The sequence below is a fragment of the Ramlibacter sp. Leaf400 genome, from assembly GCF_001424545.1.
Classification (GTDB): Bacteria; Pseudomonadota; Gammaproteobacteria; order Burkholderiales; family Burkholderiaceae_C; genus Ramlibacter.
In genome coordinates this window covers 331,236-386,621 of the sequence record NZ_LMQL01000012.1, presented here as the reverse complement: position 1 = coordinate 386,621, position 55,386 = coordinate 331,236, and the positions used below count along the sequence as shown (strand labels likewise).

General features: G+C 69.3%; 52 protein-coding genes (2 of these 52 running past the window's edge). 22 read left to right on the top strand and 30 right to left on the bottom strand.

The annotated features are described in order from the left end of the window. From ASG30_RS17655 to ASG30_RS17630, 6 genes are all read right to left on the bottom strand, one after another. Positions 1-1,043: the 5' portion of a branched-chain amino acid ABC transporter permease gene (locus ASG30_RS17655; protein WP_055899713.1), read on the bottom strand. The gene continues 79 nt to the left of window position 1, outside the view; only the first 1,043 of its 1,122 coding nucleotides appear in the window; it begins with the start codon at positions 1,041-1,043; its stop codon lies off the left edge, out of view. A 13-nt stretch (positions 1,044-1,056) separates the two neighbouring features. Further along, entirely contained in the window at positions 1,057-1,986 is a 930-nt protein-coding gene (locus ASG30_RS17650; RefSeq protein ID WP_055899711.1) for a branched-chain amino acid ABC transporter permease, read from the bottom strand. A 251-nt stretch (positions 1,987-2,237) separates the two neighbouring features. Continuing rightward, positions 2,238-3,518 carry a replication-associated recombination protein A gene (locus tag ASG30_RS17645; RefSeq protein WP_055900190.1) on the bottom strand — a complete coding sequence of 427 codons (1,281 nt, stop codon included), beginning with the start codon at positions 3,516-3,518 and terminating at the stop codon, positions 2,238-2,240. 111 nt (positions 3,519-3,629) lie between these two features. Beyond that, the gene (gene lolA, locus ASG30_RS17640) at positions 3,630-4,262 is read right to left on the bottom strand and encodes an outer membrane lipoprotein chaperone LolA (protein ID WP_055899709.1); all 633 of its coding nucleotides are present in this window, start codon (positions 4,260-4,262) and stop codon (positions 3,630-3,632) included. Between the two features lie 43 nt (positions 4,263-4,305). Continuing rightward, positions 4,306-6,624, bottom strand: coding sequence for a DNA translocase FtsK (locus ASG30_RS17635; protein ID WP_055899707.1), 2,319 nt, complete (start codon positions 6,622-6,624; stop codon positions 4,306-4,308). 78 nt (positions 6,625-6,702) lie between these two features. After that, entirely contained in the window at positions 6,703-7,377 is a 675-nt protein-coding gene (locus ASG30_RS17630) for a Crp/Fnr family transcriptional regulator (protein ID WP_055899704.1), read from the bottom strand. A gap of 156 nt (positions 7,378-7,533) precedes the next feature. Between ASG30_RS17630 and trxB the strand changes: the two genes are divergently transcribed. From trxB to rpmG, 3 genes are all read left to right on the top strand, one after another. Next, complete coding sequence (gene trxB / locus ASG30_RS17625; RefSeq protein ID WP_055899701.1) at positions 7,534-8,484, top strand: thioredoxin-disulfide reductase; 951 nt, start codon at positions 7,534-7,536, stop codon at positions 8,482-8,484. A gap of 209 nt (positions 8,485-8,693) precedes the next feature. Further along, complete coding sequence (gene rpmB / locus ASG30_RS17620) at positions 8,694-8,927, top strand: 50S ribosomal protein L28 (protein WP_055899698.1); 234 nt, start codon at positions 8,694-8,696, stop codon at positions 8,925-8,927. Between the two features lie 15 nt (positions 8,928-8,942). Then, positions 8,943-9,113, top strand: coding sequence for a 50S ribosomal protein L33 (gene rpmG, locus ASG30_RS17615; protein WP_055899695.1), 171 nt, complete (start codon positions 8,943-8,945; stop codon positions 9,111-9,113). 137 nt (positions 9,114-9,250) lie between these two features. Here the strand turns inward: rpmG and ASG30_RS17610 are convergent, their stop codons facing one another. The 3 genes from ASG30_RS17610 to purN form a co-directional block, all read right to left on the bottom strand. After that, complete coding sequence (locus ASG30_RS17610; RefSeq protein ID WP_055899692.1) at positions 9,251-10,465, bottom strand: DesA family fatty acid desaturase; 1,215 nt, start codon at positions 10,463-10,465, stop codon at positions 9,251-9,253. Positions 10,466-10,592: 127 nt separating this feature from the next. Next, entirely contained in the window at positions 10,593-11,861 is a 1,269-nt protein-coding gene (locus tag ASG30_RS17605; protein ID WP_055899689.1) for an RsmB/NOP family class I SAM-dependent RNA methyltransferase, read from the bottom strand. Between the two features lie 4 nt (positions 11,862-11,865). Then, a complete protein-coding gene (gene purN, locus ASG30_RS17600; RefSeq protein ID WP_055899686.1) occupies positions 11,866-12,453 on the bottom strand; it encodes a phosphoribosylglycinamide formyltransferase in 588 nt (195 codons plus the stop codon). 135 nt (positions 12,454-12,588) lie between these two features. Between purN and ASG30_RS17595 the strand changes: the two genes are divergently transcribed. The 3 genes from ASG30_RS17595 (at position 12,589) to ASG30_RS17585 (ending at position 16,357) form a co-directional block, all read left to right on the top strand. Continuing rightward, on the top strand, positions 12,589-13,770 hold the full coding sequence (locus ASG30_RS17595) for an acyl-CoA dehydrogenase family protein (protein ID WP_055899683.1): 1,182 nt from the start codon (positions 12,589-12,591) through the stop codon (positions 13,768-13,770). Between the two features lie 10 nt (positions 13,771-13,780). After that, on the top strand, positions 13,781-14,896 hold the full coding sequence (locus tag ASG30_RS17590) for an acyl-CoA dehydrogenase family protein (RefSeq protein WP_055899680.1): 1,116 nt from the start codon (positions 13,781-13,783) through the stop codon (positions 14,894-14,896). 78 nt (positions 14,897-14,974) lie between these two features. Then, positions 14,975-16,357: an alpha/beta fold hydrolase gene (locus ASG30_RS17585; protein ID WP_055899677.1), complete on the top strand. Its 1,383-nt coding sequence runs from the start codon at positions 14,975-14,977 to the stop codon at positions 16,355-16,357. Positions 16,358-16,391: 34 nt separating this feature from the next. On the opposite strand, the gene ASG30_RS17580 is transcribed toward ASG30_RS17585, so the two are convergent. Continuing rightward, complete coding sequence (locus ASG30_RS17580; RefSeq protein ID WP_055899674.1) at positions 16,392-16,949, bottom strand: HNH endonuclease; 558 nt, start codon at positions 16,947-16,949, stop codon at positions 16,392-16,394. 135 nt (positions 16,950-17,084) lie between these two features. Here ASG30_RS17580 and ASG30_RS17575 point away from each other — a divergent pair, with 135 nt between their 5' ends. The 4 genes from ASG30_RS17575 to ASG30_RS17560 all read left to right on the top strand — a co-directional run bounded on the left by ASG30_RS17575 (position 17,085) and on the right by ASG30_RS17560 (position 23,265). Continuing rightward, positions 17,085-18,083, top strand: a complete 999-nt coding sequence (locus ASG30_RS17575) for a bifunctional riboflavin kinase/FAD synthetase (protein WP_055899671.1) — start codon at positions 17,085-17,087, stop codon at positions 18,081-18,083. 115 nt (positions 18,084-18,198) lie between these two features. Continuing rightward, positions 18,199-21,051, top strand: coding sequence for an isoleucine--tRNA ligase (gene ileS / locus ASG30_RS17570; protein ID WP_055899668.1), 2,853 nt, complete (start codon positions 18,199-18,201; stop codon positions 21,049-21,051). Next, positions 21,051-21,554, top strand: coding sequence for a signal peptidase II (gene lspA / locus ASG30_RS17565; protein ID WP_055899665.1), 504 nt, complete (start codon positions 21,051-21,053; stop codon positions 21,552-21,554). The genes ileS and lspA overlap by 1 nt, the downstream gene beginning before the upstream one ends. 46 nt (positions 21,555-21,600) lie before the next feature. Beyond that, on the top strand, positions 21,601-23,265 hold the full coding sequence (locus tag ASG30_RS17560; RefSeq protein WP_055899662.1) for a Na/Pi cotransporter family protein: 1,665 nt from the start codon (positions 21,601-21,603) through the stop codon (positions 23,263-23,265). Between the two features lie 914 nt (positions 23,266-24,179). Here ASG30_RS17560 and ASG30_RS17555 read toward each other — a convergent pair. Further along, positions 24,180-25,043, bottom strand: coding sequence for an EamA family transporter (locus ASG30_RS17555; RefSeq protein WP_055899659.1), 864 nt, complete (start codon positions 25,041-25,043; stop codon positions 24,180-24,182). Positions 25,044-25,194: 151 nt separating this feature from the next. On the opposite strand from ASG30_RS17555, the gene ASG30_RS17550 reads away from it, so the two are divergent. From ASG30_RS17550 to ASG30_RS17530, 5 genes are read left to right on the top strand one after another with little or no spacing between them, the layout of a single operon-like run. Beyond that, a complete protein-coding gene (locus ASG30_RS17550; RefSeq protein ID WP_055899656.1) occupies positions 25,195-26,556 on the top strand; it encodes a glutamine synthetase family protein in 1,362 nt (453 codons plus the stop codon). Beyond that, positions 26,556-27,062, top strand: a complete 507-nt coding sequence (locus ASG30_RS17545) for a GNAT family N-acetyltransferase (RefSeq protein WP_235579829.1) — start codon at positions 26,556-26,558, stop codon at positions 27,060-27,062. The genes ASG30_RS17550 and ASG30_RS17545 overlap by 1 nt, the downstream gene beginning before the upstream one ends. Beyond that, positions 27,059-28,192 carry an iron-containing alcohol dehydrogenase gene (locus ASG30_RS17540; RefSeq protein WP_055899653.1) on the top strand — a complete coding sequence of 378 codons (1,134 nt, stop codon included), beginning with the start codon at positions 27,059-27,061 and terminating at the stop codon, positions 28,190-28,192. Before ASG30_RS17545 ends, ASG30_RS17540 begins: the two co-directional genes overlap by 4 nt. 4 nt (positions 28,193-28,196) lie before the next feature. Continuing rightward, positions 28,197-28,970, top strand: a complete 774-nt coding sequence (locus ASG30_RS17535; RefSeq protein ID WP_055899650.1) for a gamma-glutamyl-gamma-aminobutyrate hydrolase family protein — start codon at positions 28,197-28,199, stop codon at positions 28,968-28,970. Continuing rightward, positions 28,967-30,340 (top strand): aldehyde dehydrogenase family protein, encoded by a 1,374-nt coding sequence (locus tag ASG30_RS17530; RefSeq protein WP_055899647.1) that lies wholly within the window; start codon positions 28,967-28,969, stop codon positions 30,338-30,340. Before ASG30_RS17535 ends, ASG30_RS17530 begins: the two co-directional genes overlap by 4 nt. Before the next feature lie 9 nt (positions 30,341-30,349). On the opposite strand, the gene ASG30_RS17525 is transcribed toward ASG30_RS17530, so the two are convergent. Both ASG30_RS17525 and ASG30_RS17520 read right to left on the bottom strand, forming a co-directional pair. Beyond that, positions 30,350-30,736, bottom strand: coding sequence for a response regulator (locus ASG30_RS17525; protein WP_055899644.1), 387 nt, complete (start codon positions 30,734-30,736; stop codon positions 30,350-30,352). Positions 30,737-30,926: 190 nt separating this feature from the next. Next, on the bottom strand, positions 30,927-31,910 hold the full coding sequence (locus ASG30_RS17520) for a quinone oxidoreductase family protein (protein WP_055899641.1): 984 nt from the start codon (positions 31,908-31,910) through the stop codon (positions 30,927-30,929). Positions 31,911-32,008: 98 nt separating this feature from the next. Between ASG30_RS17520 and ASG30_RS17515 the strand changes: the two genes are divergently transcribed. Next, a complete protein-coding gene (locus ASG30_RS17515) occupies positions 32,009-32,917 on the top strand; it encodes a DMT family transporter (RefSeq protein ID WP_055899638.1) in 909 nt (302 codons plus the stop codon). An 18-nt stretch (positions 32,918-32,935) separates the two neighbouring features. Here the strand turns inward: ASG30_RS17515 and ASG30_RS17510 are convergent, their stop codons facing one another. Genes ASG30_RS17510 through ASG30_RS17475 form a run of 8 tightly spaced genes read right to left on the bottom strand, consistent with a single transcriptional unit; the run spans position 32,936 to position 39,707 of the window. Beyond that, the gene (locus ASG30_RS17510) at positions 32,936-33,424 is read right to left on the bottom strand and encodes a 2,4'-dihydroxyacetophenone dioxygenase family protein (RefSeq protein ID WP_055899635.1); all 489 of its coding nucleotides are present in this window, start codon (positions 33,422-33,424) and stop codon (positions 32,936-32,938) included. Positions 33,425-33,437: 13 nt separating this feature from the next. Next, positions 33,438-34,205, bottom strand: a complete 768-nt coding sequence (locus ASG30_RS17505) for an SDR family NAD(P)-dependent oxidoreductase (protein ID WP_055899632.1) — start codon at positions 34,203-34,205, stop codon at positions 33,438-33,440. Beyond that, entirely contained in the window at positions 34,202-35,146 is a 945-nt protein-coding gene (locus ASG30_RS17500) for a sugar kinase (RefSeq protein ID WP_055899629.1), read from the bottom strand. The genes ASG30_RS17505 and ASG30_RS17500 overlap by 4 nt, the downstream gene beginning before the upstream one ends. A gap of 4 nt (positions 35,147-35,150) precedes the next feature. Next, positions 35,151-35,798, bottom strand: coding sequence for an RraA family protein (locus ASG30_RS17495; RefSeq protein WP_055899626.1), 648 nt, complete (start codon positions 35,796-35,798; stop codon positions 35,151-35,153). Between the two features lie 40 nt (positions 35,799-35,838). Next, complete coding sequence (locus tag ASG30_RS17490) at positions 35,839-36,813, bottom strand: C-terminal binding protein (protein ID WP_055899623.1); 975 nt, start codon at positions 36,811-36,813, stop codon at positions 35,839-35,841. Further along, complete coding sequence (locus tag ASG30_RS17485; protein ID WP_055899620.1) at positions 36,813-37,832, bottom strand: TRAP transporter substrate-binding protein; 1,020 nt, start codon at positions 37,830-37,832, stop codon at positions 36,813-36,815. Before ASG30_RS17485 ends, ASG30_RS17490 begins: the two co-directional genes overlap by 1 nt. A 41-nt stretch (positions 37,833-37,873) precedes the next feature. Then, entirely contained in the window at positions 37,874-39,157 is a 1,284-nt protein-coding gene (locus tag ASG30_RS17480) for a TRAP transporter large permease (protein ID WP_055899617.1), read from the bottom strand. Positions 39,158-39,176: 19 nt separating this feature from the next. After that, on the bottom strand, positions 39,177-39,707 hold the full coding sequence (locus ASG30_RS17475) for a TRAP transporter small permease (RefSeq protein WP_235579828.1): 531 nt from the start codon (positions 39,705-39,707) through the stop codon (positions 39,177-39,179). 134 nt (positions 39,708-39,841) lie between these two features. Here ASG30_RS17475 and ASG30_RS17470 point away from each other — a divergent pair, with 134 nt between their 5' ends. After that, positions 39,842-40,567 carry a GntR family transcriptional regulator gene (locus ASG30_RS17470; RefSeq protein ID WP_055899614.1) on the top strand — a complete coding sequence of 242 codons (726 nt, stop codon included), beginning with the start codon at positions 39,842-39,844 and terminating at the stop codon, positions 40,565-40,567. 13 nt (positions 40,568-40,580) lie between these two features. Here the strand turns inward: ASG30_RS17470 and ASG30_RS17465 are convergent, their stop codons facing one another. The 7 genes from ASG30_RS17465 to ASG30_RS17435 all read right to left on the bottom strand — a co-directional run bounded on the left by ASG30_RS17465 (position 40,581) and on the right by ASG30_RS17435 (position 48,267). Further along, positions 40,581-41,378 carry an SDR family oxidoreductase gene (locus tag ASG30_RS17465; protein ID WP_055899611.1) on the bottom strand — a complete coding sequence of 266 codons (798 nt, stop codon included), beginning with the start codon at positions 41,376-41,378 and terminating at the stop codon, positions 40,581-40,583. A 58-nt stretch (positions 41,379-41,436) separates the two neighbouring features. Continuing rightward, positions 41,437-42,309 carry a DMT family transporter gene (locus ASG30_RS17460; protein ID WP_235579838.1) on the bottom strand — a complete coding sequence of 291 codons (873 nt, stop codon included), beginning with the start codon at positions 42,307-42,309 and terminating at the stop codon, positions 41,437-41,439. 150 nt (positions 42,310-42,459) lie between these two features. Then, complete coding sequence (locus tag ASG30_RS17455; RefSeq protein WP_055899605.1) at positions 42,460-43,977, bottom strand: tripartite tricarboxylate transporter permease; 1,518 nt, start codon at positions 43,975-43,977, stop codon at positions 42,460-42,462. A gap of 13 nt (positions 43,978-43,990) precedes the next feature. Continuing rightward, positions 43,991-44,479: a tripartite tricarboxylate transporter TctB family protein gene (locus tag ASG30_RS17450; RefSeq protein WP_055899602.1), complete on the bottom strand. Its 489-nt coding sequence runs from the start codon at positions 44,477-44,479 to the stop codon at positions 43,991-43,993. Between the two features lie 118 nt (positions 44,480-44,597). Next, positions 44,598-46,388, bottom strand: a complete 1,791-nt coding sequence (locus tag ASG30_RS17445) for a GspE/PulE family protein (protein WP_055899599.1) — start codon at positions 46,386-46,388, stop codon at positions 44,598-44,600. A gap of 7 nt (positions 46,389-46,395) precedes the next feature. Further along, positions 46,396-47,148 (bottom strand): spermidine synthase, encoded by a 753-nt coding sequence (locus ASG30_RS17440; RefSeq protein WP_055899596.1) that lies wholly within the window; start codon positions 47,146-47,148, stop codon positions 46,396-46,398. A gap of 291 nt (positions 47,149-47,439) precedes the next feature. Further along, a complete protein-coding gene (locus ASG30_RS17435) occupies positions 47,440-48,267 on the bottom strand; it encodes a TatD family hydrolase (RefSeq protein WP_200947319.1) in 828 nt (275 codons plus the stop codon). A 129-nt stretch (positions 48,268-48,396) separates the two neighbouring features. Between ASG30_RS17435 and ASG30_RS17430 the strand changes: the two genes are divergently transcribed. The 4 genes from ASG30_RS17430 to ASG30_RS17415 all read left to right on the top strand — a co-directional run bounded on the left by ASG30_RS17430 (position 48,397) and on the right by ASG30_RS17415 (position 52,656). Then, positions 48,397-49,413: a S1C family serine protease gene (locus ASG30_RS17430; RefSeq protein WP_055899593.1), complete on the top strand. Its 1,017-nt coding sequence runs from the start codon at positions 48,397-48,399 to the stop codon at positions 49,411-49,413. 58 nt (positions 49,414-49,471) lie between these two features. Beyond that, positions 49,472-50,479, top strand: coding sequence for an AAA family ATPase (locus ASG30_RS17425; RefSeq protein ID WP_055899590.1), 1,008 nt, complete (start codon positions 49,472-49,474; stop codon positions 50,477-50,479). Then, positions 50,460-51,452 carry a DUF58 domain-containing protein gene (locus ASG30_RS17420; RefSeq protein ID WP_055899586.1) on the top strand — a complete coding sequence of 331 codons (993 nt, stop codon included), beginning with the start codon at positions 50,460-50,462 and terminating at the stop codon, positions 51,450-51,452. Before ASG30_RS17425 ends, ASG30_RS17420 begins: the two co-directional genes overlap by 20 nt. A gap of 160 nt (positions 51,453-51,612) precedes the next feature. Next, positions 51,613-52,656, top strand: coding sequence for a VWA domain-containing protein (locus ASG30_RS17415; protein WP_055899583.1), 1,044 nt, complete (start codon positions 51,613-51,615; stop codon positions 52,654-52,656). 16 nt (positions 52,657-52,672) lie between these two features. On the opposite strand, the gene lolD is transcribed toward ASG30_RS17415, so the two are convergent. Together lolD and ASG30_RS17405 are read right to left on the bottom strand one after the other, a co-directional pair. Continuing rightward, positions 52,673-53,356 (bottom strand): lipoprotein-releasing ABC transporter ATP-binding protein LolD, encoded by a 684-nt coding sequence (lolD, locus tag ASG30_RS17410; RefSeq protein WP_055899580.1) that lies wholly within the window; start codon positions 53,354-53,356, stop codon positions 52,673-52,675. Further along, positions 53,349-54,608, bottom strand: a complete 1,260-nt coding sequence (locus ASG30_RS17405; RefSeq protein WP_055900178.1) for a lipoprotein-releasing ABC transporter permease subunit — start codon at positions 54,606-54,608, stop codon at positions 53,349-53,351. The genes lolD and ASG30_RS17405 overlap by 8 nt, the downstream gene beginning before the upstream one ends. 52 nt (positions 54,609-54,660) lie before the next feature. Here ASG30_RS17405 and ASG30_RS17400 point away from each other — a divergent pair, with 52 nt between their 5' ends. Beyond that, positions 54,661-55,386, top strand: the 5' portion of a protein-coding gene (locus tag ASG30_RS17400; protein ID WP_055899577.1) for a hypothetical protein. 222 nt of this gene lie beyond the right edge of the window; only the first 726 of its 948 coding nucleotides appear in the window; it begins with the start codon at positions 54,661-54,663; the stop codon falls past the right edge of the window.

Here is a 55,386-nt window from a genome sequence, read left to right as displayed (position 1 = left end):
ACGATGATCATGGCCAGCGCGATCAGCAGCTGGCGCAGGATGGCGGGGTCGAGCCGGCCGCCGGTGACCGACTGCAGGTCGAACGCGCCGGACACCCAGCGCAGCACCTCGGGCAGCGCCGACAGCAGCACGGCCCCCAGGATCACGCCCGGCAGGTGGCCGATGCCGCCCAGCACCACCATGGCGACGATCATCACCGACTCCATCAGGCTGAACGACTCGGGCGACACGAAGCCCTGGAAGGCCGAGAACATCACGCCGGAGACGCCGCCGAAGGTGGCGCCCATGCCGAACGCGAGCAGCTTCATGTTGCGGGTGTTGATGCCCATCGCCTTGGCGGCGATCTCGTCCTCTCGGATGGCCATCCAGGCGCGGCCGATGCGCGAGAGCTCCAGCCGGTGGCAGATGATCACGCTGGCCACGACCAGCGCCAGGAACAGGTAGTAGTACAGCGTGACGCTGCTGATGCGGTACTCGCCGATGTCCAGGAAGCGGCCCAGGTTGATGCCCGGGACCCCGAAGGCGTCGAACTTGAACAGGGTGATGGAATCGATCTGCCCCAGCCCCTTGGGCCCGTTGGTCAGGTTGACCGGATGGTCCAGGTTGTTCAGGAACACGCGGATGATCTCGCCGAAGCCGAGCGTGACGATGGCGAGGTAGTCGCCGCGCAGCTTCAGCGTCGGCGCGCCGAGCAGGATGCCCAGCACGCCGGCCAGCGCCGCCCCCATCGGGATCACCAGCCACACCGAGGTGTGCAGCCCGTCCGGGAACATCGCCGCGAACCAGGGGAACGTGGACGACAGGTGCGGCGAGGCCATCAGGCCGTACATGTAGGCGCCGATGGCGAAGAACGCCACGAAGCCCAGGTCCAGCAGGCCCGCGTAGCCCACCACGATGTTCAGGCCGAGCGACAGCAGCACGTAGAGCAGCGCCGTGTCGGCGATGCGCACCCAGAAGTTGCCCGCGCTCTGCAGCAGCAGCGGCAGCACCAGCAGCGCGATGCCCGAAGCGACCCAGATCGCCAGCTTCTTTTGCTTTTCCATGGCGGCTCCCGTATCAGGCGCGATCGGCCACGCGTTCGCCCAGCAGGCCGGAGGGCCTCAGGGTCAGCACCGCGATGAGCACGATGAACGCGAAGATGTCGGCGTAGTGGCTGCCCAGCACGCCGCCGGTGAGCACGCCGATGTAGCCCGAGCCGATGGCCTCGATCAGCCCGAGCAGCAGGCCGCCCACCACCGCCCCGGCCAGGTTGCCGATGCCGCCGAACACGGCGGCGGTGAAGGCCTTGAGCCCGGGCAGGAAGCCCATGGTGTGCTGCACCGTGCCGTAGTTGGAGGCGTACATCACGCCCGCGATGGTGGCCAGGACGGCGCCGATGATGAAGGTGGCCGAGATCACCATGTCGGGCTTGACGCCCATGAGGGCGGCCACGCGCGGGTTCTCCGCCGTGGCCCGCATCGCGCGGCCCAGCCGCGTGTAGTTGACGACGTAGGTGAGCACCGCCAGCGAGAGGGCCGTCAGCCCCAGGATCATGATCTGGGTGGCGGTGATCACCGCGCCGCCGATGGCGATGGGCGCCGCCGGCAGCAGCGTGGGATAGGGCTTGTAGTTCGGCTTGAAGATGATCATCGCCAGCGTCTGCAGCAGGATCGACATGCCGATGGCGGTGATCAGGGGCGCGAGCTTGGGGCTGTTTCGCAAGGGCCGGTAGGCGACCTTCTCGATGGCGAAGTTCAGGGCCGCGGCGACGATGCAGGCGATCAGCATCGACAACAGCAGCACCAGCCAGCCGGGCAGGCCGGGCATCGCGTCCTGCATGCCCACGATGATCGCCCAGCTGGTGAGCGCACCCACCATGAGCACCTCGCCGTGCGCGAAATTGATCAGGTTGATGATGCCGTAGACCATGGTGTAGCCCAAGGCCACCAAGGCGTACATGCTGCCGAGGACCAGACCGTTGATGATCTGCTGCAGCAGGGTATCCATTGTGATTCCTCCGTTGTCATGGCCCGACGTCTTGCGCCGGTCGGCCCGTTGGGTCCGGGCTTCCAGGTGGCGGCTCGCGCCTTGTGGGTGCACACGCCATCTAGCAAAAAACCCGCCAAGTCCTTCAGCGGGTTCACGGCGCGTGATTGTAGTCAGCAGCGGTAGCGCCTCGCGCCACGCGGCATGCAGTGTTTACCCTCGTTGTCCAGTGGCGCCGGTGTGGGAACGCACCGAGGCACCGATGCGCTGGATCAGGAGGACTCGTCGTTCAGCCTGCGCAGCTCGCGCAGCTTCTCCGCGATGCGGATCTCCAGGCCGCGGTCCACCGGACGGTAGAAACCGGGCGGCGCCATGCCGTCGGGCAGGTAGGTCTCTCCCGCAGCGAAGCCGCCCGCCTCGTCGTGCGCGTAGCGGTAGCCCTTGCCGTACGCGAGGTCCTTCATCAGCTGCGTGGGCGCATTGCGCAGGTGCATGGGCACCGGCCGGGTGCCGTCCTTGCGCACGAAGGCCCTGGCCTCGTTGAACGCGTTGTAGACGGCGTTCGACTTGGGCGCCATCGCGAGGTAGACCACGCACTCGGCCAGCGCCAGCTCGCCTTCGGGCGAGCCGAGCCGCTCGTACACTTCCGCCGAATCCAGCGCGAGGCGCAGCGCGCGCGGGTCGGCCAGGCCGACGTCCTCGGCCGCCATGCGGATCATGCGGCGCGCCATGTACCTCGGATCGGCGCCGCCATCGAGCATGCGAATCAGCCAGTAGAGCGCGGCATCGGGGTCCGAGCCGCGCACCGACTTGTGCAACGCGCTGATGGTGTCGTAGAACTGCTCGCCGCCCTTGTCGTAGCGGCGCATGCGCTCGCCCAGCACCTTGAGCAGCCAGGCGTCGGTGATCTCGCCCAGCTGCTCCTGGGTCGCGGCGACCGCCAGCGTCTCCAGCGTGTTGAGCAATCGGCGTGCGTCGCCGTCGGCATAGGCCACCAGCCGCGACAGCGCCGCCGGCTCCAGCGGCGGCACGGCACCCAGGGCCTGCGCCTTGCCCACGATCTGCTGCAGGTCGGCCTCGGTCAGCGGCTGCAGCACGTAGACCGCGGCCCGCGACAGCAGCGCAGAGTTCACCTCGAAAGATGGGTTCTCGGTGGTGGCGCCGATGAAGGTGAACAGGCCCGATTCGACGTGCGGCAGGAAAGCGTCCTGCTGGCTCTTGTTGAAGCGGTGCACCTCGTCGACGAACACGATGGTGCGCTGCTGCTGCAGGCCATCGCGGGCCCGCTGCGCCGCTTCGACGGCGTCGCGGATGTCCTTCACGCCGCCCAGCACCGCGCTGATGCTGATGAACTGCGCATCGAAAGCGTCGGCCATGAGCCGCGCGATCGTGGTCTTGCCCGTGCCGGGAGGGCCCCAGAGGATGCAGCTGTGCGGCTGGCCGGATTCGAAGGCGATGCGAAGCGGCATGCCCTCCCCCAGCAGGTGCTGCTGGCCGACCACTTCGCCCAGCGACTTGGGGCGCAGGCGTTCGGCGAGGGGGGCGTGGGGCACGGAACCTTTGGGCACGACCCGAGTTTATGTGCGTCATCCCCGCGAAGGCGGGGATCCAGGAGGCGCGACGCGGGGAAAGCCCTGGGTCCCCGCCTCCGCGGGGACCACGCCTTATTGCCGCACGACGTCCGCGCCCTGCGGCGGCTTGAAGGCGAATGCACCGGCCGCGACCGGCGCATTGAGCTGCAGCTGGTTGAACGTCATCACCGACCTCTGGCCGAAGCTGTCCAGGATCTCCAGCACCGCCAGCTCATTGCCGCGAAAGCCGATGCGCACGTGGTTGAGCTGGCCTTCGCGCGCCTTGGGCGTGGCCTGCACCCATTGCAGGCCGTCGCGATCGGCCGCCGCCTCCAGGCTGAAGTCGCGGCGCAGCGAATCTAGGTCCGGCGCCGCCGCGATCAAGGCCGCGGGCGTGCTGCCCAGCACCTGGTCCTGCCGGCGCGCGGTGACCTGGTTCAGGTCGACGTCGTGCAGCCAGAGCGTCTGGCCGTCGGCTACGATGGTCTGCTGGAAGGGCTTGCGGTACTCGAACCGGAAGCGGCTGGGCCGGCTGAATTCGAAGGTGCCGGACGACGTCTTGCTGCGGGCCGTCTGGCCTTCGCGGGCCGGCGCGGTCACCACCTGGGTGAAGTCGGCGCGGCCGCTTTTGGCCGTCTTGACGAAGTTCTCGAGGGCTTCGAGCCCGCCGGCGTGGGCGGTGAACGCGGCCAGGCCGAGGACGAGTGCAGAGATCGCTTGCTTCATTCGTGTTGGGTCGGCCGGCGGCCGCGAAGTTCGCAACCAGCCGTTACTCGGCGCGATTGGGCGCCAGGATCTCGCGCTGGCCCTGGCCATTCATGGCGCTCACGAGACCCGCCTTCTCCATGTCCTCCACGAGGCGTGCGGCGCGGTTGTAGCCGATCTTCAGGTGGCGCTGCACCAGGGAGATGCTGGCCTTGCGGTTCTTCAGCACCACCTCCACGGCCTGGTCGTACATCGGGTCCTTCTCGCCGCCACCCTCGCCCAGGAGGTCGCCCAGGCCGCCTTCGTCGTCCACCGTGCCGCCTTCGAGCACGCCCTCGATGTAGTTGGGCTCGCCGCCCTGCTCCTTCAGGTAGGCCACCACGCGGTGGACCTCCTCGTCGCTGACGAAGGCGCCGTGCACGCGCACCGGCAGGCCGGTGCCGCTGGCCATGTAGAGCATGTCGCCCATCCCGAGGAGGGCCTCGGCGCCCATCTGGTCGAGGATGGTGCGGCTGTCGATCTTGCTGGAGACCTGGAAGGCAATGCGGGTCGGGATGTTGGCCTTGATCAGGCCGGTGATCACGTCCACGCTGGGACGCTGGGTGGCCAGGATCAGGTGGATGCCGGCCGCGCGCGCCTTCTGCGCCAGGCGGGCGATCAGCTCCTCGATCTTCTTGCCCACCACCATCATCAGGTCGGCCAGTTCGTCGATCACCACCACGATGTGCGGCAGACGCTCCAGCGGCTCGGGGCTGTCGGGCGTGAGGCTGAACGGGTTGTAGATGAACTCGCCCCGGGCCTTGGCATCGTCGATCTTGACGTTGTAGCCCGCCAGGTTGCGCACGCCCATCTTGCTCATGAGCTTGTAGCGGCGCTCCATCTCGCCCACGCACCAGTTCAGGCCATGGGCGGCCTGGCGCATGTCGGTCACCACCGGCGCCAGCAGGTGCGGGATGCCCTCGTAGACCGACATCTCCAGCATCTTGGGGTCGATCATCAGCAGGCGCACGTCGCGCGCCTCGGCCTTGTACAGCAGCGACAGGATCATCGCGTTGATGCCCACCGACTTGCCCGAGCCGGTGGTGCCGGCCACCAGCACGTGCGGCATCTTGCCCAGGTCGGCCACGACCGGGTTGCCGACGATGTCCTTGCCCAGGCCCATGGTGAGCATGGACTTGGCCTCGTTGTAGACATGCGAGCCCAGGATCTCCGACAGCTTGATCGACTGCCGCTTGGCGTTGGGCAGCTCCAGCGCCATGTAGTTCTTGCCGGGGATGGTCTCGATCACGCGGATCGACACCAGCGACAGCGAGCGAGCCAGGTCCTTGGCCAGGTTGACAATCTGCGAGCCCTTCACGCCGGTGGCCGGCTCGATCTCGTAGCGCGTGATCACCGGGCCGGGCTGCGCCAGCACCACCCGCACCTCGACGCCGAAGTCCTTGAGCTTCTTCTCGATCAGGCGCGAGGTCATCTCCAGCGTGTCGCTGGACACCGTCTCCTGGCGCGCCTGGGCGCCATCCAGCAGGTCCACCTGCGGGAGCTTGCTGTCCGGAAGTTCCCTGAAGAGCGGCTTCTGGCGCTCCTTGGCCACGCGGTCGCTCTTGGGCACGTCCACCAGCACCGGCTCGATCAGCACCGGCGTGGGATGGTGCTCCTCGATCTCGACGCGCTCGACCTGCACCGTCTCCTCGCGTTCGCGCGCGGCCTGCTGCCCGAAGGCCAGGTCCTGCGCGATCTCGCGCTTCTCGCGCCGCGAGGCGATGAAGCCCTCGATGCGTGCGCCCACACGTTCGGCCACGTGCGCCCAGGAAAAGCGGAACACCAGCGCCGCGCCCGCCACCACCAGCGCCACGAACACCAGCCCCGAACCGGTGAAACCCAGCCACTTCTCGCCGGCCGGGCCGATCAGGAAGCCCAGCGCGCCGCCGGCGTGGTCCGGCAAACGCATCTCGAGCCGGTACAGGCGCGACCACTCCAGGCCCGTGCTAGCGCACAGGAGCACCGCCAGCCCCACCCAGAAGGCGATGCGGCTGCGCGAGAAGCCCCTTTCGGTGGCGACCGTGCCGCGCATCCAGCGCGCCAGCGTCGACAGCCAGGCGCGCACACCGGCGGCGAAGCACCACCACACCGAGAACCCGAGGAGGAAATAACTGCCGTCGGCCAGCCAGGCGCCGAGACGGCCGCCCCAGTTGGCCACCGCCGCGCCGGTGCCCGACGTCGAGAAGGCCGGGTCCTGCGCCGAGTAGCTGACCAGCGCGAGCAGCCAGTACAGCAGCGCCGCGCCGCCGATCACCAGCGCGGTTTCATGCAGGAGGCGGGGTGCGGGCCGGGCGCCGGCCGCGGAGGAACCGGGATGGGCCAGGGTGTTGAGCGAGTACGTCATCCGGCGCGAAGCTTACCCTTCCGCCCCGGACGCATGCACCCCCGGCGTTTCGCTCGCGCAACGGCGGCGCGGCGACGGTCAGCCCAGGGTGCTCAGGCGTTCCTTGACCAGCATGGAGCCGTCTTCGCGCGTCTCGATGAAGCCCCGGTCCTCCAGGTCCTTCATGACGCGGCTGACCATCTCCCGCGAGGCGCCGACCATCTTGGCGATGTCCTGGCGCGAGATGCGCTCGCGGATGATGCTGTTGCCGTCGCGGTCGGGCACCGCGAACTCCAGCAGCGAGCGGGCCACGCGGCCGTACACGTCCATCAGCGCCAGCGACTCGATCTTGCGGTCGGCCTGGCGCAGGCGCTGCACCAGCCCCTTCATGATGGCGTAGGCCATCGAGCTGTTCTCGGGGAGGCAGCGCGCGAACTCCGCGCGGCCCAGCGCCAGCATGTCGGTCTGGACCTCGGCGCGCACGGTGGCCGAGTGGGCCTCGTTGTCGATCAGGCTCATCTCGCCGATGTAGTCGCCGGGATTGAGCGTGGCCAGGATGACCTCGCGGCCGCGCTTGTCGGAGGTGACGACCCGCACCCGGCCGGTGAGGATGATGAACAGGGTGTTGGACTTTTCGCCCTGCTCCACCACGGTCTCGCCGCGCTTGAAGCGGCGCTTGACGACGGCGTCGGCGACGGACTCGGCTTGGTTGGATGTGAGCAATGCGAACAACGGCACCCGGCGGATCAGCTCCAGGTTGGACAGCATCGACATCCAGTTCCCTCCAGCGCGTTCGCGATCGTTCGGTTCTTACAATCAGCGGGATTGAGATTGCCCAAGGACCGCGGCGCGAGTGGCGCTTGATACTTGCGGCGTTCGACCCGAAATGTACACCGACCTGTGGCTTTTCCCACACAGGCCTCCCAAGCAATGAACACCCGACACGCCAAAGTCCTGATCCTCGGCTCCGGCCCCGCCGGCTACACCGCTGCCGTCTACGCCGCGCGAGCCAACCTCAACCCGCTCCTGATCACCGGCATCGCGCAGGGCGGCCAGCTCATGACCACCACCGACGTGGACAACTGGCCGGCCGACGTCAATGGCGTGCAGGGCCCCGACCTGATGCAGCGATTCCTGGAGCACGCCGAGCGCTTCAAGACCGAGATCGTTTTCGACCACATCAACAAGGTCGACTTCAGCAAGCGGCCCTTCACGCTCACCGGTGACAGCGGCCAGTACACCTGCGACGCGCTCATCATCGCCACCGGCGCCTCGGCCAAGTACCTGGGCCTGCCCTCGGAGGAGCACTTCATGGGCAAGGGCGTGAGCGCCTGCGCCACCTGCGACGGCTTCTTCTACCGCGAGCAGGTCACCTGCGTGGTCGGTGGCGGCAACACCGCCATCGAGGAGGCGCTGTACCTCTCGAACATCGCGAGCAAGGTGTACCTGATCCACCGCCGCGACAAGTTCCGTGCCGAACCCATCCTGGTCGACAAGGTCATGGAGAAGGTCAAGACCGGCAAGATCGAGCTGAAGTTGTTCAAGACCGTCGACGAGGTGCTGGGCGACAACAGCGGCGTCACCGGCGTGAAGCTGAAGGACGCGCGCACCGGCGAGACCGAGGTCCTCAAGACCCAGGGCTTCTTCGTGGCCATTGGCCACCAGCCCAACACCGACATCTTCCAGGGGCAGCTGGAGATGAAGGACGGCTACATCCTCACCCGCTCGGGCCTCAGCGGCCTGGCCACCATGACCAGCGTGCCGGGCGTCTTCGCCGCCGGCGACGTGCAGGACCACGTGTACCGCCAGGCCATCACCAGCGCCGGCACGGGCTGCATGGCCGCGCTGGATGCCCAGCGGTTCCTGGAGCAGGACCAGTAACCCAACCGGGACATGCCTGCGCGGGGCTCACGCGGCTTTCACCGCGTCGGCTATAATCGCGGGCTTTGCTGTCGGCGGCCTGGGAAGGCTGCCGTCCAGCGGATGGGTTACCGCCACCCTTTCTGGCGAGGTAAGGCAGTTGCGAGGCTCAAGCGTCCTTCGGGCGCGGCAGCCGCTAGTGACCGCCGTTGACTGCGAATGGAGTGCTCATGGCACGCGTCTGCGAAGTGACGGGCAAGGGCCCGATGGTGGGGAACAACGTTTCCCACGCCAACAACAAGACCAAGCGCCGGTTCCTTCCGAACCTGCAATACCGCCGTTTCTGGGTCGAGACCGAGAACCGCTGGGTGCGCCTGCGCGTTTCCAACGCCGCGGTTCGCCTGATCGACAAGAACGGTATCGACGCCGTGCTCGCAGACATGCGTGCCCGCGGCCAGGCCTAATCAAGGAGCACCACCATGGCTAGCAAAGGCGGACGCGAGAAGATCAAGCTGGAGTCCACGGCGGGCACCGGCCACTTCTACACCACGAGCAAGAACAAGAAGACGATGCCCGAGAAGATGTCGATCATGAAGTTCGACCCGAAGGCTCGCAAGCACGTCGAGTACAAGGAAACGAAGCTGAAGTGACGAGCGCGTAGCGCGCGTCACTTCATCCCCGCGAAGGCGGGGATCCAGGAGCCCCGCCTTCGCGGGGCTTTTCTTTTTGCGCGGCCCAAAAAGAAAGGCGCCGCAGCGCGGCGCCTTTTCGTGTGGGTGAAAGCTGGTCAGGCGTGCGCCGACCGCAGCTTCAGCGAGAACTGCCGCAGCGCGTCGATGCCGCTCTCCTCGGCCCGGCGGCACCAGGCCTGCAGGTCGACGGCCAGCTGCTCGCGCGAGTGCGAAGTGTTGAGCCACATCTGGCGCAGCTCCTCGCGCATGGTGACCATCTGGTCCAGCACCGGGTGGGCGGCGCGGGCCTGGGCCAGCTGCAGGCGGGCGGAGGCCGGCACGCGGTCGTCGTCGCGGTGCAGCCACCGGCGGGCGGCCTTCAGGGGCGACAGGTCGGCCCGCTTGGCCTTGAGCACGGCGATCTCGTCCTGGCACACGCGGCGCATCTCGCGCGCGTAGCCGGCCATCACCTCGTAGCGGTGGGCGATCACGGCTTCCAGCGTCTTCTCGTCGGCCACCGGCTTGATGGCGCCCAGGCGCAGCTTGGGCGGCACCTTCTTGACCTTGGCCCAGCCCAGGCCCTCGAGCGCGCGGATGTAGACCCAGCCGATGTCGAACTCGTACTTCTTGACCGAGAACTTGGCCGAGGTCGGGTAGGTGTGGTGGTTGTTGTGCAGCTCTTCGCCGCCGATGATCAGGCCCCAGGGCGAGACGTTGGTGCTGGCGTCCGGCGCCTCGAAGTTGCGGTAGCCCCAGTAGTGGCCGATGCCGTTGATGATGCCGGCGGCCGTGATCGGGATCCACAGCATCTGCACGGCCCATACGGACAGGCCGACGGCGCCGAAGAGGGCCAGGTTCAGCAGCAGCATCAGGCCGACGCCCTGCCAGCTGTAGCGGGTGTACAGGTTGCGCTCGATCCAGTCGTCCGGGGTGCCGTGGCCGAACTTGGCCATGGTGTCCAGGTTCTTGGCTTCGGCCCGGTACAGCTCGGCGCCGCGCCACAGCACGGTCTCGATGCCGCGCGTCTGCGGGCTGTGCGGGTCGTCCACGGTCTCGCACTTGGCGTGGTGCTTGCGGTGGATGGCCACCCACTCCTTGGTGACCATGCCGGTGCCCAGCCACAGCCAGAAGCGGAAGAAGTGCGAGGGGACGGGCCCCAGGTCCATGGCGCGGTGCGCCTGGGTGCGGTGCAGGAAGATGGTGACCGACGCGATCGTGATGTGCGTGGTGACCAGCGTGTACAGGACGATCTGCCACCAGCTCAGGTCCCACAGGCCATGGGCCAGCCAGTCGATGGCCGCATTCAGCACGGCCCAGTCGGGAAGCAACATAAGGTTCGGGGTACTTTCTCTCGAACGGGCACGGCGAAGCTGCCGTGAACCCATCCGACCCATTCTAGGGCCGAGGGTTCACTCTGTTGCAGTATTTCGCACTATCGGGCGCTTAGCTTGAGCGGCGTCAACTTTTCGCCCAGCAGGCGGCGAAGAAGCCGTCCGTTCGGTGCCGATGCGGCCACAGCCGCAGATACAAATCCCCTGCTGAGCCACCGCTTGTCAGTCCCGTGGGCGCGATCTTCAATTGCTCGAGGAGACCGGCCACCGGCAGCGGCTTGAACTCCGGGTGGTCCGCCGTGAAAGCTTCGGCAATGAGTTCGTTCTCCTGCGGCAGCAGGCTGCAGGTCGCATAGACCAGCCGGCCGCCCGGCTTGAGCAGCCGCGCCGCGCTGCGCAGGATGGCCGCCTGCTTGGCGACCATCTCCTGCACGGCCTCGGGGCTCTGGCGCCACTTCAGGTCCGGGTTGCGGCGCAGCGTGCCCAGCCCCGAGCAGGGCGCGTCGACGATCACCCGGTCGATCTTGCCCGCCAGCCGCTTGATGCGGTCGTCGCGCTCGTGCGCGATCGCGGCCGGGTGCACGTTGCTGAGCTTGCTGCGCGCCAGCCGCGGCTTGAGCGCGTCCAGCCGGTGGGCCGAAACGTCGAAGGCGTACAGCCGGCCGGTGTTGCGCATGGCCGCGCCCAGCGCCAGGGTCTTGCCGCCGGCCCCCGCGCAGAAGTCCACCACCATCTCGCCGCGCCGTGCCTCCAGCAGCAGAGCCAGCAGTTGCGAGCCCTCGTCCTGCACCTCGATCGCGCCGCGCGCGAAGGCGTCCAGCCGCGTCAGCGCCGGCTTGTCGGCCAGGCGCAGGCCCCAGGGCGAGTACGGCGTCGGCTGGGCGGCGATGCCCGCCAGGCCGAGCTCATGCCGCACGTCCTCGCGCTTGTCGGTCAGCATGTTCACCCGCAGGTCCAGCGGGGCCGGCTGCTGCAGGCTTTCCGCCAGCGCCCAGAACTCCCCGCCCAGTTGCGGCTTCAGGGCCTGGGCCAGCCAGTCGGGCAGGTTGTGCCGATGGCGCTCCAGCAGGTCGGACGGATCGATCTGGTCGCACTGGTCGAGCCAGCGCTTTTCCTGCTCGTCCAGTGCGCCCTTGAGGAAGTCACGTGGCCCCTGGAAGCCCAGGATCGCCAGGCGGCGCGGCTTGGAGCCGCTGCCGGAAGGCGCCAGGTGGTCGAACAGCAGCTTGCGGCGCAGCACCGCATAGACCGTCTCGGCCAGCGTCGCGCGCTCGCGCGGGCCCAGCGAGCGGTGCTCGCGGAAGTAGCGCGACACCACGGCGTCGGCCGGGTGGTCGAACCTCAGCACCTGCTCCAGCAGGTCGGCGCAGGCGTCGAGCAAAGCCTTGGGGTGCATGGCGTCAGGCTCCGGTGCGGCGCAAAAAGGCTTCGATCGCCCGCGGGTAGAGCTGGTGCTCCTGGGTCAGCACGCGGGCGGCCAGGGTCTGCTCGGTGTCCTCCGGCAGGACCGGCACCACGGCCTGGTCGAGGATGGGCCCATGGTCGAGCTCGGCGGTGACCTGGTGGACCGTCGCGCCCGCGAACCGGCAGCCCTCCTCCAGCGCCCGGCGGTGGGTGTGCAGGCCCGGGAAGGCCGGCAGCAGCGAAGGATGGATGTTGAGCAGCCGCCCCGCGTAGCGCGACACGAAGCCGGGCGTGAGGATGCGCATGAAGCCGGCCAGCACCACCAGGGCCGGCTGGTGGCGGTCGATCACGGCGGCCAGCTCGGCGTCGAAGGCCTCGCGCGACTCGAAGCGCTTGTGGTCCACCACCTCGGTGGCGATGCCGTTCTGCCGGGCGAAATCCAGCCCGCCGGCGTCGGCCCGGTTGCTGACCACCGCGGCAACCTGCGCGGCGCAGCGGCCGCGCCAGTCGCGCGCTTGGGCCGCGCGGACGATGGCCGCCATGTTGGAGCCGCCGCCGGAGATAAGGATCACGATGTTCTTCATGGGAGGGCGGGATTATCCCGGCAGGCGCAGGCGAGCCGGCGGCCAGCCCATCCGCACGACTTGTCGCGACTCGGACAGGCCGGCCGCGGGCGCTTGCTGGAAAATCAGCGGTTGCGATTCACGCCGGAGACACACATGGATTTGGCCTTCACGCCCGAAGAACAGAAGTTCCGGGAAGACATCCGCGCCTGGGTACGCGAGAGCCTGCCCCAGGACATCTCGAACAAGGTGCACAACAGCCTGCACCTGACGCGCGACGACATGCAGCGCTGGGCGAAGATCCTGGGCAAGAAGGGCTGGCTGGGCTACGGCTGGCCCAAGGAGTTCGGCGGCCCGGGCTGGAACGCGGTGCAGAAGCACCTGTTCGAGGAGGAGCTGGCGCTGGCCGGCGCGCCGCGCCTCGTGCCCTTCGGCCCGGTGATGGTGGCGCCGGTGATCATGGCCTTCGGCAACGCCGAGCAGCAAAAGCGCTTCCTGCCCGGCATCGCCAGCGGCGAGGTGTGGTGGAGCCAGGGCTACAGCGAGCCGGGCTCCGGCTCCGACCTCGCCTCGCTCAAGACCCGCGCCGAGCGCAAGGGCGACAAATACATCCTCAACGGCCAGAAGACCTGGACCACGCTGGCCCAGTACGGCGACTGGATGTTCAACCTCGTTCGCACCAGCACCGAGGGCAAGCCCCAGACCGGCATCTCCTTCCTGCTGGTGGACATGAAGTCGCCCGGCGTGAGCGTGCGGCCGATCATCATGCTGGACGGCGGTCACGAGGTGAACGAGGTGTTCTTCGACAACGTCGAAGTGCCGGCCGAGAACCTGATCGGCGAGGAGAACAAGGGCTGGACCTACGCCAAGCACCTGCTCTCGCACGAGCGCACCAACATCGCCGACGTCAACCGCGCCAAGCGCGAGCTCGAGCGCCTCAAGCGCATCGCCAAGTCCGAAGGCGTTTGGGACGACCTGCGTTTCCGCGACGAGATCGCCCGGCTCGAAGTGGAAGTGGTGGCGCTGGAGATGCTGGTGCTGCGCGTGCTGTCGGCCGAGAAGTCCGGCAAGAACTCGCTGGACATCGCGGGCCTGCTGAAGATCCGCGGCAGCGAGATCCAGCAGCGCTACAGCGAGCTGATGATGCTGGCCGGCGGCCCCTACAGCGTGCCCTTCATCAAGGAAGCGATGGAAGCGGGCTGGCAGGGCGACTTCCCCGGCGGCGCGCACGGCCTGGCGCCGCTGGCGGCCACCTACCTGAACCTGCGCAAAACCACCATCTACGGCGGCAGCAACGAAGTGCAGCGCAACATCGTCGCCCAAACCGTTCTCGGCTGAGGAGGCCACCATGGATTTCGATTTCTCCGACGAGCAGGAACAGCTGCGCGACGCGGTGCGCAAGTGGGTGGACCGCAGCTACGACTTCGAGAGGCGCCGTGGGGCGGTGCGCGCCGGCGGCTTCGACCGCAAGACCTACGGCGAGCTGGCCGAACTGGGCCTGGCCGGCCTCTACATCCCCGAGGACCACGGCGGCATGGGCATGGGCCCGGTCGAGGGCATGGTGGTGATGGAGGAACTGGGCCGCGGCATGGTGCTGGAGCCGCTTTCGCAGGCGCTGGTCTCGGGCGCCGTGATTGCCGGCTACGCACCCGAGGCCGTGAAGGGCGAGTGGCTGCCGAAGATCGCCTCGGGTGAAGCACTGGTGGTGCTGGCCCACCAGGAGCGCAAGGCCCGCTGGCGCCTGGACCGCTGCGAGGCGCAGGGCAAGCAGCAGGGCGACGGCTGGACCGTCAGCGGCACCAAGAGCCTCGTGCCCGCGGGCGACCAGGCCGATGCCTTCCTGGTGCCCGCGACCTCCGGCGGCAAGATCGTGCTGCTGCTCGTGGCTCGCTCCGCTTCCGGCGTGCAGGCCAACGGCTACACCACGCTGGACGGCAGCCGCGCCGCCGAAGTGACGTTCACCAACGCTCCCGCCACGCTGGTCGCCCAGGACGGCCTCGTGGCGCTGGAACACGCCGTCGACGTGGGCATCGCCTGCACCTGCGCCGAGGGCGTGGGCGCCATCGACAAGACCATGGCGCTGACGGCCGACTACATGAACACGCGCAAGCAGTTCGGCGTGACCCTCGCGACCTTCCAGGCGCTGCGCCACCGCTTCGCCGACATGAAGATGCAGCAGGAGCTGGCGCGCTCCATGAGCTACTACGCCAGCCTCAAGCTCAACGCGCCGGCCGACGAACGCCGCCGCGCCATGGCCCGGGCCAAGTACCAGCTGGGCGTGGCCATGCGCTTCGTCGGCCAGAACTCGGTGCAGCTGCACGGCGGCATCGGCGTGACCGACGAATACGTGGGCAGCCACTACTTCAAGAAGCTCACGCAGCTGGAGCTGAGCTACGGCGACACCCTGCACCACCTGGGCGAGGTGTCGGCGCGCATGCAGGACACGGCCGGCGTGTTTGCCTGACGCTGCACGCCTCCCCCTGCGGCCCGCGGACACCCCGCGGGCCTTTTCATTGCAAGAACGACAAGGAGACAAGAAACCATGACGACCCGCCGCCACCTGCTGTCCACCGGACTGGCCACCGCCCTGCTGCTGGGCGCCTGCGCCTTTCCGCCCGGCTCCCCCACCTCGGCGCTCCCGCCCATCGTGTTCGTGCACGGCAACGGCGACAACGCCTCGGTCTGGCAGCCGACGCTGTGGCGCTTCGAGTCCAACGGCTGGCCGCGCGAGCGCCTGCACGCCATCGACCTGCCCTACCCGCTGGCCCGTGACGACGACGGCCGCGCGCAGCCGGGCCGCACCTCGACCGCGGAGCACATGGCCTACCTCAAGGGCGAGGTCGAGAAGGTGTTGCAGGCCACCGGCGCGAAGCAGGTGGTGCTGGTGGGCAACTCGCGCGGCGGCTATGCGATCCGCAACTACGTGCACAACGGCGGCGGGACCGGCGTGGTGAGCCACGCCATCCTGGGCGGCACGCCCAACCACGGTGTCTGGGCGCTGCGCGAGTTCTCGCCCAACAGCGAGTTCAACGGCACCGGCCCCTTCCTCACCGCGCTGAACGCGCCCCGGAACGCGGCCGGCGACGAGGTCGCCGGGCCGGCGAAGTGGATGACGATCCGCTCGGAGAACAACGACAAGTTCGCCCAGCCGGACGGCCTGTGGATCGGCCGCCGCGGCCAGCCCACCAACGTCGGCTTCGCCGGGCCCGAGCTGAAGGGCGCGACCAACGTGGTGATCCCGCGCATCGACCACCGCGAGACCTCGTTCGCGCCGGCGGCCTTCGCCGCCACCTACCAGTTCATCACCGGCCGCGCGCCGGCCGTTCAGGAGATCGCCCCCGAGGCGCGCGCGGTGCTGTCGGGCAAGGTGAGCGGGCTGGGCCTGTCCTCGGTCGACCCGGCGTCCGGCAACTTCGCCAACAACCTGCCGCTGCCTGGCGCCCGGCTGGAGGTGTACGCGGTGGACGAGGCCAGCGGCGAGCGGCGCGGCCCGGCGGTGCACACCCAGGCGATCGGCGCCGACGGCCGCTGGGGGCCGTTCACCGCGGATCCGAAGGCGCGCTACGAGTTCGTGCTCGCCGCGCCGGGCTATGCCACCACGCACACCTACCGCAGCCCCTTCCCGCGCTCCAGCAGCCTGGTGAACCTGCGGCCCGAGCGGGTGCCGGAGGCCGATCGCAGCGCGCCGGCCCTGGCCATCCTGAACCGGCCGCGCGGCTACCTCGACCCCAACCGCGATCGCATGGCGTTCGACGGCCAGAGCCCGCCGCCGGGCGCGGCCCCCGGCGCCGGCGTGTCCAGCTCACGCATCCGGCCGGCAGGCGCGCCGCGCGCGGTGGTGGCGGAGTTCAACGGGGAGAAGGTGGTGGGGCGGACCTGGCCGCTGGCGGAGAACCATGTGTCGGTTCTCGAGCTGACGTACTGACTAAACGGGTCGGCGCGGGGCCGACGGCCCCGGCTCAGGAATGCAGCCGCGACGACTTCGGCAGGTGCGCCATCAGGAACTCCATCTGGTCCGCCAGGATGCGGCGGTTGCGCAGGATGAAGTCCTCCCACAGGCTGGGCACGTAGGGCGCGTACAGCAGGGGCATGTGGGCCTGCTCGGGCGTGCGGCTGCTCTTGCGGTGGTTGCAGGCGCGGCAGGCGGTCACCACGTTCATCCAGTGGTCCTTGCCGTTCTGGGCGAAGGGGATGATGTGCTCGCGGGTCAGCTCTTCCTCGCGGTGGTGGCTGCCGCAGTAGGCGCAGACGTTGCGGTCGCGCGCGAAGAGCTTGCTGTTGGTCAGGCCCGGCTTGAGGTCGAACGGGTTGATGTTCGGCACGCCCTTGGTGCCGATGATGCTGTTGACGGTGATGACCGACTGCTCGCCGGTGAAGGCGTTGTGGCCGCCCCGGAACACGGCCACCTGCGCGCCCACCTCCCAGCGGACCTCGTCCGCCGCGTAGTGCAGCACGGCCTGTTCCAGCGAGATCCAGGACTGCGGAAGTCCCTGGGCGGACAGCTTCAAGACCTTCAAGACGAACGCTCCTTCCTCAACACAGCCGACTGGGGAACGCAACAGCTAGCACAATATACCCCGATTCGATGACTTTCTGCCGCGCGGCGCTCTCGGTGCGGGCGCCCGCTGCTATCAAAAAGATACCAATTCGCGATGCGGATCTTCCGAGGCTTCCACCATCCGGGCGTTGCGCCGGCCAGCGCGGTCACGATCGGCAACTTCGACGGCGTGCACCGCGGCCACCAGGCCATGCTGGCGCTGCTGAACAGCGAGGCGCGCCACCGCGGCGTGCCCAGCTGCGTGCTGACCTTCGAACCGCATCCGCGCGACTACTTCGCCCGGCTGGCCCGCAAGCCGGAGCTGGCGCCGGCGCGCATCGCCACGCTGCGCGACAAGCTCTCCGAACTGGCCAACTGCGGCGTCGCCCAGTGCGTGGTGCTCCCGTTCGACGCCCGCCTGTCCAGCCGGTCGCCGCAGGCCTTCATCGACGAAGTGCTGGTGGAAGGCCTGGGCGCGCGCTACGTGCTGGTGGGCGACGACTTCCGCTTCGGCGCCCGCCGGGCCGGCGACTACGCCATGCTGGACGCGGCCGGCCAGCGCCAGGGCTTCGACGTGGCCCGCATGAACAGCTACGAGGTGCACAACATCCGCGTGTCCAGTTCCGCGGTGCGCGAGGCGCTGGCCCGCGGCGACATGGACGGCACGGCCGCCCTGCTGGGCCGGCCCTACAGCATCAGCGGCCACGTGGTGCACGGCCGCAAGCTCGGCCGCGAGCTGGGCTTCCCCACGGTGAACCTGCGCTTCTCGCACTGGAAACCGGCCGCCGGCGGCATCTTCGCGGTGCAGGTCGACGGCCTGGCCGACCATCCGCTGCCCGGCGTGGCCAACCTGGGCATCCGGCCCTCGCTGGACCCCACCGACGCCAACGGCGGCCGCGTGCTGCTGGAGACGCACTGCCTGGAATGGCCCGCCCACCTGCGCCAGGAGGGGGGCTACGGTAAAATCATCCGCGTGGACCTGCTGCACAAACTGCACGACGAACTGAAATACGACAGCCTGGATGCGCTCCGGGCCGGCATCGCGCGCGACTGCGACGAAGCCCGCGCGTACTTCGCGTCCACCCGCCGCCAGACCACCCGCGACCGAATTTAACGCCGCACCCCGGTGCTGCGCGCCCCTGGACAGGCTCGGGGCGAACGGCTCTTCCCCTCTCGTTCCGAATCACTCACCCGTTCGGGCTGAGCCTGTCGAAGCCCTGCGAGAGACCATGAGCGACAACAAAACCGACTACCGCGCGACCCTCAACCTGCCCGACACGCCGTTCCCGATGCGCGGCGACCTGCCCAGGCGCGAGCCGGGCTGGGTCAAGGAATGGGAGGACCAGGGCCTGTACAAGCGCCTGCGCGACGCGCGCCGCGGCCGCCAGAAGTTCGTGCTGCACGATGGCCCGCCCTACGCCAATGGCCAGATCCACATGGGCCACGCGGTCAACAAGGTCCTGAAGGACATGATCGTCAAGTCGCGCCAGCTCAAGGGGCTGGACGCCGCCTACATCCCGGGCTGGGACTGCCACGGCCTGCCGATCGAGAACGCGATCGAGAAGAAGCACGGCCGCAACCTGCCGCGCGACGAGATGCAGGCCAGGAGCCGCGCCTTCGCCACCGAGCAGATCGACATCCAGAGGGCCGACTTCAAGCGGCTGGGCGTGCTGGGCGACTGGGACCGTCCCTACCGCACCATGGACTTCCGCAACGAGGCCGACGAAATCCGTGCGTTCAAGCGCGTGGTCGAGCGCGGCTTCGTCTACCGCGGCCTCAAGCCGGTCTACTGGTGCTTCGACTGCGGCTCCTCGCTGGCGGAGTTCGAGATCGAGTACGCCGACAAGAAGAGCCAGACGCTGGACGTGGGCTTCCTGGCGGACGACCCCGCGGCGCTGGCGCGCGCCTTCGGCCTTGCGGCGCTGCCCCAGGGCAAGGACGCCTTCATCGTCATCTGGACCACCACCGCGTGGACCATCCCCGCCAACCAGGCGCTCAACCTCAACCCCGAGCTGGACTACTCGCTGGTGGACACGGCCAGGGGCGTGCTGCTGGTCGCCAGCTCGCTGGTGGAGCGCTGCCTGGAGCGCTACCACCTGCAGGGCGGCACGGTGGTCGCCACCGCCAAGGGCGAGAAGCTCGCGGGCCTGCAGTTCCGCCATCCGCTGTACGAAGCCGACCCGGCCTACCGCCGGCTCTCGCCGGTCTACCTGGCCGACTACGCCACGGCGGAGGACGGCACCGGCGTCGTGCACTCCTCGCCGGCCTACGGCCTGGACGACTTCAACAGCTGCGTGGCGCACGGGCTGAAGTACGACGACATCCTCAACCCGGTGCAGGCCAACGGCAGCTATGCCGGCGACTTCGCGCTGTTCGGCGGCCAGAACATCTGGAAGGCCGTGCCGGCCATCATCGAAGCGCTGGACAAGGCCGGCCGCCTGTTCGCCACCTCGCCCATCAGCCACAGCTACCCGCACTGCTGGCGCCACAAGTCGCCGGTGATCTACCGCGCCGCCGCCCAGTGGTTCATCCGCATGGACGAAGGCGAAGGCGTGTTCACCAAGGACAAGGCGCCCGCCACCCTGCGCCAGATGGCCCTGGCCGCCATCGAGCAGACCGGCTTCTTCCCCGAGAACGGCAAGGCCCGCCTGCGCGACATGATCGCCGGCCGGCCCGACTGGTGCATCAGCCGCCAGCGCAGCTGGGGCGTGCCCCTGCCCTTCTTCCTGGACCGCGACACGCACGAGCTCCATCCGAAGACGATGGAGATCCTGGACCTGGCCGCCGACATGGTGCAGGCCGGCGGCATCGAAGCCTGGAGCAAGGCCGCGCCGCAGGAGATCCTCGGCCAGGTCGGCGCCGCCTCCGATGCCGCGCAGTACGTCAAGAGCACCGACATCCTGGAGGTCTGGTTCGACTCCGGCACCACCCACACCACGGTGCTCAAGGGCTCGCACGCCGGCGCGGGCCACGAGAACGGACCGGAGGCCGATCTGTACCTGGAAGGCCACGACCAGCACCGCGGCTGGTTCCACTCCTCGCTGCTGACCGCCTGCGCCATGTACGGCCGCGCGCCCTACCGCGGCCTGCTCACGCACGGCTTCACGGTGGACTCGCAGGGCCGCAAGATGTCCAAGTCGCTGGGCAACGGCGTCGACCCGCAGGAGACCTGGAAGAAGCTGGGCGCCGAGATCATCCGCCTGTGGGTGGCCGCCTCCGACTACTCGGGCGACATCGCCGGCGACGACAAGATCCTGGCGCGGGTGGTGGACGCCTACCGCCGCATCCGCAACACGCTGCGTTTCCTGCTGGCCAACGTGAGCGACTTCGACCCCGCCAGGGACGCGGTGCCGCCGGCCGAGATGCTGGAGATCGACCGCTACGCCATGAGCCGCGCGGCGCAGTTCCAGGCCGAGGTGCTGGCCCACTACGAGGTCTACGAGTTCCACCCGGTGGTGGCCAAGCTGCAGGTGTACTGCTCCGAGGACCTGGGCGCCTTCTACCTGGACGTGCTCAAGGACCGGCTCTACACCACCGCGCCCAAGTCGCACGCGCGCCGCAGCGCCCAGACCGCGCTGTGGAACATCACCCACGCCATGCTGCGCTGGATGGCGCCCTTCCTCAGCTTCACCGCCGAAGAGGCCTGGAAGGTGTTCGGCACCTCCGAGTCGATCTTCATCGAGGAGTACGCCGAGATCGGCTCGCCCGACACGGCGCTGCTGGCCAAGTGGAACCGCATCCGCGAGATCCGCGACCTGGCCAACAAGGAGATCGAGGCCCTGCGCGCCGGGGGCCAGGTGGGCTCTTCGCTGCAGGCCAACCTGGTGCTCACTGCACCGGCCGACGACCACGCGCTGCTGCAAAGCCTGGGCGAGGACCTGAAGTTCGTCTTCATCACGTCGGCGCTGTCGCTGGAGAAGGGCGATGCGCTGGCAGTGCAGGTTCGGCCCTCGGCCGACCGCAAGTGCGAGCGCTGCTGGCATTGGCGCGCCGACGTCGGCAGCGACCCGGCGCACCCGCAGATCTGCGGCCGCTGCGTGACCAACCTGTTCGGGACCGGCGAAGACCGGCGCCACGCCTGATGGCCCGCGGCGCAACCGTCGGCGGCTCCCGCGGGATGCTGCCCTGGGTGGGGCTGGCCCTGATCCTGCTGATCGCGGACCAGCTCACCAAGATCCTGATCCTGGGCGCGTTCCGGCTGGGCGACTCCACCTACGTCACCAGCTTCTTCAACGTCGTGCGGGTGCACAACACCGGGGCGGCGTTCTCGTTCCTGGCGGCGGCCTCGGGCTGGCAGCGCTGGTTCTTCACCGCCATCGGCGTGGCCGCGGCGCTGTTCATCCTCTGGATGCTGCGCTCCCACCCGGGCCAGAAGCTGTTCTCGTTCGCCCTGGCCTGCATCCTGGGGGGCGCCGTGGGCAACGTGGTCGACCGGCTGATGCACGGCTACGTGGTCGACTTCCTCCAGTTCCACTGGAGCAACCGCTGGTACTTCCCGGCCTTCAACGTGGCCGACGCCGCCATCACCATCGGCGCCGGGGCCCTGATCCTGGACGAAGTCCTCAGGGTTCGCCGCAGCCGCTAGGCCCCCTCCGGGCCGCAGCTCGGGCGTATCATCGGTTGCTTCAAGCATGAAGCATCTGTTGAATCTGCTGGCAGCCATCGCGCTGCTGGTCTGGGGGACCCACCTCGTTCGCACCGGCATCCTTCGGGTCTTCGGTGCCAACCTCCGCCAGGTGCTCGCCCGCAGCATCGGCAACCGCTACACGGCTGCCGTCTCCGGCATTGGCGTCACCGCCCTGCTGCAATCGAGCACCGCCACCGCCCTGATCGTCTCGGCCTTCGTCGGCCAGGGGCTCATCACCCTCCCCCTGGCCCTGGCCGTGATGCTGGGCGCGGACATCGGCACCAGCCTGGTGACGGTGGTGTTCTCGTTCGACCTGTCCTGGCTGTCGCCGCTCCTGATCTTCCTGGGCGTGGTGCTGTTCATCTCGCGCTCGTCCACCAACGTGGGCCGCTTCGGCCGCGTGCTGATCGGCCTGGGGCTGATGCTGCTGGCGCTGCGGCTGGTGTCCGAGTCGACCCAGATCATGGTGCAGTCGCCGGTCGTGCAGGCGCTGCTGGCGTCCATCAGCAGCGACCTGCTGCTGGAGATCACCGCGGGCGCGCTGCTGGCCGTGCTGTCCTATTCCAGCCTGGCCATCGTGCTGCTCACCGCCACCCTGGCCAGCACCGGCATCGTGCCCATCGAGATGGCGCTCGGGCTGGTGCTCGGGGCCAACCTGGGCAGCGGCCTGCTGGGGGTGCTGACCACGGCTCGCTCGCCGGTGGAAGTGCGCCACGTGCCCCTGGGCAACCTGGTGTTCAAGTGCCTGGGCGTGGCGGTGGCCGCGCCGCTGGTCGGCTTCTGGCTGCGCGACCTGCGGCCCTACCTCGGGAACGAGATTTCGACGGTGGTGCTGTTCCACCTCAGCTTCAACCTGCTGATGGGCGTGCTGTTCCTCGGCTTCATCCACCCGATCGGCCGCCTGGTGATGAAGGTGCTCCCCAAGCCGCAGCGCATCGCCAGCGGCCGGCCGCACCACCTGGACCCCTCGGCCCTGGCCACGCCTTCGCTGGCCATCTCCTGCGCCGCTCGCGAGGCGCTGCACCAGGCCGACGTGGTCGAGACCATGCTCCTGGGCATCCTGAGCGTGATCCGCAACAACGACCTGCGCCTGGCCGAGGAGCTGCGCAAGCTGGACGACACGGTCGACGAGCTGTATTCGGCCATCAAGTACTACCTGACCAAGATCTCGCGCGAGGCGCTGGGCGAGGAGGAAAGCCGCCGCTGGACCGACATCATCAGCTTCACGATCAACATGGAGCAGATCGGCGACACCATCGAACGCATCCTGATCGACATCGAGGACAAGAAGATCCGCAAGGGCCGCAGCTTCTCCGACGCCGGCATGGCGGAGATCTGCGAGCTGCACGCCCGCCTGATCGACAACCTGCGCCTGGGCATGAGCGTGTTCCTCAACGGCTCGGTGCGCGACGCGCAGAAGCTGCTGGAGGAGAAGGCGCGCTTTCGCGACCTGGAGCACGCCTATGCGTCCTCGCACCTGGAGCGGCTGTCGGGCAACACGGTGCAGAGCATCGAGACGAGTTCGCTGCACATCGACCTGATCAGCGACTTGAAGCGGATCAACTCGCACATCTGCTCGATCGCGTATCCGATCCTGGAGTCGGCGGGGGCTTTGGCGCCGAGTCGGCTGCGCAGTGATGTGCTGGCTACCAGCAAGGAACCGATCTAGGTTCGCTGGTTCTCTTGGCAGGCGGCGCATTGCTGTTCGTTGCCTGCGGCAGGGGGTCCCCGGCGGGGGGCTCATGCTGTGCCTCTCCGTGCTCGCTGACGCTTCGCATTGCTGCGCGCATCGCTTGAGCGGTGCGGGCCCTCGCGGAAAAACTCACTACGCGCTGCTGCGCACCGCTCCGTTCAAACAGTTTCCGCGAGTCAGTGGTTGATCGACGAGCTGCGCCCGCTTTGCGCGGGCTCGCAGGGCCCGCACCACTGCGCGACGCTCGGCACAGAAATCGCCCCCCGCCGGGGACCCCCTGCCGCGAGCTGCGCCCGCTTTGCGCGGGCTCGCAGGGCCCGCACCACTGCGCGACGCTCGGCACAGAAATCGCCCCCCGCCGGGGACCCCCTGCCGCTGGAGGCGGAGCTGGTTCGTTGGCAGGGCCCAGGGAGCCTCGCACTGCGCTCTCCACCGCCCGAGCCCCCACCCCGACCCTCCCCCGGAGGGGGAGGGAGGAATCGCCGCTGCTCGTTGTCCGCGTGCCTCGGTCCGGGCCCCTTGTCTTTCCCCTCCCCCTCCGGGGGAGGGCAGGGTGGGGGCGCCCCGGAGCCGAAGCAAGCAGCGCGGCTTGGGTCGATCCCTGCCAGCACCCGCACCCTGCTCCCACGCGGCAGGCGGTGCCTGGCCCGGGCGATTTGTGGGACGAGCCGGGCTTTCCGCGGCCCGGCCGTTGCGAGCCGCAGGCGTCAACCTCTGACTCGCGGCAGCTGTCTGAGCGGAGCGGTGCGAAGCAGCGCGCAGCGAGTTCTGCCGCGCAGGCCGGGCCGCGGAATGCCCTGCGAGTTGCGAGCGTAAAGCGCGAGCAACCGGCCCACCATGAGCCCGGGCCAGGCACCGCCTGCCGCGCGGGCGCACGGCCAACGAAGCCTTCACCCCACCCGCAAAGCAGCCACCCCCGCCACGATCACCAGCGTCCCCACCGCCCGCCTCACCGTGAACACCTCCCTCAACAACCAAGTCCCCAACAACACCGCAAACAACACCGACGTCTCCCGCAGCGCCGCCACCACCGCCACCGGCGCCCGCGTCATCGCCCACAGCGCGATGCCATACGACCCCATCGAGGCCAGCGCGCCCACGGCCGCCATCGGCGACCGCCCACGCGCATAGGGCCACGCCACGGCCAGCCCGCGCCTATGCAACACCATCAGCGCGAACGGCCACCCGTGCACCAGGAACAGCCCCACCACGTACTGCAACGCATTGCCCCCGCCCTGGACGGCCGCGCGTGCGCCGAGCGCATCCACCACCGTGTAGAGGGCGATCACGACCGCATTCGCCAGCGAGAAGGCGACCGCCTTGGGCCGCTCCAGCGCATGCCGGGACAGCCCCAGCACCAGCACCCCGCCGCAGACCCCCAGCACGCCGGCCCAGGCCAGCGGGGACAGGTGTTCGCCCAGCACCAGGGAGGACGACAGCGCCACCAGCATCGGCCCCAGCCCCCGCATCAGCGGATAGGTCAGGCCCAGGTCGCCATGCCGGTAGGCGCCGGCCAGCGCGATGTAGTAGCCGAAGTGGATCACCGACGACGCCAGGATGTACGGCCAGGCCGCGGCCGGCGGCAGGCCGGTGACCAGCGCCAGCGGAACGGCCAGCACGCAGCCGATCAGCTGCAGCAGCGCGGTGTCCAGGTCCTTGTCGGTGCTGGACTTGACCAGCGCGTTCCACCCCGCGTGCAGCAGCGCGCCGAACAGGACCGCCGCGGCAACCCCCCAGGTCAGGCTCGTAGGCATCGGCCCGATTAGACCAGCGCCGACCGCCGACCATGCGCCGCGCGGCCGCTCCATGGATGGGTTCACCCGGTGCGAATGGGCCTCCCGGCACCGCCCCACGGCGGCGCCGAACCATGCCACGATTGCCATCGCCCTCCCCCCACGCACCGCCATGGCCAGTCCCAAGATCCACCCCGCCCTCGCCGCCGTCAGGAAGAGCGGGGCCAGCAAGGTCAAGGTCGCGGTCAGCGACATCGACGGCGTGCTGCGGGGCAAGTACCTGCACATCGACAAGTTCGAGGGCGCGATCGACGGCGGCTTCGGCTTCTGCGACGTGGTGTTCGGCTGGGACATGCAGGACGTCACGTACGACAACACGCAGGTCACCGGCTGGCAGCACGGCTTCCCCGACGCACTGGCGCGCCTCGACCTGGGCACCGCACGCCGCGTGCCGTGGGACAACGACGTGCCCTTCTTCCTCGGCGAGTTCGTCAACGCCGACGGCACGCCGCACCCCGTGTGCCCGCGGCAGATCCTCAAGCGCGTGCTGGCGCGCGCCGAGAAGCTCGGCTACGAGGTGATGACCGGGATGGAGTTCGAGTGGTTCAACTTCCGCGAGACCGTCCACACCTGGGCCGCCAAGCAGGGCGTGCCGCCGGAGCCGATCACACCCGGGATGTTCGGCTACTCGGTGCTGCGCATGGCCGACAACCCCGGCTTCTTCAACGCGCTGATGGACGAGATGCTGGCCTTCAACGTGCCCATCGAGGGCCTGCACACCGAGACCGGGCCCGGCGTGTACGAGGTCGCCGTCGGCTTCTCGTCGGCGCTGGAGCAGGCCGACCGCGCCATCCTCTTCAAGACCGGCGCCCGCGAGATCGGCAAGCGCTACGGCATCATGCCCAGCTTCATGGCCAAGTGGAGCCAGAAGTACCCGGGCTGCAGCGGCCACATCCACCAGAGCCTGTCGGACGGCAAGGCCAATCTCTTCCACGACGCGAAGTCGCCGCGCAGGATGAGCAAGCTCTTCGAAAGCTGGCTGGCCGGCCAGGTGCAGTGCCTGATGGAATTCGCCCCCATGTTCTGGCCCACCATCAACAGCTACAAGCGGCTGGTCGACGGTTTCTGGGCGCCGGTCAAGCCGACCTGGGGCCTCGACAACCGCACCGCGAGCTTCCGCGTGATCGCGGGGTCGCCCAAGTCGACGCGGCTGGAGACGCGCTGCCCGGGCGCGGACGTCAATCCCTACCTCGCGATGGCGGCCGTCATCGCGGCCGGGCTGCACGGGGTCGAGAAGGGCCTGAAGCTCACCGCGCCACCGATCACCGGCACCAACCAGGGCGGCGAGGACGTCCCGCGCGCACCGCGCACGCTCATCGAGACCACGCGCGTTTTCCGGCAGTCGCAGGTTGCGCGCGACTGGCTGGGCGACACCTTCGTCGACCACTTCGCCGCGACCCGCGAGTGGGAATGGCGCCAGTGGCAGGATGCGGTGACGGATTGGGAATTGAAGCGCTACTTCGAGATCATCTGATGCTGGAGATCGTCCCGCTGACGCCGGCCGACGCGGCCGAGTACCGCGAACTGCGGCTGCGGGCGCTGCGAGATCATCCCGAGGCCTTCACCTCCTCGCACGAAGAGGAATCGCAGCAGCCGCTCGAGGTGGCCCGCGAGCGCCTGACCTCGGACCACACGAGCTTCTGGGGCGCCTGGCGCCACCGAGAGCTGTGCGGCATGGTCGGCCTGCTTCGCGAGCCGCGCCCCAAGAACCGGCACAAGGCCACGGTGGTCGCCATGTACGTCGCGCCGGAAGCCCGCGGCCACGACGCCGGCCGGCGCCTGCTGCAGGCGCTGGTGGCGCAGGCCCGGCAGGAGGGGCTGGCCTCGCTGGTCCTGACGGTCACCGAAGGCAACGACGAGGCACAACGCCTCTACGCCGCCGCCGGCTTCCGCTCGTTCGGCGTCGAGCCGCGCGCCGTCCGCATCGACGGCCGCTTCCTGGCCAAGAACCACATGATCCTGGAGCTCGACCCCGCATGAGCCTGGCGAACTTCTCCTTCCCCACCGCCATCCGCTTCGGCCCCGGCGCCCGCAAGGACGTGGCGGAGCACTTGCGCGGTCAAGGGCTCTCGCGGCCGCTGATCGTCACCGACAAGGCGCTGGCCGCGCTGCCGGTGCTGGCGGAGTTCCGCTCGCACCTGCAGGGCCTGGACGTGGCCGTTTACGCCGGCGTGGCGGGCAACCCCACCGCACGGCAGGCGATGGACGGCGCGGCCGCGTTCCGCGAGCACGGCGCCGACTGCGTCATCGGCTTCGGTGGCGGCGCTGCGCTGGACGTGGCCAAGGTGGTGGGCCTGGCCGCCACCCATGAAGGCGACATCCTCGAGTACGCCTGGGACCACCCGCAGGTGCGGTCGATCGAGATGGAGCTGCCCTACTTCGTCGCGCTGCCCACGACGGCCGGCACCGGTTCCGAGGTCGGCCGCTCGGCGGTGATCAGCGAGGACGACACGCACCTCAAGCGCGTGGTGTTCAGCGCAAAGATCCTGGCGCGCCAGGTGTTCGCCGACCCGGAGCTGACACTGGCGCTGCCGCCGCACATCACCGCCGCCACCGGCATGGACGCGCTCACGCACAACATCGAGAGCTACCTGTCGCCGGCCTACCATCCGCTGTGCGACGGCATCGCGCTGGAAGGCACCCGCATCGCCGCACGGTCCCTGGCGACCGCGGTGCGCGAGCCGGGCAACATCGCCGCGCGCAGCGACATGATGATGGCCTCGATGATGGGTGCCATCGCCTTCCAGAAGGACCTGGGCGCGGTGCATGCCTGCGCCCACGCGCTGGGCGCGGTGTGCGACCTGCACCATGGCCTGGCCAACGCGCTGATGATCGAGACGGTGCTGGCCTGGAACATCGAGGCCGCGCCCGACAAGTTCGAGGAACTGGCGCACGTCTGCCGCGCCGGGGGCGGTGGGCCCGGCTTCGTGCGCTGGCTGGGGCACCTGAAGCAGAAGATCGGCATCACCGGCACGCTGGCCTCGCACGGCGTGCGCAAGGACCAGGTCCCGCGCCTGGTCGAGATCGCCTCCCGCGACATCTGCCACCAGACCAATCCCCGGCCCTGCACGCCGGCCGATTTCGAGCGGCTGTTCCAGGCCGCGATGTGACGCCATGCAAGACCGGCCCAAGATCGGCATCAGCGCCTGCTTCTTCCACCCCGACCCCAAGCGCGGCGCGGCACCCAGCAAGACGCTGCTGTGGATCGAGCAGTCCACCGCGCACTGGGTGATGTCGCTGGGGGCGCTGGCGGTGATGGTGCCCTCGCCCTTCGGCGACACGGCCCGCGGCGACGTGGGCGTGGACGACTACGCGGGATGGCTCGACGGCCTGGTGATGCACGGCGGCGCCGACGTCTGGCCCGGCAGCTACGGCGAGGAGCCGCTGCGGCCCGAATGGTCGGGCGACCGCGCCCGCGACGAGTACGACATCGCCCTGGTGCGCGCCTTCGAGGCCGCCGGCAAGCCGGTGTTCGGCATCTGCCGCGGCCTGCAGCTGATCAACGTGGCCCACGGCGGCACGCTGTACCAGGACATCGCCACCCAGAAGCCCGGCGCCAGGACGCACCGGGACGCCGCGGCCTACGACCTCAACTTCCACGAGGTGGACGTCCTGCCCGGCACCCGGCTGGCCGACCTGCTGGGCGAGCCGCGCCACAAGATCAACAGCGTGCACCACCAGGGCATCAAGGACCTGGCGCCGGGCTTCGTGGTCGAGGCCACCTCGCCCGACGACGGCGTGATCGAAGCCATCCGCCACACCGGCGACGCCTGGGTGGCAGCCGTGCAGTGGCATCCCGAGTTCCATTTCCCGCGCCTGGGCGTGGTGGACGACACCCCGCTGCTGCGCGACTTCCTGGAGGCCGCCCGCGCGGCAAGAAAAAGATGAGCCGCCTGGCCGTCCACGATCCCGCCACCGGCGAGCGCATCGCCGACCTGCCCGCCGACGACGAGGCCTCCGTGCAGGCCAGCTACCAGGCGGCGCGCGCGGCGCAGCCGGCCTGGGCCGCGCGCCCGCTGGCCGAGCGCAAGGCCTGCATCGCCCGCTTCCAGGAAGCCGTGGTGCGCGAGACCGAGGCGCTGGCGGTGACCATGACGCGCGAGACCGGCAAGCCCATCCGCATCTCGCGCAACGAACTCAAGGGCCTGCTGCCGCGCATCGACTTCTTCCTCGGCATGGTCGAGCCGGTCACGGCGGCGGAGCAGGTGTTCGACGAAGCCGGCATGCGCGAGGTGATCCAGCACGAGCCGCTGGGCGTGGTGGCCAACATCTCGGCCTGGAACTACCCCTGGTTCGTCGGCTGCAACGTGATCCTGCCGGCGCTGCTCACCGGCAATGCCGTGCTCTACAAGCCTTCCGAGTACGCGCCGATGACGGGGCTGGAGATCACGCGCCTGCTGCACGCGTCGGGCGTTCCGCCCGACGTGATGGCCTGCCTGGTCGGTGCAGGCCCCGTCGGCGCCGCGCTGCTGGCCCAGCCGGTCGACGGCGTCTTCTTCACCGGCTCGCATGCGACCGGCCAGCGCATCGCGCAGGCGGTGGGCACGCGCTTCGTCCGGCTGCAGCTGGAACTCGGCGGCAAGGACCCGAGCTACGTGTGCGACGACGTCGACGTGCGCGCCACGGCCGAGTCGCTGGCCGACGGCGCCATGTACAACACCGGCCAGAGCTGCTGTGCCGTCGAGCGCATCTACGTGCACGAGAAGGTCCACGACGCCTTCGTCGAGGCCTTCGTGGCCACCGTGAAGGGCTTCCGGCGGGGCGACCCGATGAGCGAGGACACCTACATCGGCGCCATCACGCGCGCGCCCCAGCTGGAGGTGCTGGAGGCGCAGGTCGCCGACGCGGTGGCCAAGGGGGCTCACCTGCTCACGGGCGGCGGGCGCGGGGCCGGTCCGGGCCACTGGTTCGAAGCCACCGTGCTCAGCCACGTGGACCACCGCATGGAGCTCATGCGCGAGGAGAGCTTCGGCCCGGTGATCGGCATCCAGAAGGTGGCGGACGACGAGGAGGCGGTGCGCCTGATGAACGACACCCGATACGGCCTGACCGCAGGTGTCTACACGCGCGACGAGCAGCGAGCCAAGCGCCTGCTGTCGCAGGTGCACGCGGGCAGCGTGTACTGGAACTGCTGCGACCGGGTGAGCCCGCGCCTGCCCTGGAGCGGCGTCGGCGATTCGGGGGTGGGGCTGACGCTGTCGAGCTACGGCATCCAGGCTTTCACGCGGCCCAAGGCCTGGCACCTGCGCTCGGCCTGAAGGCGGGCCTCAGGCGGTTTCCAGCTCGCCCCGCGCCTTGACGCAGTAATCGAGCAGCGCGTCGATCTCGGTGGATTTGTCGAACACGGCGTCGGCGCCCAGCTGGGCGCAGCGGCGGCGCATGTCCGAGGTGGCGTGGTTGCTCAGCACGATGACCTTCTGGCCGCGCCGGCGCGTACGCAGGGCCTCGACCACCCGCAGGCCGGTGCCCTGGCGCAGGAACAGGTCGACCACGGCCACGTCCCAGCCGTCCGGGTTCTGGCCCAGCCAGCGGCGAGCCTCCTGCTCGGTGTCCGCCAGTCCGACGGGTTGAACTTCGGCCAGCTCCTGCAGCGTCTCGATCAGGTTCTCTCGGATCGTCGGGCTGTCCTCGACGATGTAGGCTCTCAGCGCCATATGGCAGTGCTCCACTGGCCACAGCGCCTCGCGCCTGCGGCAGTAATTTCTCGAACTGCTGCCAATCTACCCAACCGCACGCAAGCAAGGTGCAAGCTGGGGGGCCAAGCGACTGTAGGAATGCACGGTCAGCGCGCATTCACATCCGGGCGCGCCCAGGGGCCGTCCGGCGGCCCCTCGCGGCCCGCACTCAGAGCGTGAGGAGGGTGGAACCGGTGGTCTTGCGGGCTTCCAGGTCGCGGTGCGCCTGCTGCACCTGCTCCAGCGGGTAGCGCTGGTCGATGCGGATCTTCACCTTGCCGGAGGCGACCACCTCGAAAAGCTCATCGGCCATGGCCTGGGTGTTCTCGCGGCTGGAGATATGGGTGAACAGCGTCTGGCGGGTGACGTAGATCGAGCCCTTGGCGCCCAGGATGCCGGGGGCGAACGGCGGCACCGGGCCGGAGGCGTTGCCGAAGCTGGCCATCAGCCCGAAAGGCTGCAGGCAGTCCAGCGACTTCTCCCAGGTGTCCTTGCCCACCGAGTCGTACACCACCTTCACGCCCTTGCCGCCGGTGATCTCCTTGACCCGCTCCTTGAAGTCTTCCTTGGCGTAGTTGATGACGTGGGCGGCCCCGTGCTCCTTGGCCAGGGCGCACTTCTCGTCCGAACCCGCCGTGCCGATCAGCTGGTAGCCCAGCGCCTTGGCCCACTGGCAGGCGATCAGGCCGACGCCGCCGGCGGCCGCGTGGAACAGGATGGGGTCGCCCGCCTTGAGCCCGCCCTGGGGCAGCGTGCGCTTGAGCAGGTACTGGGCGGTGAGGCCCTTGAGCATCATGGCCGCGCCGGTGTCGAAGTCGATCGCGTCGGGCAGCTTGCAGACGTTCATCGCCGGCATCACGCGCACCTCGCAGTAGCTGCCGGGCGGCTGGCTGGCGTAGGCGGCGCGGTCGCCGGCCTTGAGGTGGGTGACGCCGGCGCCGACCGCTTCCACCACCCCGCTGGCCTCCATGCCGATCTGCAGCGGCAGCGGCAGCGGGTAGAGGCCCGTGCGGTGGTAGACGTCGATGAAGTTCAGGCCCACGGCCTTGTGGCGGATGCGGATTTGCCCGGGACCGGGATCGCCGACGGAAACGTCGACCACCTTGAGTTGCTCGGGTCCACCGGTCTGCTCGATGCGGACGGCTCGGCTCATCTGGGATCTCCTCTTGTTCGGACGAAAGCGCGCCATCCTGCCACGATTCCTGACGACCCGCGCCGGGCAGGGGCGACGCCCGCTTACAGTCGCAGCCCATGCAAGAACGCCTGACGCCGGCCACCGCCGGCCTGCTGGTCCTGCCGCCGCTGCTCTGGGCCGGCAACGCGGTGGTCGGCCGGCTCATGGCCGGCACGGTGCCGCCGATGACGCTCAACTTCCTGCGCTGGGCGCTGGCGTTCCTGCTGCTGCTGCCGTTCTGCGCCCGGGTGCTGCGCCCCGGCAGCGCGCTGTGGCCGCGCTGGCGGCGCTTCTGCGTGCTGGGGCTGCTGGGCGTGGGCTGCTACAACGCGCTGCAGTACCTGGCCCTGACCACGTCGACGCCGCTCAACGTGACGCTGGTGGCGGCCAGCATGCCGGCCTGGATGCTGGGCATGGGCGCCCTCTTCTTCGGCCAGCGCATCACGCTGCGCCAGGTGATCGGGGCGGTGCTGTCCATCGCCGGCGTGCTGGTGGTCTTGAGCCGCGGCGACTGGGACGTGCTGCGGCAGGTGCGCCTGGTGCCCGGCGACCTCTTCATCCTGCTGGCCACCGCCTGCTGGACGGTCTACAGCTGGCTGCTGGTGCGCCCCGGCGACCCGCCCGAGATCCGGGGCGACTGGTCGTACTTCCTGATGGCGCAGATGGTGTTCGGCCTGGGCTGGTCGGGCCTGTTCGCGGCCGGCGAGTGGCTGGCGGCGCCGCGGCACATCGAATGGGGCTGGCCCACGGCCCTGGCCCTGGCCTATATTGCGCTGGGCCCGGCGATCCTGGCCTACCGCAGCTGGGGCCTGGGCGTGCAGCGCGTGGGGCCCAGCATCGCCGGCTTCTTCTCCAACCTCACGCCGCTGTTCGCCGCGCTGATGTCGGTGGCCTTCCTGGGCGAGCTGCCGCGGCTGTACCACGGCGCGGCGTTCCTGCTGATCGTGGGCGGGATCGTGGTGTCGTCGCGCAAGGCGCGGGAATGACGGGGTCGAGGACTGCCTTCAGCGCACGTACTGGTCGACGAAGCCGCCCCCCAGGCCGCAGGCCTCGTAGTGCTTGCGGCACATCTCGATCTTGGTGAACACGTCTTCATACCCGGTGGGCTGGCCGTTCTCGTCGACGTAGACCATGGCGCCGTGGATGTTGAAGAAGGTGATCATCTCCTGCGCGCCGACCGCCTCGTCCACCACCAGGGTGTGGATCTCGCCCGGCGGCTCGTAGACGAAGGCGCCTTCTTGCGCCACCCAGTCGTGTTCCAGGTAGCGCCAGCTGCCCTTGAGCACCAGCCCCGTCACCCAGGACGGATGAATGTGGCGCGAGAGCACGCCCGACTTGCGCACCCGCAGCAGGTTGCACCAGCTGCCGGTCACGGTGTTGAGCAGCAGCGGCCGGAACCACACGTCGCGGGCCTGCGGCACCCACACGCGTTCGTCTTCGGGGATGGCCTTCTGCGCGATCTCCGGCCGGATGCCGGGCAGTTGCGTGATCATGGAAGGTCCTTCTTCAGGAGACGAGGTAGCCGCCGTCCACCGGCAGCACGACGCCGGTGACGAAGGAAGCGGCCGGCGACGCCAGGAACAGCACCGCGCCCGCGACATCTTCCGGCCGGCCCCAGCGGCCCAGCGGCGTGCGCGCCAGGATGGGGTCGCTGCGCGCCGGATCATTCTGCAGCGCCTCGGTCAGGCGAGTGGCGATCCAGCCCGGCGCGATCGCGTTGACGCGGATGCGGTCCGCGGCATAGGCGATGGCCAGCGACTTGGTCAGCTGCGCCACGCCGCCCTTGCTGGCCGAGTAGCCGGGTACCAGCGAGCCACCGAAGAAGCTGAGCATCGAGGCCGTGTTGACGATGGCGCCTGCGCTTTCGCGCAGCTTGTCGCGCGCGGCGGCGCAGGTGCGCATGGTGCCGACCAGGTTGATGTCCACCACCTCGGCGAACACCGCGGGATCGTGCTCCTGGCCACGGCGCAGGATGCCCGCGCAGTTCACCAGCACGTCCAGCCGGGGCAGCTCGCCGACGCAGCGGCGCACGCCCTCGTCGTCGCGCACGTCGAGCACCGCGTGGTCCGCGCCCGCGATGTCCGGGTCCTGCCCGGCAGCCTGCACGTCCTGCTGCGCCGCACCGGTCACGCGCACCTTGGCGCCCAGGCGCAGGAAGGCCGAGGCGATGCCGGCGCCTATGCCCGAGGTGCCGCCCACGACCAGCACCTGCCGGCCGGCGAAGGCGTCATCTCGCCAGAAGTGGGGCGCTGCGTCGCTTGGGTTCGGGTTCATTGTTTTTTCCTCATGGCCGCCAGCACGCGGTCGGCGCCCGGGATCGGTTCGACCGCGCCATAGCCTTCGGTAGACAGCGCCGCCGCCACCGACGCATAGCGCCCGGCCTCGGCCAGCCCGTCGCCGGCCAGCAGGCGGGCGATGAAGGCGCCGCCGAAGGTGTCGCCCGCGCCGGTGGCGTCCACCGGCTTGCAGGGGTGCGGGGGGATGCGGTGCCGCTGGCGGGCGTCGGCGACGACGGCGCCTTCGTGGCCGAGCTTGAGCGCGACCACCTTGGCGCCCAGGCCCAGGCACCAGTCCACCAGCGCGTCGGGATCACGAAGGCCGGTGATCGCGGCGACGTCGTCCAGGCTGGGCAGGCAGATGTCGCAGCGTCGCATCACGTCCGTCATGATGGCGCGGGCGCGGTCGATGGACCAGAGCTTCAGGCGCAGGTTGGTGTCGAACGACACCTGCACGCCGGCGGTACGCGCGATCTCGATCGCCGCATAGGCCGTGTCGCAGGCCGAAGGCGAGATCGCCAGGCTGATGCCCGACAGGTGCAGGACACGCGCGGCCGCGATGCACTCGCTCGGCAGGTCCGAAGGGGTCATGCGCGCGGCGGCCGAGCCGGAGCGCATGAAGCTGAAATGGTGGCCGCGCTCGTCGTGGTTGACGAAGTAAACGGCCGTGTACGCGCCGGGGTCGGTGACGACGCCCGAATGGTCCACGCCCTCCCGGTCCCAGAGTTCGCGCAGGGTGCGGCCGTGCTCGTCGTAGCCGAGCGCGGAGATGTAGCCGGCACTCGCGCCCTGGCGGGCGGCGGCGATGGCGAAGTTGGACGTGTCGCCGCCGAAGCCCTGCAGGTAGTTGCGCCCGCCGCCTTCGCCGGTCTGGTTGAACTCCACCATCGCCTCGCCCAGGGCGAGCACGTCCACGGGAGCTGCTGCCTGCTGCGCCATGCGGTCAGATCCGTCCGTACTTGGCCAGGCCCTTGCGCAGCGACTTCTCGGCCACGATCAGCTTGGCCTGCTCCAGCTCGCGCTGGTCGATCTCCTGCGCCATGGCCAGCACTTCCTGCGCCTTGGCCTGCGGCACGACCACCACGCCGTCGATGTCGGCCACGATGATGTCGCCCGGGTGGACGATCACGTCGCCCACCTCGACCGGCACCTGGGAGGCCACGGTCTTGTAGCGGCCCAGCGTGGTGCCGGGGCTGACGGAGCGCGCGAATACCGGGAAGTCGTAGTCGCGGCGGATCTCGGCCAGGTCGCGCACGCCGCCGTCGAGGATGGCGCCTTCATGCTCGTTGGCGAAGGCACCGGCCGTCATCAGGCCGCCCCAGACGGCCACGTCCGGTGCGCCGCCCTGGATGGAGATGACGATCACGCTGCCGGCCGGTGCCTCGTCGATCAGGTCCAGCGCATGCTGGGGCGGCAGGAACTCGTCCGTCGCCGTTTCCAGCACGGTGGCGGCGGGGCCGACCACGCGCTTGTCGTTGATGCGCGGCTTGATGCTCGAGTCCATGTACCCGCGCTTGCCGCAGACCTTGTCGACGGCGTCCGCGACGGAGGCGACCGCGACGGTCCGGAATGCTTCGATGATTTCCTTCATCGTGTTCTTTCTCTGTGATGGTGGTTTCTCGTGCAGCGGCTCACCAGCGGTTGAGCCAATGCAATGGGGGTTCTCCGCGCAGGACGCGAACGGCTTCCTGCGCGGCCTTGCGCTGCAGGTCGCGCACGCTCTCCTCGCTGTACCAGCCGATGTGGTGGCTGACCACCAGGTTGTCCAGCGAGAAGACGGGGTGCCGCGGGTCGGGCGGCTCCTGTTCGAAGACGTCCAAGCCGGCGCCCAGCAGGCGCCCTTCGCGCAGCGCGTCGCACAGCGCGTCCAGGTCGACCAGGCCGCCGCGCGCGGTGTTCACCAGAATGGCCGTCGGCCGCATCAGCTGCAGCCGGCGGGCGTCGATGAGATGGCGCGTCTGCGGCGTGAGCGGCGCGTGCAGCGAGATCACGTCGGCCTCGCGACAGATGCGGTCGATGTCGGCCGCCTCGACGTCGGGCGGCAGCTGCGCCTGCGGATCGCAGACCAGGGTGCGGGCCAGGCCGAAGCCGGACAGCATCTCGCGCGTCATGCGGGCAATGCGGCCGAAGCCCACCAGGCCCAGCGTGCGGCCGCGCAGCCGGTACATCGGGCGCGACTGGCCGGTCGACCACTGGCCGCCGCGCACGTGCGCGTCGTGCTCGCGCAAGCGCCGCACCAGCGCCAGCACCATGGCGACGGCGTGCGTGCTCACCTCGTCGATGCCGTAGTCGGGCACGTTGGCCACCGCGATGCGCCGGCCCGTGGCGGCCTCCGTGTCGATGTTGTCGACGCCGATGCCGTAGCGGATGACCGCCTTGCAGCGGTCCATCGCCTCGATCACGCCGCGCGGCACCGGCGACTCGCGCACCAGCACGACGTCGGCGCCGCGAACCGCCTCGGCGGCCACGGCCGGGTCCTTGCCGCAGGGCCGCAGCTCGAACCGGGCCCCGGCCTGCGCGAGCAGGTCCTCCTCCTGGTCGTAGGAGGCGTAGCCATCGTCGATGGCCACCACCCGCGCCGCGGGTGCCGGGGCGGCGGGATGCATCACTGCTTGCGGCTGGCGTTGGCGGCGGCCACGAGCTTGTCGGTCCACTCCTTGCTGACGTCCGCTTCCAGGTACTTGCGCACCACGGGCTGGGACAGCTGGCGGAACTTGTCGATGTCCGCCGCGCTCAGCTCGGTGACGGTCATGCCCTTCTCGGCCAGCACCTTCTTGGCCGACAGGTCCTGTTCGCGCGTCATGTCGCGGTGGATCTTCTTGGCCTTCTCCACGCCTTCGTCGACGGCCTTCTTCTCGGTGGCGGACAGGCCGTTGTAGAAGCGGTCGCTGACCAGGTAGGCGTGCAGGCTGTAGACGTGGCCGTCCAGCGTGACGTGCTTCTGGTGCTGGTAGAGGCTCGCGGCCAGGATGTTGGTGACGCCGTTCTCCTGGCCGTCGGCCGTGCCCTGCGCCAGCGCGGCGGGCAGCTCGCCCCAGTCGATGGCGGTGGGGCTGGCGCCCAGCGACTCGACCAGCTTGACGAACACCGGGCTGGGCTGCACGCGCATCTTCAGGCCCTTCATGTCCTCGGGGGTCTTGATGGGGCGCTTGCTGTTGGTGAAGTGGCGGATGCCGTTGTCGGCGTAGGCCATCAGGCGGATGCCGGTCTTCTTGCGCATGTCCTCGGCCAGCTCCTTGCCGAACTGGCCGTCCAGCACGCGGTAGGCGTGGTCGTGGTTGTCGAACACGAAGGGCAGGCCGAAGATGTTGAAGGTCTTGTAGACGCCGGGGATGCCGCCGTCGTGCACGACGGCCATCTCGATGGAGCCCAGGCGCATGCCTTCCATCATCTGCTGCGCGGTGCCCAGCTGGCCAGCGGGATAGATCTCCACCTTCACCGAGCCGTTGGTGGACTTCTCCACGTGCTCCTTGAAAGCCACCGCGGCCGCATGCTTGGGCTGGTCGCTCTTGCCGGGCTGGAAGTGCGCGTACTTCATCACCTTCTGGGCGTGGGCCGGGAAGCTCGCAGCGCCGGCGCAGAGCGCCGCCGCCAGGGCGAGCAGGGAAAGTCGACGGGTCGTCATGGTGGGGTCTCCTTCGGAATGGAACGGGGGTGGGAAAGGCTCTAGTTCCTGTAGCCCAGCAGGCCGGGCAGCCAGGTCGACAGCACGGGCAGGAATGTGAGGAGCGCCAGCACGATCAGCAGCGCGACCAGCATGGGTCGGGCCTCGCGCACCATCGGGCCCATGGGGACGCCCGAGACGATCGAGGTGACGAACAGCAGCCCGCCGACCGGTGGCGTGATCATCCCCAGCGTGAGGTTGACGATTACCACGATGGCGAAGTGCAGCGGGTTCAGGCCCGCGGCGTCGGCCAGCGGCGCGAGGATGGGGACCATGATCATCACGCCCGGCAGCGGCTCGATGAAGATGCCCACCACCAGCAGCAGCACGTTGATGGCCAGCAGCAGCATGGTGGGCGACAGCTGCAGGCCCGCGATCCATGCGGCGACGGTCTGCGGGATCTGCCCTACGGTCAGCACCCAGGCGAACACCGCGGACGTGGCGACGATGAAGAGCACCGAGGACGTCATCAGCGCCGTGCGCAACAGGATGGCCGGCAGCATGTTCCACTGCAGCGTGCCGTAGACGAAGCGGCCCACGATCAGCGCGTACAGCACGGCGGCAGCCGAAGCCTCGGTGGGCGTGAAGATGCCCAGGTGGATGCCGCCCAGGATGATGAAGGGCAGCATCAGCGCGGGCACCGCCCGCACGAACAGCCGGCCCAGCGGCACGGTTTCTTCGGGCGCGCTGCGGTAGTTGCGCCTGACGCTGACCATGTGGTTGACGATGGCCAGTGACAACGCGATCAGCAGGCCCGGGACGATGCCGGCCAGGAACAGGCCCGTGACGGTGACGCTGTTGTCCGTCAGGGCGTAGATGATCATGATGATCGACGGCGGGATGATGGGCCCGACGATGGCGGTGGACGCGGTGAGCGCGGCCGCGTAGGCGTCGCTGTAGCCGGCCTTCTTCATCATGCGGATCAGCATCGCGCCGGGTCCCGCCGCGTCCGCCAGCGCCGAGCCGCTGATGCCGGAGAAGAAGGTCAGGGTCAGGATGTTGGCGTGTCCCAGGCCGCCGCGGTGGCGGCCTACCAGGCGGGCCGCGAAGTGCAGGAGCACGTCGGTCAGCGCGCCGCCCGACATCAGCTCCGCCGCCAGGATGAAGAACGGGATGGCCATCAGCGGGAAGCTGTCCAGCCCGCTGAACAGGTTCTGGATCACCACCAGAGCGGTCAGCCCGGGCTTCATCCACACGGCCACGAAGCCGGCGATCAGCATCGCGAAGGCAATGGGCGCGCCCAGCACCATCAGGCCGACGAACACGCCACCGAGTACGGCACTCATGATTGCTGCTTTCCTGTTGTCAGAGCGCCTGCGGATCGAAGCCTTCGATCCGCTCCCACTCGCCGCTGCGGATCCAGCGCGGCCCCACGAAGAACAGGTGGACCAGCATCAGCGCCGCGCCCACCGGGACCGCCAGGTAGACCTTGCCGAACGACCAGTTCAGCACCGGCGTCTCCTGCTCCCAGCCGAATTCCGCGTACTCGATGCCCAGCCAGACCACGGCCAGCAGCGAGGCCGCGATCACGCCGACGATGAACATGCGCAGCCAACGCGCCGCGCCGGCCGGCAGGGCCTGCGGCAGGCTGTCGATGGCGATGTGGCCGCCCACCCGCAGCGCCAGGCCGCAACCGAGGAAGGTGGCCCAGATCATCATGTAGCGGGTGACTTCCTCCACCCAGGTGAAGGAATAGGAGAAGGCGTAGCGGCTGATCACGTTCAGGATGACCAGCACGGACATCGCGGCGAGAAGGGCGACCAGGACCGCCTTGTTGGCCGCGATGAACCGCTGCTCCCAGCGGCCCGGCGTGGCGGTCAGAACCGGTGCACCCAAGGAAAGTCTCCAGTTGCTCGTGAACGAATAGCGGTGTATCGTATCTGATATCTCAGATTTGAGATGCTGGTTTACCCGTACTCAGCCCCTGACCCGTTATCCTCGGCCTACACGGTAGAGAAAGCCCAACCCCCATGCAGCGGTATCTGGAACGCCCCAAGTCCCTGACGGACCTCGCGCACGACAGCATCCGGCAGCTCATCGTGAGCGGTGAGATCGGCTTGGGCGAGCAGCTGTCCGAAGCCTCGCTCGCGGCGCAGCTGGGAATCAGCAAGACGCCGGTGCGCGAGGCCCTGCTTCGCCTGCGCGTGGACGGGTTGATCGACATCCAGCCGCAGCGCGGGACCTTCGTGTTCTCGCTGTCGCCGCGCGAGGTCGAGGAGATCTGCCGCTTCCGCGAATTCGTGGAGGTCGCTGCGCTGGGCAGCGCGATGCGCGAGCGCCGCGCCGAACTGGTGGCGGCGCTGGAGGCCAATGTGGCGCAGATGGCGCAGGCCCACGACGCCAGCGACTGGAGCGCGATCCCCTCGCTCGACCAGGCCTTCCACCAGGTCATCCTCGAGCACTGCGAGAACTCTTACCTGAAGCAGGCCTACCAGCTGATCGCCTCCAAGATCGCGGCGATGCGCGCGCGCCTGCCGGAGGAGAACGAGCGCGTGGGCCACTGCCAGGAGAACCACGCGGCCATCGTGCGCCTGATCGCGCACGGCGCGCCCCCCGAGGCGCAGCAGGCGCTGGGCCTGCACATCCAGGACACCCTGCAGTCCTACATGGCCGCGATCACGCCCGAGGCGCCTCAGCCCGCCGCGGTCGGCACGCGGCGTCGCGCCGGCACGGGCGCCGGCATCGTGGCCGTCTGACGCGGCGCGACGCTCAGAAGGTGCCGGGGTAGGCGCCGCCGTCGGCCAGGATGTTCTGGCCCACGATGTAGCCGGCGTGCCGGCTGCACAGGAAGGCGCAGATCGCACCGAACTCGTCCGCGTTGCCGAAGCGCTGCGTGGGGTTCACCTTGCGCCGCGCGTCCATCGCCTGTTCCAGCGTCTGGCCGGACTTGCGCGCCGCCTCTTCCATCGTCTTGCGCAGCCGGTCGGTCTCGAACGGGCCGGGCAGCAGGTTGTTGATGGTGACGTTGCGCGAGGCCAGCTCGCTCACGCGCGCCACGCCGGCGACGAAGCCGGTCAGGCCGCTGCGCGCGCCGTTGGACAGGCCCAGCAGCGACAGCGGCGCCTTCACCGCAGTCGACGTGATGTTGACGATGCGGCCGAAGCCACGCGCCGCCATGCCGTCCACCGTGGCCTTGATCAGCTCGATGGGGGTCAGCATGTTGGCATCGAGCGCGGCCACCCACGCATCGCGGTTCCAGTCGCGGAAGTTGCCGGGCGGCGGGCCGCCAGCGTTGGTCACCACGATGTCGAAGTCCTTGTGCATCGCGAACACCTTGGCGCGGCCTTCCTCGGTGGTGATGTCGGCCGCGACGAGTTCGACTTTCGCGTCCCTGGGCTTTTGCGGATCGGCCTGCAACTTCGCCGCCGCCTCCTGCAGCGCCGGCAGGCCGCGCGCGACGATCACCACGTTGGCGCCCTCGCGCGAGAGCGCCTGCGCGCAACCGAAACCCAGCCCCTTGCTGGCGCCACACACCAGCGCCCACTTGCCCGAAATGCCCAGATCCATGGCGACGTCCTGCAAAGTTTGAAGCGCCGGATGATACGGGCGGCGCTTTTCCCCGCGCTCAGCGGGGGCTGCGGGTGAAGACGTAGATGCCCGCGACCACCAGCACCGTGCCCGCGACGATCCAGCCGGTGAACGGCTCGCCCAGGATGAGCGCGCCCATGGCGATGGTGGACAGCGGCCCGACCATGCCGGTCTGCGTGGTCAGCGCGGGGCCGATGCGCTCGACGGCCATCATCACCAGCAGCACCGGCACGGCGGTGCAGAGCGTCGCGTTCAGCACCGACAGCCACACCACCGCCGGCGCGACCGACAACGCCACGTCGACCGGCCGCAGCAGCAGGAACTGCACGACGCAGCACACGCAGGCCACCGAGGTCGCCAGGCCCACCAGCCGCAGCGCGCCCAGGCGCTTGACCAGCTGCGCGCTGTAGACGAGGTAGACGGCGTAGCTGACGGTGCTGGCGAAGACCAGCGTCGCGCCCCACGCCGTGCCCTCGCCTTCCAGCCCCAGTTCCTGGCCGAACACCAGCAGCACGCCGGCGTAGCTGATGCCCATGCCGCAGAGCTGGGTCCGCGTGAAAGGCTTGCGGTGCAGCAGCCAGCCGAGCAGTAGCACCAGCGTGGGCGTGAGGTAGGTGATCAGGCGCTCGAGCGAGGCCGTGATGTACTGCAGCCCGGCGAAGTCCAGGAAGCTGGCGACGTAGTAGCCGCTGACGCCCAGTCCGATCACGCCGACCCAGTCGCGCCGCTCCAGCGGGGGCTTGCCGCGGCTGGCCCACCAGGCCATGGCCGCGAAGATCGGCAGCGCGAAGAGCATGCGCAGCATGATCAGCGTGACCGCGTCCACGCCGTGCCGGTAGGCCAGCTTGACGATGATGGCCTTGCCGCTGAAGGCGATGGCGCCGCAGACCGCCATCACCAGGCCGGGCATCAGGCGAACGGGGGGAGGAGCGGCGGTGCCGCGGGGAACCTGGGCGTCGCCGGCGGGCTCGGTGCGCGCGGAAGTCATCGGGCGCGATTGTGCGCCGCCAAAAAGCAAACGGCGCCCGAAGGCGCCGTTGCAGTCAGGCCGGGGAAAGGCTCAGGCCTCTTCCTCGTGGAACACGTCCTCGCGCTTGCTCTTGACCGAGGGCAGCAGCACGATGATCAGCAGCAGGAGCGCGGCGGCCAGCAGGCCGGCCGACAGCGGCCGCGTGACGAACACCGACCAGTCGCCACGGGACAGCAGCAGGGCCCGCCGCAGGTTCTCCTCCATCATCGGCCCCAGGATGAAGCCGAGCAGCAGCGGCGCCGGTTCGGCCCCGAGCTTGATGAAGCCGTAGCCGATGATGCCGAACAGCGCCACCATCCAGATGTCCCAGGTGTTGTTGTTCGTGGAGTACACGCCGATGGCACAGAACAGCACGATGGCCGGGAACAGCCAGCGGTAGGGCACGGTGAGCAGCTTGATCCACATGCCGATCAGCGGCAGGTTCAGGATGATCAGCATGGCGTTGCCGATCCACATCGAGGCGATCAGGCCCCAGAACAGCTGCGGGTTGCTGGTCATCACCTGCGGGCCCGGCTGGATGTTGTGGATGGTCATGGCACCGACCATCAGCGCCATCACGGCGTTGGGCGGGATGCCCAGCGTGAGCAGCGGGATGAACGAGGTCTGCGAACCGGCGTTGTTGGCCGACTCGGGCGCGGCCACGCCGCGGATGTTGCCCTTGCCGAACGGCACTTCGCCCGGCTTCAGCTTGGTCTTCTTCTCGATCGTGTAGGCCGCGAAGGCCGACAGCAGCGCGCCGCCGCCCGGCAGGATGCCCAGCATCGAACCCAGTGCCGTGCCCCGCAGGATCGCGGGCGTCATGCGCTTGAAGTCCTCCTTGGTGGGGAACAGGCCCTTGACCGAGTTGGTGAACACCTCGCGCTCGTCGGCGTGCTTGCCCAGGTTGGAGATGATCTCGCCGTAGCCGAACACGCCCATGGCGATGACGATGAAGCCGATGCCGTCGGTGAGTTCCGGGATGTCGAACGAGTAGCGCGCCACGCCGGAGTTGACGTCGGTGCCGATCAGGCCGAGCAGCAGGCCCAGCACGATCATCGCCACCGCCTTGATCAGCGAACCGGACGCCAGCACCACCGCGCCGATCAGGCCCAGGATCATCAGCGAGAAGTATTCGGCCGGGCCGAACTTGAAGGCTACCTCGGTCAGGGGCGCGGCGAAGGCGGCCAGGATCAGCGTGGCCACCGAGCCGGCGAAGAACGAGCCCAGGCCGGCCGCGGCCAGCGCGGGCCCGGCCCTCCCCTGGCGAGCCATCTGGTAGCCGTCGATCACTGTCACCACCGAGGACGACTCCCCTGGCAGGTTGACCAGGATGGCGGTGGTGGAACCGCCGTAGGCCGCGCCGTAGTAGATGCCTGCCAGCATGATCAGGGCCGACACCGGCGGCAGCGCGTAGGTGGCCGGCAGCAGCATCGCGATGGTGGCCACCGGTCCGATGCCGGGCAGCACGCCGATGGCCGTGCCCAGCAGCACGCCGATGAAGCAGTACAGCAGGTTGATCGGCGTGAAGGCGACCCCAAAACCCAGGGCGAGATTGCTCAAGAGATCCATGGTGGGTTTCCTGTCAGCGCGAGATGAAGCTGGGCCAAACCGGGAATTGCAGGTTCAGCAGCACGATGAAAGCGAGGTAGCTGACGATGGCCAGCACGGTGGCGAGCACGAGGACTTCCTTCGTCTTGTGCTCCTCGCCGGCCATGCTGGCGATGAAGGTGAGCGCGTAGATGCCCACGATCAGTCCCAGCGAGGGGATGCCCAGCTTGGGGATGCCGCCCAGGCAGATGCCGAAGACGATGTTGGAGCCGATGATGAACACCAGCGGCTTCCAGGCGATCGCACCGACCTTCTCGCCGTCGACGGTTTCGACCACGAGGGCCTCGAACACCACCACCAGGCCGATGATGGCCAGGAGGATGCCCAGCATCAGCGGGAAGTAGCCGGGGCCCATCCGGGCGCCTTCACCAATCGTGTAGTTGGTTGCTCCCAAGGCGAAGCCGGCGCCCACGATCGTGAACATCAGCCCCGCCAGGAAGTCTTTCTGGCTCTTGATTCTCAAGTCTCTTCTCCTGGAAAAACTGCCAAAGGGTCGGATTGTCCCGACCCCCCGGCCCCCCTCCGTTGTGGATTACACCTATACACAGCTGCTCAGCGGGCGGCCTGCCCGGCCGGGCCGGTCAATCCAGCGGGGGCGTGGCAGTGAGGACTTCCTCGAGCGTGGTGAGTCCTTCGGCCACGCGCAGCGCGCCGGCCAGCCTCAGCGGCCGCATGCCGTCGGCCATGCCCTGGCGCCGCAGCGCTTCCATGGAAGGCTCGCGGGCGACCTTGTCCTTGAACGCCTCGGACACGGTCAGCAGCTCGTACAGCCCCATCCGTCCCATGAAGCCCGTCATGCGGCAGTCGACGCAGCCCACCGGACGGTAGGGACGCCAGCCGCCCGTGAGCTTCCAGGGGCGCACCACTTCCTCGACCGCCTCGCGGCTGCCCGCGCTGTCGGGCTCGCGGCATTGCTTGCACAGCGTGCGCACCAGCCGCTGCGCCAGGACGCCCAGCACGGTGGCGTTGATCAGGTAGGCGGGGACGCCCAGCTCCATCAGCCGCGAGATCGCCGAGGGCGCGTCGTTGGTGTGCAGCGTGGAGAAGACGAGGTGGCCGGTGAGCGCCGCCTGCACGGCCATCTCGGCCGTCTGGATGTCGCGGATCTCGCCGACCATGATGATGTCCGGGTCCTGCCGCATCAGCGCGCGCAGTCCCTCGGAGAAACCGAAGTCCAGCTGGGGCTGCACCTGGGTCTGGTTGAAGGACGGCTCGATCATCTCGATCGGGTCCTCGACCGTGCTGACGTTCACCTCCTCGGTGGCCACGCGCTTGAGCGTGGAGTACAGCGTGGTGGTCTTGCCCGAACCGGTCGGGCCGGTCACCAGGATGATCCCGTGCGGCCGCTTGACCAGCGCTTCCCAGCGCTGCGCGTCGTGCGGGGTGAAGCCCAGCGCGTCCAGGTCCTTGACCGCCGTGTCGGGATCGAAGATGCGCATCACCATCTTCTCGCCGAAGGCCGTCGGCAGCGTCGACAGGCGCATCTCCACCTCGTCGCCGCGCGGGTTGCGGGTCTTGATGCGGCCGTCCTGCGGCCGGCGCTTCTCCACCACGTCCATGCGGCCGAGCAGCTTGATGCGGGCCGTCATGGCGTTGAGCACGCCCATGGGCATCTGGTAGACCGGGTGGAGCACGCCGTCGATGCGAAAGCGGATCACGCCCTGCTCGCGGCGCGGCTCCAGGTGGATGTCGCTGGCGCGCTGGTCGAAGGCGTACTGCCACAGCCAGTCGACCACCTGCACCACGCCCTGGTCGTTGGCGTCCAGCTGCTTGTTGCTGCGGCCCAGCTCCACCAGCTGCTCGAAGCTGGCAGCACCGGCATTGCCGCCGGTGCGCTGGGCCGCGCGCACCGACTTGGCCAGCGCGAAGAACTCGGCCGTGTAGCGGTGGATGTCCTGCGGGTTGGCGATCACGCGCCGCACCGCACGCTTGGCCTGGCGTTCGACTTCGGCCACCCAGTCGGTGGTGAAGGGCTCGGCGGTGGCCACCACCACCTCCGTGCCGGTCACCTGCACCGGCAGCACCCGGTGGCGCTCGGCGTAGGCGGCGCTCATGGCGTCGGCGACGCGGCCCACGTCGACCTTGAGCGGGTCGATGCGCAGGTACTCCATGCCGGCGCGCTGCGCCAGGTACTGGGTGAGCGACTCGATGTCCAGCGGCTTGCCATCGCTGGCCCGCGTCATCGACACGGCGGCCAGGCGCACCAGGGGATGCTGCGAGCTCTCGGCCTGCGAGCAGCGGGCGAACGTGCGGGCGGCTTCCTCGCCCGAGATCACGCCGTCCTCGCTGAGCCACTCGACCATGCGCCGCCAGTCCACCGGCCCCTGGAACGCTGTCCGGGCGGCGGGCTTCGGTCGGGCGCTCGAGCTCATGGCGCCATCATTCCACACTCTTGAGCACGCGCAGCCACTTGTGCGCCGGCAGGTCCCAGCGCGCGAAGACCACGGCGGCGCGCGCCAGCAACTCCCCGCGCGCGGGCTGCTGCGGGGTGCGCAAGGCGATCACGATGGTGTTGCCTTCGCGGGTCGGCCGGAAGGCCCACACCGCGTCCCGGCCGAAGACGGCGCAGATGCGGTCCAGGCTGCGCTCGTAGCTGGAGGAGCGGCCGAACAGGTTGACCGTCATGCAGCCGTCCTCGGTGAGCAGCCTGCGGCAATCGGCGTAGAACTCCTGGCTGTCCAGCACCGGCGCCGCTGCCTCGTGGTCGTACAGGTCCACCTGCAGCGCGTCGACCGAGCCTCGCCAGTGCTCATGCGCGGCGACCTCGGCGGCATCGCCCAGCACCACCGACAACCGGCTGTCGTCGCGCGGCAGCTTGAACCACAGCCGGCAGGCGGCGATCACCTGCGGGTTGAGCTCGATCGCCGTGGTCTTCATGCGCAGCTTGCGGTGGCAGAACTTGGTGAGCGCCGCGGCGCCCAGCCCCAGCTGCATCGCGTGCCGCCGCGCGACCGTGGCCGGGTCCACGAACAGCAGCCACGCCATCATTCGCTGCACGTACTCCAGGTGGATCGAGAACGGATCGTCCAGCCGCATCGAGCCCTGGACCCACTCCGTGCCCAGGTGCAGGTAGCGGATGTCGCCGTGGTCGGAGAAATTGACTTCGGGCAGCGGGGTGGGGGGTGGGGTCACGGCGGGGGATTATCCGGCTGAGTTCGGCTGGTGCTTGGTGGGCCGCGCGGGAACGGTGTGCGGGTGCGGACACGATCAAACCCAGACCTCGCTACTTCTTTGGGCCTCGGCGCGCCCCCACCCTGCCCTCCCCCGCAGGGGGAGGGAAAAGACAAGAGCTCCGGACAGTGGGCATTGGCCAACGAGCAGCGGGTATTGCCCCCTCCCCCTCCGGGGGAGGGCTGGGGTGGGGGCACCCCCGGTGCCCGGTCGGCGACGACCGCTGGGACTTGCCCCGCCGGAACAAACCACTCAGCCGCCCTCGAGCAGCACCCCAAGCTTAGGCAACACCTCAACAGCATTAGCCGTGGTTGCAATCGCAAGCTCCTCCACCGACACCCCCCGCAACCCCGCCACAACCTCCGCGATCCGAACCAGCTCCCCCGGCTCATTCCTTCCCTGCGCCACCCCACCCGCCCGTTCCTCCGCCGTCCGGTAGAGCCACTTCGGCGGAATGTCCGGAGCATCCGTCTCCAGCACCAGCGCACTCAACGGCAACCCCGCCGCAAGCCGCCGCAACTGCAGCGCGCGCTCATGCGTCACCGCCCCGCCAAAGCCGAGCTTGAACCCCAGGCGGATGAATTCGTGCGCCTGCTGCTCGCTGCCGTTGAACGCATGCGCGATGCCCCCCACCGGCAGCTCGCGCAGGTGCCTGAGCAACTTGTCGGCCGAGCGCCGCACGTGCAGCACCACGGGCAACCCATGGCGCCGCGCCAGCCTCAGCTGCTCGCGGTAGAAGAACTCCTGCCGCACCGGGTCGAGCCCGGGGACGAAATGGTCGAGCCCGATCTCGCCGACGGCGACCAGCCGCGGGTCGTCCGCGTGTTCGCCAAGCGCGCGATCCAGGACCGCGAGATCGCCATCGGCAGCCTGCGGCGTGAACAGCGGATGGATGCCCAGTGCATAGCTGTCGCCGCCCCGATGCGCGAGGGCGCGCACCGCATCGAACGCAGCCGTGTGCACCGCCGGGATCACGCAGTGCACCACGCCCGCGCGCCTTGCACGCTCACGCACATCCGTGGCATCGCCAGCGAACTCAGGCGCGTCGAGGTGGCAGTGCGTGTCGACCAGCGAAAGCATCGCGCGGATGATGCCCGATCGCCCCCCGTGAAGCCCCGGCCCGAGCCGTGCAGCGCACGGCAAACCGTGATACCGTGTGCTCTCGCTTTCCGGGGTCATCGACCCCCCCGTTGTGGACAAGGTGATCCGATGCGCAGGCCAGCTCTCTACAGCTCCAGCCGTCCGGCTCCAGCGCAGCAGGCTCGCGCCGCGCAGGAAGCACCCGAGGCGGCGGCACCCACTCCCGAACCCCAACACGCCGCTGCCCGAAAGCGGCGCTTCCATCTCTCCAGCCCAGCCATGATGTGGGCGGCCATCGCGCTGCTCGCCGCGTTGCTGGCCACCAGCCTCACGCTCAACCTGCGGCCGGGCCAACGCCGCATCACGCAGCAGGACATCAACGCCGCGGTGCTCAAGACGCTGGAAACCCAGCAACTGCCCTCCGAATACGCCAAGGCCTACGACAACGTGCGGCCCTCGGTGGTGCGCGTCGTGAGCTTCGTGAAGAAGAGTCGCCTCAAGGATGAGTTCGCGTCCAAGCACGCGCCGCGCACGGCCAAGCCCAAGCCGCTCGGTCCCGCCCAGGGCGGACAGGACAGGGACCCCGTGGTCGCCGAAGACGAAGAGATCGAGGCCGGCGTCGGCACCGGCGTGGTCATCGTCGACAAGGGGATCATCCTGACCAACCTGCACGTGGTCTCGGGCGCCGACCGTATCCAGGTCACGTTCCACGACGGGCTCGAATCGTCGGCCACCATCACCGGCGTGCAGGCCGAGAACGACCTGGCCGTGCTGCAGGCCGCGCGCATCCCCGACGACATGATCGCCGCCACCATGCGCTCCACCGCCGACCTGGCGCCGGGCGACAAGGTGGTCGCGGTGGGCTTCCCGTTCGGCATCGGCCCGTCCGCTTCGGGCGGCGTGGTGTCCGGGCTGAAGCGCTCGTTCCGCTCGCCCGAAGGCAAGCAGGAGATGAGCAACCTCATCCAGTTCGACGCGGCGGCCAATCCCGGCAATTCGGGCGGCCCGCTGGTCACCATGGACGGCGAAGTGGTCGGCATCGTCACCGCCATCCTGAACCCGACGCCCGCGCGGACCTTCCTGGGCATCGGATTTGCAGTGCCCATCGAGAACGCCGCCCAGGCCGCCGGCCTGCCGCCGTTCTGAGCGCGCGCCGCGCACCTCCACGTCCCTTTTCTTCCATCCACCGAGAAAGCCCGCCTCCATGGATTCCACGACGCGCCAGGACACCGCCACCGCCAAGCTCATGGAGCAGATCCTCTACGAGGTCAAGCGCGTCGTGGTCGGACAGGACCGGTTCCTTGAGCGCGTCATGGTGGCCATGCTCGCCCAGGGCCACCTGCTGGTGGAAGGCGTGCCGGGCCTGGCCAAGACGCTCACCGTCAAGACGCTGGCCAGCACGGTGCGCGGGCACTTCAAGCGCATCCAGTTCACGCCCGACCTGGTGCCGGCCGACCTGGTGGGCACGCGCATCTACAACCAGAGGAGCGGCGAGTTCAGCACCTCGCTGGGCCCGGTGTTCACCAACCTGCTGCTGGCCGACGAGATCAACCGCGCCCCGGCCAAGGTGCAGAGCGCGCTGCTCGAGGTGATGCAGGAGCGCCAGGTCACCATCGCCGGCGAGACGCACAAGGTGCCCAGCCCCTTCCTGGTGATGGCCACGCAGAACCCGATCGAGACCGAGGGCACCTACCCGCTGCCGGAGGCGCAGGTCGACCGCTTCATGATGAAGGTGCTGGTCGACTATCCGACCGACGAGGAGGAGTACGTCATCGTCGAGCGGGTCACCGGCCCGGCGGTGGACGTTTCGCCCGTCGCCACCACCGAGCAGCTGGCCGCGCTGCAGCAGGAATGCCGTCGCGTGTACGTCGACCCCTCACTGGTGCAGTACGCGGTGAAGCTGGTGTCGGCCACGCGCAATCCCGAGCGCCACGGCATCAAGGACCTGCGCCGCTTCATCACCTTCGGCGCCAGCCCGCGCGCCACCATCAGCCTGACCGAAGGCGCGCGCGCCCTGGCCATGCTGCGCGGCCGCACTTACGCCCTGCCTGAGGACATGACCGACCTGGTGTCCGATGTGCTGCGGCACCGGCTGGTGCTGTCGTACGAAGCACTGTCCGAGGGCATGAGCGCCGACTCCGTCATCGGCCAGATCATGTCCAGGATCGCCGCGCCCGCCCGCCCGCTCGAGCATGAAAAACTGGCTGCGTAGGACGCCCAAGGCGTCCGAGAACCCCGCGGAGCCGCCGCCCGTGCCGGCGGCCGGGGCCGAGCGCGTGTTGCGCCGCCTCGAGTGGACCGTGATCCGCCGGCTCGACGGCCTGCTGCAGGGCGACTACCGCACGCTGATGCGCGGCGCCGGGCTGGACCTGGCCGACCTGCGCGAGTACCAGCACCAGGACGACGTGCGCCACATCGACTGGAACGTCACCGCCCGCACCGACACGCCGCACGTGCGCGTGTTCACCGAGGACCGCGAGATGGCCGCCTGGTTCCTGATGGACCTGAGCCCGTCGGTGGACTTCGGCTCGGGCGAGCAGCGCAAGCGCAATGTCTCGGCCGAGTTCGTGGCCGTGCTGGCGCGCATGCTCACGCGCCACGGCAACCGCATCGGCGCCCTGCTCTACGGCTCGGGCGTGGACACGGTGATCCCCACGCGCGGCGGCCGCCGGCATGTGCTGCACCTGCTGCACACGCTGCAGGCGCGGCCCACGCCCCAGGAAGGCGCGCCGACGCGGCTGCGCGACCTGCTCGATTCGGCCGCCGGCCTGATCAAGCGCCGCTCCACCGTGTTCGTGGTGTCCGACTTCATCAGCGAGCCGGGCTGGGAGCGCTCGCTCGCGCTGCTGGCCCAGCGCCACGAGGTGGTGGCCGTGCGCGTGCTCGATCCGCTCGAGCTGCATTTGCCCGACCTGGGCCTGCTGACCCTGCGCGATGCCGAGACCGGCGAGCAGCTGCTGGTGGACACGCACGATGCAGGATTCCGCAAGCGCTTCGCGCGCATCGCGGCCCAGCGCGAGGCCGAGCTGCGCCAGGCCCTGGTGCTGGCCGGCGTCGACGCGCTGGAGCTTTCCACCGACGCCGACCTGGTCGACGCCGTGATCCGCTTCACCGAGATGCGCAAGCGCCGCACCCGCCTCGCGGCCGGCGGCGGCATGCCGGCGCACCTCAAACAAGCCGCCTGATGAACACGCCCACCCCCGAAGCGGCCTGCGGCCGCCTCCCCCTCAAGGGGGCGCCACCAGCGGCCCGGCAAAGCCGGTTCCGCGGTGACCGCTTGCTTGTCCAGGTTGCTCACGCGCCGTGCCCGACGCGAACTCCGTTTGGCGAATGACGGGAGGTCCGATGCATTTCCTCTGGCCCGAATTCCTCTGGCTGCTGCTGGCTCTGCCGCTGCTGGTGGTGCTCTACGTCTGGCTGCTGCGCCGCAAGAAGAAGATGGCGGTGCGCTACGCGTCGCTGTCCATCGTCAAGGAGGCCATGGGCCCGGGGCAGAGCATCAAGCGCCACATCCCGCCGGCGCTGTTCCTGCTGGCCATGCTGGCGATGCTGCTGGCCGCCGCGCGGCCGCAGGCGGTGGTCACGCTGCCGTCCAACCAGCAGACCATCATCCTGGCCATGGACGTGTCGGGCAGCATGCGCGCCACCGACGTGCAGCCCAACCGGCTGGTGGCCGCGCAGAACGCCGCCAAGTCCTTCATCTCCGAGCTGCCGCGCCACGTGAAGGTGGGCATCGTGGCCTTCGCCGGCTCGGCCCAGGTGGCCCAGCTGCCCACGGTCAACCGCGACGACCTGGTCACCGCCATCGACCGCTTCCAGCTGCAGCGCGCCACCGCCACCGGCAATGCCATCGTCATCTCGCTGGCCACGCTGTTTCCCGACCAGGGCATCGAGCTGGCCGCGATGCAGGGCAGCGGACGCGACCGGCAGCGCGGCTTCGCCATCGACGGCGAGAAGAAGGAGAAGAAGGACTTCCAGCCGGTGGCGCCGGGGTCGTACAGCTCGGCCGCCATCATCATGCTCACCGACGGCCAGCGCACCACCGGCGTCGACCCGCTGGAGGCGGCCAAGATCGCGGCCGACCGCGGCGTTCGGGTCTACACCGTGGGCATCGGCACCGTGGATGGCGAGACCATCGGCTTCGAGGGCTGGTCCATGCGCGTGCGGCTGGACGAGGAGACGCTCAAGGCCATCGCCCAGAAGACGCAGGCCGAGTACTTCTACGCGGGCACCGCGCAGGACCTCAAGAAGGTCTACGAGACGCTCAGCTCCAAGCTGACCGTGGAGAAGAAGGAGACCGAGATCTCGGCCCTGATGGCCATGGCCGCGGCGGTGCTGGCGCTGCTGTCGGCGGGGCTGTCGCTGCTGTGGTTCAACAGGATTCTTTGAGCCTCCGCTGCCTGCTCTAGCCGAGCTTGCCCGACACCAGCCGCAGCTGCCTTCCGCACCGCGCCGCCAGCGCCTCGTCGTGCGTGACCAGCACGAAAGCGGTCCCGCGCTCATGCGCCAGGTGCAGCATCAGGTCGAACACCGTATCGGCGGTCACGCGGTCGAGGTTGCCGGTGGGCTCGTCGGCCAGCACGCAGTCGGGCCGCGTCACCAGCGCTCGAGCGATCGCGACCCGCTGGCGTTCGCCGCCGGAGAGTTCGGCCGGGCGATGGTGCAGGCGATGGCCCAGGCCCACGGACTCCAGGGCCTCGGTCGCCGCGGCCGCGCAGGCCTCGTGCGTCTCGCGGCGGATACGCAGCGGCATGCCGACGTTGTCCAGCGCGCTGAACTCGGGCAGCAGGTGGTGGAACTGGTAGACGAAGCCCAGGTGCTGGTTGCGCAGCTCGCCCTGCCGGGCCGCGCCCAGCGAAGCCAGCGCATGGCCGGCCAACTGCACCGCGCCGGCGGTGGGCTCGTCCAGCCCGCCCAGCAGGTGCAGCAGCGTGCTCTTGCCCGAGCCCGAAGCGCCCACGATGGCCACCGTCTCGCCCGCCTGCACCTCCAGGTCGACGCCGCGCAGCACCTCCACGTCCAGCCCGCCTTCGGTGAAGCGCTTGGCAAGTCCGCGCGCCTTCAACACCGGCGTGAGGTCCTCATTCATAGCGCAGCGCCTCGGCGGGGTTGACGCGGCTGGCGCGCCAGCTGGGGTACAGCGTGGCCACGAAGGCCAGCACCAGCGAGATCACCGCGATGGGCATGATGTCGCCGCTCTGCGGGTCGCTGGGCATGCGGCTGATCAGGTAGATGTCGCGCGGCAGGAAGCTCGCGCCCAGCGCGGTCTCCAGTGCCGGCACGATGACGTCGATGTTGAAGGCGATGGCCAGCCCGAGCAGAAGGCCGGCCAGCGTGCCGATCACGCCCACGGTGGCGCCCTGCACGACGAAGATGCCCATGATGCTGCGCGGGCTGGCGCCCAGCGTGCGCAGGATGGCGATGTCGGCGCGCTTGTCGGTGACGGTCATCACCAGCGTGCTCACCAGGTTGAAGGCGGCCACCGCGACGATCAGTGTGAGGATGATGAACATCATCCGCTTCTCCAGCTGCACGGCCGCGAACCAGGTGCGGTTCTGGCGCGTCCAGTCGCGCACCACCACCGGGCCGGTGAGGATGCTGGACGCCAGCTGCGCCGCCACCTCGCGCGCCTGGTGCAGGTCCTCGAGCTTGAGCCGCAGGCCGGTGGGGCCTTCCAGCCGGAACAGCCGCGCCGCGTCCTCGAGGTGCATCAGCACCAGGCCGCTGTCGTACTCGTAATGGCCGGAATCGAAGGTGCCCACCACGGTCATCTGCTTCAGGCGCGGCACGATGCCCGCGGGCGTCACCTGCCCGCCGGGGGCGATCAGGGTCACCGGGTCGCCGTCCTGCACGCCGAGCGAACGGGCCAGCTCCGCGCCCAGCACGACACCGAACTCGCCCGGCACCAGCCGCTGCAGCACGCCGGCCTTCATGGTTCGCGCCAGGTCGGTCACCTGCGGCTCGCGCGCGGGCTCGATGCCGCGCACCAGCGCGCCGCGCATGTCCTCGCCGCGCGCGATCAGCGCCTGCGCCGCGACGAAGGGTGCGGCGCCCTTGACCTGCGGGTGGCTGCTCGCCTCGCGCAGGGTGCGCTCCAAGTCCGGCAGCACGCCGCCGCCGGGGCCGTACACCTCGATGTGCGACACCACGCCCAGCATGCGGTCGCGCACTTCCTTCTGGAAGCCGTTCATCACCGACAGCACGATGATCAGCGCCGCCACGCCCAGCGCGATGCCGAGCATGGAGACGCCGGAGATGAAGGAGATGAAGCCGTTGCGGCGGGTCGCGCGCCCGGCCCGGGTGTAGCGCCAACCCAGCACCAGTTCGTAGGGAAGCCGCATGGTCGTGAAATCGGTTTTGGCCGCGATTGTGGCATCCACGACAATCCCGGGGATGTCGGACGGTGCCCACTTGTTGATCCCCTTCGCCGCGAGCGGGGAACCGGGCTGCCGCGAGACCCTGGAAGGCCTGTCGCTGCCGCACCTGGAGCGGCTCCTGGCGCGGCTCGCGCCGGCCGAAGCGGACGCGGGCGACGAGCACTCGCTGTCGATGCCGCACGAACGCGCGGTGGCCCGCGAATGCGGCATGGCCGCGCCCGACGGCCTGCTGCCCTTCGCCGCCTGGGAGATGCGGCGCGCCGGCCGCGATCCCGGCGCCGCGCCCCGGGCCTGGGTCACGCCCTGCCACTGGCGCGTGGGCACCGGCCACGTCTTCATGCTGCACCCGCAGGAGCTGCAGCTGGATGCGCAGGAATCGCAGGCGCTGCTGGCCGCGATGCAGCCCTACTTCGAACAGGACGGCCTGCGCCTGGCCTACGAGGCGCCCACCCGCTGGCTGGCCGAGGGCGACCTGTTCGGCCGGCTGCCTTGCGCCTCGCTGGACCGGGTGGTGGGCCGCGTGATCGACCCGTGGATGCCCAAGGGCGACTCGGGCAAGCCGCTGCGCCGCCTGCAGCAGGAGATGCAGATGCTGCTCTACACCCACCCGGTGAACGAGGAGCGCAGCCGCGGCGGACAGTTGCCGGTCAACTCCTTCTGGGTGAGCGGCAATGGCGCCCTGCCCGCCGACGCGGCGCCGCCTTCCGGCCTGCGCCTGGCCAACTCGCTGCGCGACGCGGCG

What these genes read in the sequence shown, in the direction of transcription:
- ASG30_RS17525 (WP_055899644.1), bottom strand. Translation starts at nt 30,736, where the DNA reads ATGGCGCTGAGAGCCTACATCGTCGAGGACAGCCCGACGATCCGAGAG.
- ASG30_RS17590 (WP_055899680.1), top strand. Translation starts at nt 13,781, where the DNA reads ATGGATTTCGATTTCTCCGACGAGCAGGAACAGCTGCGCGACGCGGTG.
- ileS (WP_055899668.1), top strand. Translation starts at nt 18,199, where the DNA reads ATGAGCGACAACAAAACCGACTACCGCGCGACCCTCAACCTGCCCGAC.
- ASG30_RS17470 (WP_055899614.1), top strand. Translation starts at nt 39,842, where the DNA reads ATGCAGCGGTATCTGGAACGCCCCAAGTCCCTGACGGACCTCGCGCAC.
- ASG30_RS17540 (WP_055899653.1), top strand. Translation starts at nt 27,059, where the DNA reads ATGAGCCTGGCGAACTTCTCCTTCCCCACCGCCATCCGCTTCGGCCCC.
- ASG30_RS17460 (WP_235579838.1), bottom strand. Translation starts at nt 42,309, where the DNA reads ATGCCCGGCCTGGTGATGGCGGTCTGCGGCGCCATCGCCTTCAGCGGC.
- lspA (WP_055899665.1), top strand. Translation starts at nt 21,051, where the DNA reads ATGGCCCGCGGCGCAACCGTCGGCGGCTCCCGCGGGATGCTGCCCTGG.
- ASG30_RS17585 (WP_055899677.1), top strand. Translation starts at nt 14,975, where the DNA reads ATGACGACCCGCCGCCACCTGCTGTCCACCGGACTGGCCACCGCCCTG.
- ASG30_RS17455 (WP_055899605.1), bottom strand. Translation starts at nt 43,977, where the DNA reads ATGGATCTCTTGAGCAATCTCGCCCTGGGTTTTGGGGTCGCCTTCACG.
- ASG30_RS17530 (WP_055899647.1), top strand. Translation starts at nt 28,967, where the DNA reads ATGAGCCGCCTGGCCGTCCACGATCCCGCCACCGGCGAGCGCATCGCC.
- ASG30_RS17520 (WP_055899641.1), bottom strand. Translation starts at nt 31,910, where the DNA reads ATGAGCCGAGCCGTCCGCATCGAGCAGACCGGTGGACCCGAGCAACTC.
- ASG30_RS17485 (WP_055899620.1), bottom strand. Translation starts at nt 37,832, where the DNA reads ATGACGACCCGTCGACTTTCCCTGCTCGCCCTGGCGGCGGCGCTCTGC.
- ASG30_RS17420 (WP_055899586.1), top strand. Translation starts at nt 50,460, where the DNA reads ATGAAAAACTGGCTGCGTAGGACGCCCAAGGCGTCCGAGAACCCCGCG.
- ASG30_RS17610 (WP_055899692.1), bottom strand. Translation starts at nt 10,465, where the DNA reads ATGTTGCTTCCCGACTGGGCCGTGCTGAATGCGGCCATCGACTGGCTG.
- ASG30_RS17425 (WP_055899590.1), top strand. Translation starts at nt 49,472, where the DNA reads ATGGATTCCACGACGCGCCAGGACACCGCCACCGCCAAGCTCATGGAG.
- ASG30_RS17515 (WP_055899638.1), top strand. Translation starts at nt 32,009, where the DNA reads ATGCAAGAACGCCTGACGCCGGCCACCGCCGGCCTGCTGGTCCTGCCG.
- ASG30_RS17445 (WP_055899599.1), bottom strand. Translation starts at nt 46,388, where the DNA reads ATGAGCTCGAGCGCCCGACCGAAGCCCGCCGCCCGGACAGCGTTCCAG.
- ASG30_RS17510 (WP_055899635.1), bottom strand. Translation starts at nt 33,424, where the DNA reads ATGATCACGCAACTGCCCGGCATCCGGCCGGAGATCGCGCAGAAGGCC.
- trxB (WP_055899701.1), top strand. Translation starts at nt 7,534, where the DNA reads ATGAACACCCGACACGCCAAAGTCCTGATCCTCGGCTCCGGCCCCGCC.
- ASG30_RS17480 (WP_055899617.1), bottom strand. Translation starts at nt 39,157, where the DNA reads ATGAGTGCCGTACTCGGTGGCGTGTTCGTCGGCCTGATGGTGCTGGGC.
- rpmB (WP_055899698.1), top strand. Translation starts at nt 8,694, where the DNA reads ATGGCACGCGTCTGCGAAGTGACGGGCAAGGGCCCGATGGTGGGGAAC.
- ASG30_RS17415 (WP_055899583.1), top strand. Translation starts at nt 51,613, where the DNA reads ATGCATTTCCTCTGGCCCGAATTCCTCTGGCTGCTGCTGGCTCTGCCG.
- ASG30_RS17505 (WP_055899632.1), bottom strand. Translation starts at nt 34,205, where the DNA reads ATGAACCCGAACCCAAGCGACGCAGCGCCCCACTTCTGGCGAGATGAC.
- ASG30_RS17465 (WP_055899611.1), bottom strand. Translation starts at nt 41,378, where the DNA reads ATGGATCTGGGCATTTCGGGCAAGTGGGCGCTGGTGTGTGGCGCCAGC.
- ASG30_RS17635 (WP_055899707.1), bottom strand. Translation starts at nt 6,624, where the DNA reads ATGACGTACTCGCTCAACACCCTGGCCCATCCCGGTTCCTCCGCGGCC.
- ASG30_RS17405 (WP_055900178.1), bottom strand. Translation starts at nt 54,608, where the DNA reads ATGCGGCTTCCCTACGAACTGGTGCTGGGTTGGCGCTACACCCGGGCC.
- ASG30_RS17630 (WP_055899704.1), bottom strand. Translation starts at nt 7,377, where the DNA reads ATGTCGATGCTGTCCAACCTGGAGCTGATCCGCCGGGTGCCGTTGTTC.
- ASG30_RS17495 (WP_055899626.1), bottom strand. Translation starts at nt 35,798, where the DNA reads ATGAAGGAAATCATCGAAGCATTCCGGACCGTCGCGGTCGCCTCCGTC.
- purN (WP_055899686.1), bottom strand. Translation starts at nt 12,453, where the DNA reads ATGAAGAACATCGTGATCCTTATCTCCGGCGGCGGCTCCAACATGGCG.
- lolA (WP_055899709.1), bottom strand. Translation starts at nt 4,262, where the DNA reads ATGAAGCAAGCGATCTCTGCACTCGTCCTCGGCCTGGCCGCGTTCACC.
- ASG30_RS17555 (WP_055899659.1), bottom strand. Translation starts at nt 25,043, where the DNA reads ATGCCTACGAGCCTGACCTGGGGGGTTGCCGCGGCGGTCCTGTTCGGC.
- ASG30_RS17605 (WP_055899689.1), bottom strand. Translation starts at nt 11,861, where the DNA reads ATGCACCCCAAGGCTTTGCTCGACGCCTGCGCCGACCTGCTGGAGCAG.
- ASG30_RS17500 (WP_055899629.1), bottom strand. Translation starts at nt 35,146, where the DNA reads ATGGCGCAGCAGGCAGCAGCTCCCGTGGACGTGCTCGCCCTGGGCGAG.
- rpmG (WP_055899695.1), top strand. Translation starts at nt 8,943, where the DNA reads ATGGCTAGCAAAGGCGGACGCGAGAAGATCAAGCTGGAGTCCACGGCG.
- ASG30_RS17490 (WP_055899623.1), bottom strand. Translation starts at nt 36,813, where the DNA reads ATGCATCCCGCCGCCCCGGCACCCGCGGCGCGGGTGGTGGCCATCGAC.
- ASG30_RS17435 (WP_200947319.1), bottom strand. Translation starts at nt 48,267, where the DNA reads ATGCTTTCGCTGGTCGACACGCACTGCCACCTCGACGCGCCTGAGTTC.
- ASG30_RS17575 (WP_055899671.1), top strand. Translation starts at nt 17,085, where the DNA reads ATGCGGATCTTCCGAGGCTTCCACCATCCGGGCGTTGCGCCGGCCAGC.
- ASG30_RS17550 (WP_055899656.1), top strand. Translation starts at nt 25,195, where the DNA reads ATGGCCAGTCCCAAGATCCACCCCGCCCTCGCCGCCGTCAGGAAGAGC.
- ASG30_RS17650 (WP_055899711.1), bottom strand. Translation starts at nt 1,986, where the DNA reads ATGGATACCCTGCTGCAGCAGATCATCAACGGTCTGGTCCTCGGCAGC.
- ASG30_RS17430 (WP_055899593.1), top strand. Translation starts at nt 48,397, where the DNA reads ATGCGCAGGCCAGCTCTCTACAGCTCCAGCCGTCCGGCTCCAGCGCAG.
- lolD (WP_055899580.1), bottom strand. Translation starts at nt 53,356, where the DNA reads ATGAATGAGGACCTCACGCCGGTGTTGAAGGCGCGCGGACTTGCCAAG.
- ASG30_RS17595 (WP_055899683.1), top strand. Translation starts at nt 12,589, where the DNA reads ATGGATTTGGCCTTCACGCCCGAAGAACAGAAGTTCCGGGAAGACATC.
- ASG30_RS17545 (WP_235579829.1), top strand. Translation starts at nt 26,556, where the DNA reads ATGCTGGAGATCGTCCCGCTGACGCCGGCCGACGCGGCCGAGTACCGC.
- ASG30_RS17535 (WP_055899650.1), top strand. Translation starts at nt 28,197, where the DNA reads ATGCAAGACCGGCCCAAGATCGGCATCAGCGCCTGCTTCTTCCACCCC.
- ASG30_RS17560 (WP_055899662.1), top strand. Translation starts at nt 21,601, where the DNA reads ATGAAGCATCTGTTGAATCTGCTGGCAGCCATCGCGCTGCTGGTCTGG.